The 57,671-nt window shown below is 64.3% G+C and carries 44 protein-coding genes and 1 tRNA gene (2 of these 45 only partly in view); 29 read left to right on the top strand and 16 right to left on the bottom strand.

Annotated elements, in window-relative coordinates:
• On the bottom strand, positions 1 to 1,197 hold the 5' portion of the coding sequence (locus tag ACLBKT_RS15810) for an aromatic ring-hydroxylating oxygenase subunit alpha (RefSeq protein ID WP_410183946.1). 129 nt of this gene lie to the left of the window's left edge; the window shows 1,197 of its 1,326 coding nt (coding positions 1–1,197); its start codon is at positions 1,195 to 1,197; its stop codon lies off the left edge, out of view.
• Between the two features lie 130 nt (positions 1,198 to 1,327).
• Here ACLBKT_RS15810 and ACLBKT_RS15805 point away from each other — a divergent pair, with 130 nt between their 5' ends.
• Both ACLBKT_RS15805 and ACLBKT_RS15800 read left to right on the top strand, forming a co-directional pair.
• Positions 1,328 to 2,107 (top strand): SDR family NAD(P)-dependent oxidoreductase, encoded by a 780-nt coding sequence (locus ACLBKT_RS15805; protein ID WP_410183945.1) that lies wholly within the window; start codon positions 1,328 to 1,330, stop codon positions 2,105 to 2,107.
• Positions 2,079 to 3,377, top strand: a complete 1,299-nt coding sequence (locus ACLBKT_RS15800) for an MFS transporter (RefSeq protein ID WP_410183944.1) — start codon at positions 2,079 to 2,081, stop codon at positions 3,375 to 3,377. The genes ACLBKT_RS15805 and ACLBKT_RS15800 overlap by 29 nt, the downstream gene beginning before the upstream one ends.
• Positions 3,378 to 3,462: 85 nt before the next feature.
• Here ACLBKT_RS15800 and ACLBKT_RS15795 read toward each other — a convergent pair whose 3' ends face one another.
• Together ACLBKT_RS15795 and ACLBKT_RS15790 are read right to left on the bottom strand one after the other, a co-directional pair.
• The gene (locus tag ACLBKT_RS15795) at positions 3,463 to 4,242 is read right to left on the bottom strand and encodes an SDR family NAD(P)-dependent oxidoreductase (protein ID WP_410183943.1); all 780 of its coding nucleotides are present in this window, start codon (positions 4,240 to 4,242) and stop codon (positions 3,463 to 3,465) included.
• Complete coding sequence (locus ACLBKT_RS15790) at positions 4,242 to 4,889, bottom strand: glutathione S-transferase family protein (RefSeq protein WP_410183942.1); 648 nt, start codon at positions 4,887 to 4,889, stop codon at positions 4,242 to 4,244. The genes ACLBKT_RS15795 and ACLBKT_RS15790 overlap by 1 nt, the downstream gene beginning before the upstream one ends.
• A 109-nt stretch (positions 4,890 to 4,998) precedes the next feature.
• Between ACLBKT_RS15790 and ACLBKT_RS15785 the strand changes: the two genes are divergently transcribed.
• Together ACLBKT_RS15785 and ACLBKT_RS15780 are read left to right on the top strand one after the other, a co-directional pair.
• Entirely contained in the window at positions 4,999 to 5,517 is a 519-nt protein-coding gene (locus ACLBKT_RS15785) for a PH domain-containing protein (protein WP_410183941.1), read from the top strand.
• Positions 5,514 to 7,073 (top strand): PH domain-containing protein, encoded by a 1,560-nt coding sequence (locus ACLBKT_RS15780; protein WP_410183940.1) that lies wholly within the window; start codon positions 5,514 to 5,516, stop codon positions 7,071 to 7,073. The genes ACLBKT_RS15785 and ACLBKT_RS15780 overlap by 4 nt, the downstream gene beginning before the upstream one ends.
• Here ACLBKT_RS15780 and ACLBKT_RS15775 read toward each other — a convergent pair.
• Entirely contained in the window at positions 7,019 to 7,336 is a 318-nt protein-coding gene (locus ACLBKT_RS15775; protein ID WP_410183939.1) for a GNAT family N-acetyltransferase, read from the bottom strand. The genes ACLBKT_RS15780 and ACLBKT_RS15775 overlap by 55 nt on opposite strands.
• A 52-nt stretch (positions 7,337 to 7,388) precedes the next feature.
• Here ACLBKT_RS15775 and ACLBKT_RS15770 point away from each other — a divergent pair, with 52 nt between their 5' ends.
• Together ACLBKT_RS15770 and ACLBKT_RS15765 are read left to right on the top strand one after the other, a co-directional pair.
• Positions 7,389 to 8,408: a threonine aldolase family protein gene (locus tag ACLBKT_RS15770; RefSeq protein ID WP_410183938.1), complete on the top strand. Its 1,020-nt coding sequence runs from the start codon at positions 7,389 to 7,391 to the stop codon at positions 8,406 to 8,408.
• Positions 8,405 to 9,328 (top strand): DMT family transporter, encoded by a 924-nt coding sequence (locus ACLBKT_RS15765; protein WP_410183937.1) that lies wholly within the window; start codon positions 8,405 to 8,407, stop codon positions 9,326 to 9,328. The genes ACLBKT_RS15770 and ACLBKT_RS15765 overlap by 4 nt, the downstream gene beginning before the upstream one ends.
• On the opposite strand, the gene ACLBKT_RS15760 is transcribed toward ACLBKT_RS15765, so the two are convergent.
• Positions 9,311 to 10,105, bottom strand: coding sequence for an SDR family NAD(P)-dependent oxidoreductase (locus ACLBKT_RS15760; protein WP_410183936.1), 795 nt, complete (start codon positions 10,103 to 10,105; stop codon positions 9,311 to 9,313). The two genes, ACLBKT_RS15765 and ACLBKT_RS15760, sit on opposite strands and share 18 nt — an antisense overlap.
• A gap of 119 nt (positions 10,106 to 10,224) precedes the next feature.
• Here ACLBKT_RS15760 and pepN point away from each other — a divergent pair, with 119 nt between their 5' ends.
• The 14 genes from pepN to ACLBKT_RS15690 all read left to right on the top strand — a co-directional run bounded on the left by pepN (position 10,225) and on the right by ACLBKT_RS15690 (position 28,312).
• Complete coding sequence (pepN, locus tag ACLBKT_RS15755; protein WP_410183935.1) at positions 10,225 to 12,888, top strand: aminopeptidase N; 2,664 nt, start codon at positions 10,225 to 10,227, stop codon at positions 12,886 to 12,888.
• 1 nt (position 12,889) lies between these two features.
• Positions 12,890 to 13,642 carry a peptidoglycan editing factor PgeF gene (gene pgeF / locus ACLBKT_RS15750; RefSeq protein WP_410183934.1) on the top strand — a complete coding sequence of 251 codons (753 nt, stop codon included), beginning with the start codon at positions 12,890 to 12,892 and terminating at the stop codon, positions 13,640 to 13,642.
• A 229-nt stretch (positions 13,643 to 13,871) separates the two neighbouring features.
• A complete protein-coding gene (petA, locus tag ACLBKT_RS15745) occupies positions 13,872 to 14,435 on the top strand; it encodes a ubiquinol-cytochrome c reductase iron-sulfur subunit (protein ID WP_410183933.1) in 564 nt (187 codons plus the stop codon).
• A gap of 67 nt (positions 14,436 to 14,502) precedes the next feature.
• Positions 14,503 to 15,864, top strand: coding sequence for a cytochrome b (locus ACLBKT_RS15740; protein WP_410183932.1), 1,362 nt, complete (start codon positions 14,503 to 14,505; stop codon positions 15,862 to 15,864).
• Between the two features lie 53 nt (positions 15,865 to 15,917).
• Positions 15,918 to 16,775: a cytochrome c1 gene (locus ACLBKT_RS15735; RefSeq protein ID WP_410183931.1), complete on the top strand. Its 858-nt coding sequence runs from the start codon at positions 15,918 to 15,920 to the stop codon at positions 16,773 to 16,775.
• A gap of 92 nt (positions 16,776 to 16,867) precedes the next feature.
• On the top strand, positions 16,868 to 17,419 hold the full coding sequence (locus tag ACLBKT_RS15730) for an adenine phosphoribosyltransferase (RefSeq protein WP_410183930.1): 552 nt from the start codon (positions 16,868 to 16,870) through the stop codon (positions 17,417 to 17,419).
• Between the two features lie 143 nt (positions 17,420 to 17,562).
• Positions 17,563 to 20,400 (top strand): monovalent cation/H+ antiporter subunit A, encoded by a 2,838-nt coding sequence (locus ACLBKT_RS15725; protein ID WP_410183929.1) that lies wholly within the window; start codon positions 17,563 to 17,565, stop codon positions 20,398 to 20,400.
• Positions 20,397 to 20,792, top strand: coding sequence for a Na+/H+ antiporter subunit C (locus ACLBKT_RS15720; protein ID WP_410183928.1), 396 nt, complete (start codon positions 20,397 to 20,399; stop codon positions 20,790 to 20,792). Before ACLBKT_RS15725 ends, ACLBKT_RS15720 begins: the two co-directional genes overlap by 4 nt.
• Complete coding sequence (locus ACLBKT_RS15715) at positions 20,792 to 22,309, top strand: monovalent cation/H+ antiporter subunit D (protein WP_410183964.1); 1,518 nt, start codon at positions 20,792 to 20,794, stop codon at positions 22,307 to 22,309. Before ACLBKT_RS15720 ends, ACLBKT_RS15715 begins: the two co-directional genes overlap by 1 nt.
• Positions 22,306 to 22,794 (top strand): Na+/H+ antiporter subunit E, encoded by a 489-nt coding sequence (locus ACLBKT_RS15710; RefSeq protein WP_410183927.1) that lies wholly within the window; start codon positions 22,306 to 22,308, stop codon positions 22,792 to 22,794. Before ACLBKT_RS15715 ends, ACLBKT_RS15710 begins: the two co-directional genes overlap by 4 nt.
• Positions 22,791 to 23,060, top strand: coding sequence for a K+/H+ antiporter subunit F (locus ACLBKT_RS15705; protein ID WP_410183926.1), 270 nt, complete (start codon positions 22,791 to 22,793; stop codon positions 23,058 to 23,060). Before ACLBKT_RS15710 ends, ACLBKT_RS15705 begins: the two co-directional genes overlap by 4 nt.
• Positions 23,057 to 23,482 (top strand): Na+/H+ antiporter subunit G, encoded by a 426-nt coding sequence (locus tag ACLBKT_RS15700; RefSeq protein WP_410183925.1) that lies wholly within the window; start codon positions 23,057 to 23,059, stop codon positions 23,480 to 23,482. The genes ACLBKT_RS15705 and ACLBKT_RS15700 overlap by 4 nt, the downstream gene beginning before the upstream one ends.
• A gap of 212 nt (positions 23,483 to 23,694) precedes the next feature.
• Entirely contained in the window at positions 23,695 to 25,500 is a 1,806-nt protein-coding gene (locus ACLBKT_RS15695; protein WP_410183924.1) for a glycoside hydrolase family 15 protein, read from the top strand.
• A 124-nt stretch (positions 25,501 to 25,624) separates the two neighbouring features.
• Complete coding sequence (locus ACLBKT_RS15690) at positions 25,625 to 28,312, top strand: PAS domain S-box protein (protein WP_410183923.1); 2,688 nt, start codon at positions 25,625 to 25,627, stop codon at positions 28,310 to 28,312.
• A 2-nt stretch (positions 28,313 to 28,314) separates the two neighbouring features.
• Here the strand turns inward: ACLBKT_RS15690 and ACLBKT_RS15685 are convergent, their stop codons facing one another.
• The 4 genes from ACLBKT_RS15685 to ACLBKT_RS15670 all read right to left on the bottom strand — a co-directional run bounded on the left by ACLBKT_RS15685 (position 28,315) and on the right by ACLBKT_RS15670 (position 36,136).
• Positions 28,315 to 29,775 carry an efflux transporter outer membrane subunit gene (locus tag ACLBKT_RS15685; RefSeq protein ID WP_410183922.1) on the bottom strand — a complete coding sequence of 487 codons (1,461 nt, stop codon included), beginning with the start codon at positions 29,773 to 29,775 and terminating at the stop codon, positions 28,315 to 28,317.
• The gene (locus tag ACLBKT_RS15680) at positions 29,772 to 32,975 is read right to left on the bottom strand and encodes a multidrug efflux RND transporter permease subunit (RefSeq protein ID WP_410183921.1); all 3,204 of its coding nucleotides are present in this window, start codon (positions 32,973 to 32,975) and stop codon (positions 29,772 to 29,774) included. The genes ACLBKT_RS15685 and ACLBKT_RS15680 overlap by 4 nt, the downstream gene beginning before the upstream one ends.
• Before the next feature lie 8 nt (positions 32,976 to 32,983).
• On the bottom strand, positions 32,984 to 34,198 hold the full coding sequence (locus ACLBKT_RS15675) for an efflux RND transporter periplasmic adaptor subunit (RefSeq protein WP_410183920.1): 1,215 nt from the start codon (positions 34,196 to 34,198) through the stop codon (positions 32,984 to 32,986).
• A gap of 252 nt (positions 34,199 to 34,450) precedes the next feature.
• Positions 34,451 to 36,136, bottom strand: coding sequence for an ATP-binding protein (locus ACLBKT_RS15670; protein WP_410183919.1), 1,686 nt, complete (start codon positions 36,134 to 36,136; stop codon positions 34,451 to 34,453).
• Positions 36,137 to 36,774: 638 nt separating this feature from the next.
• Here ACLBKT_RS15670 and ACLBKT_RS15665 point away from each other — a divergent pair.
• From ACLBKT_RS15665 to ACLBKT_RS15650, 4 genes are all read left to right on the top strand, one after another.
• Positions 36,775 to 38,448 carry an alpha/beta fold hydrolase gene (locus tag ACLBKT_RS15665; protein WP_410183918.1) on the top strand — a complete coding sequence of 558 codons (1,674 nt, stop codon included), beginning with the start codon at positions 36,775 to 36,777 and terminating at the stop codon, positions 38,446 to 38,448.
• A gap of 90 nt (positions 38,449 to 38,538) precedes the next feature.
• Positions 38,539 to 39,531: a hypothetical protein gene (locus ACLBKT_RS15660; protein WP_410183917.1), complete on the top strand. Its 993-nt coding sequence runs from the start codon at positions 38,539 to 38,541 to the stop codon at positions 39,529 to 39,531.
• Positions 39,532 to 39,772: 241 nt separating this feature from the next.
• Positions 39,773 to 42,463: a PAS domain-containing protein gene (locus ACLBKT_RS15655; RefSeq protein WP_410183916.1), complete on the top strand. Its 2,691-nt coding sequence runs from the start codon at positions 39,773 to 39,775 to the stop codon at positions 42,461 to 42,463.
• A gap of 185 nt (positions 42,464 to 42,648) precedes the next feature.
• Entirely contained in the window at positions 42,649 to 43,557 is a 909-nt protein-coding gene (locus tag ACLBKT_RS15650) for a GGDEF domain-containing protein (RefSeq protein ID WP_410183915.1), read from the top strand.
• 81 nt (positions 43,558 to 43,638) lie between these two features.
• Here ACLBKT_RS15650 and ACLBKT_RS15645 read toward each other — a convergent pair whose 3' ends face one another.
• Complete coding sequence (locus ACLBKT_RS15645; protein ID WP_410183914.1) at positions 43,639 to 44,049, bottom strand: hypothetical protein; 411 nt, start codon at positions 44,047 to 44,049, stop codon at positions 43,639 to 43,641.
• 731 nt (positions 44,050 to 44,780) lie between these two features.
• Positions 44,781 to 45,398 carry a PilZ domain-containing protein gene (locus tag ACLBKT_RS15640; RefSeq protein ID WP_410183913.1) on the bottom strand — a complete coding sequence of 206 codons (618 nt, stop codon included), beginning with the start codon at positions 45,396 to 45,398 and terminating at the stop codon, positions 44,781 to 44,783.
• A gap of 156 nt (positions 45,399 to 45,554) precedes the next feature.
• On the opposite strand from ACLBKT_RS15640, the gene ACLBKT_RS15635 reads away from it, so the two are divergent.
• Together ACLBKT_RS15635 and ACLBKT_RS15630 are read left to right on the top strand one after the other, a co-directional pair.
• Positions 45,555 to 46,316: a response regulator transcription factor gene (locus tag ACLBKT_RS15635; RefSeq protein WP_410183912.1), complete on the top strand. Its 762-nt coding sequence runs from the start codon at positions 45,555 to 45,557 to the stop codon at positions 46,314 to 46,316.
• Between the two features lie 170 nt (positions 46,317 to 46,486).
• Positions 46,487 to 48,136 carry a DUF885 family protein gene (locus ACLBKT_RS15630; protein ID WP_410183911.1) on the top strand — a complete coding sequence of 550 codons (1,650 nt, stop codon included), beginning with the start codon at positions 46,487 to 46,489 and terminating at the stop codon, positions 48,134 to 48,136.
• 179 nt (positions 48,137 to 48,315) lie between these two features.
• Here the strand turns inward: ACLBKT_RS15630 and ACLBKT_RS15625 are convergent, their stop codons facing one another.
• From ACLBKT_RS15625 to ACLBKT_RS15615, 3 genes are all read right to left on the bottom strand, one after another.
• Entirely contained in the window at positions 48,316 to 50,916 is a 2,601-nt protein-coding gene (locus ACLBKT_RS15625; protein WP_410183910.1) for a collagen binding domain-containing protein, read from the bottom strand.
• A gap of 27 nt (positions 50,917 to 50,943) precedes the next feature.
• Positions 50,944 to 51,765: a molecular chaperone gene (locus ACLBKT_RS15620; protein WP_410183909.1), complete on the bottom strand. Its 822-nt coding sequence runs from the start codon at positions 51,763 to 51,765 to the stop codon at positions 50,944 to 50,946.
• A gap of 105 nt (positions 51,766 to 51,870) precedes the next feature.
• Complete coding sequence (locus ACLBKT_RS15615) at positions 51,871 to 52,362, bottom strand: DUF4402 domain-containing protein (RefSeq protein ID WP_410183908.1); 492 nt, start codon at positions 52,360 to 52,362, stop codon at positions 51,871 to 51,873.
• A 284-nt stretch (positions 52,363 to 52,646) separates the two neighbouring features.
• Between ACLBKT_RS15615 and ACLBKT_RS15610 the strand changes: the two genes are divergently transcribed.
• Positions 52,647 to 55,121 carry a PAS domain S-box protein gene (locus tag ACLBKT_RS15610; protein WP_410183907.1) on the top strand — a complete coding sequence of 825 codons (2,475 nt, stop codon included), beginning with the start codon at positions 52,647 to 52,649 and terminating at the stop codon, positions 55,119 to 55,121.
• Positions 55,109 to 55,720, top strand: a complete 612-nt coding sequence (locus ACLBKT_RS15605; RefSeq protein WP_410183906.1) for a response regulator — start codon at positions 55,109 to 55,111, stop codon at positions 55,718 to 55,720. The genes ACLBKT_RS15610 and ACLBKT_RS15605 overlap by 13 nt, the downstream gene beginning before the upstream one ends.
• 130 nt (positions 55,721 to 55,850) lie before the next feature.
• On the opposite strand, the gene ACLBKT_RS15600 is transcribed toward ACLBKT_RS15605, so the two are convergent.
• Both ACLBKT_RS15600 and panC read right to left on the bottom strand, forming a co-directional pair.
• Positions 55,851 to 55,924: transfer RNA gene (locus ACLBKT_RS15600), tRNA-Gly, on the bottom strand.
• Positions 55,925 to 55,981: 57 nt separating this feature from the next.
• A complete protein-coding gene (gene panC, locus ACLBKT_RS15595; RefSeq protein WP_410183905.1) occupies positions 55,982 to 56,857 on the bottom strand; it encodes a pantoate--beta-alanine ligase in 876 nt (291 codons plus the stop codon).
• A 98-nt stretch (positions 56,858 to 56,955) separates the two neighbouring features.
• Between panC and ACLBKT_RS15590 the strand changes: the two genes are divergently transcribed.
• Positions 56,956 to 57,671, top strand: partial view of a division plane positioning ATPase MipZ gene (locus ACLBKT_RS15590; RefSeq protein WP_410183904.1) — the 5' portion only. It continues 151 nt past the right edge of the window; the window shows 716 of its 867 coding nt (coding positions 1–716); its start codon is at positions 56,956 to 56,958; its stop codon lies off the right edge, out of view.

Below are 57,671 nucleotides of genomic sequence, written 5' to 3'. Positions count from 1 at the left end.
ATTCTCCGGCCCGATCATCCGGTCGAGGCTCTGGTGGAACGAATAGATCCGCGCCTCCTGATAGGACAGCGGCACGGACCGGAAGGCCGAGCCTTGCATCGAGTGCTGAATCGCCTCGCCGAACTGGGTGTCTTCGAGGATGATCGGGCTCATCTGGCGGCCATTGGGCTGGCTGGCATCCGGCACCGTCCACAGATCGGGCGCTGGCGCATCGCCCCAATCCAGCGCCATCGTCACCAGTTCGAGCCGGGTGGTGCCGAGCGAGGTCGGCCAGAACACGAGCGGCGGCACGAAGTAGTTGCTGAGCGGTGAGACCCAGTTGGGAAACAGGGTGTAGCTCTGGGTGCAGGTGCGGCCCAGCTCGCCCACGCTGTCGATCTGTTGCCAGCCCGGCGGGCTATCGATTGCACGGACATGCTCGCGGTCGGTCTGGCGCGGCGGCGGGGCGAGCATCCGCGCATGGCCATTGGGATAGATGGTGTTGAGGTTACGGCTGCTGTCCACCAGCGGCGCGACGGTGTTGGGGTGGATGAAGGGCACATGGTAGACCTCCATGTTGGCCTCCATCGCCACCTTCCAGTTGCACTGGAGATCGAAAGAATGCCGCGCGGCCAGCCGGATGCGGTCGAAAGCGAACTCCTCCCATTCGCGCGCCAGCGGGCCGAGCCAGTCGAGCAGCGGCATCGCGTCCATGTCGAAGTTGACATAGATGACCTTGCCGAACAGCTCGCATCGGACGGGGAGCAGTCCGCGGCAGCTCATGTCGAAATCCTTCGGGAAATCGCGCCGCTCGGGCACGCCGACAAGGCTCCCGTCGGTCTTGTAGGTCCAGTTGTGATAGCCGCACATCAACCGGCTGGATTTGCCGCGATCCTCAGTCACCACCGGTGCGCCGCGGTGGCGGCAGGTGTTGTGGAAGGCGCGCACCACCCCGTCCATGCCGTGCACGATCACGATCGGATCGCCGGCATTGTGCCAGCGCATGTAGCATCCAGGCTCGGGGATTTCGTCCAGATGCCCGGCGAACAGCCAGCTCTTGCGGAACACGTGTTGCTGTTCGAGCGCGAAATATTCGGGGCTGGTGTAGCGCCCGGCGGGCATGTCGGGCAGCACCGGGAAGCCCTCGGGCGGGGCCGTGCGCTGACCTTCCCACTCCATCAGCACTTTCAGCCGCGCGATTTCTTCTGGCTCCATCATGACCGCCTCTCCTCGGCTGCGCAGGTACCACCGCTGCGTGCCGTCAGCGTCCTCGCGCTTTCGACAGTGGCACGACCCCGCTCGCCCGATAGGCTGGCGACATATCAAAAGGGCTTTTGGGAGAGAGCATATGGCGGGACGGGTAGCGGGCAGGGTTGCGCTCGTGACAGGCGGGGCGATGGGTCTGGGCAAGGCCGATTGCGAGGCGCTGGCGCGTGAGGGTGCGAAGGTGATCGTCACCGACCGCGATGCCGAACTCGCCCACCAAGTCGCAGCGGCGATCGGCGGCGATGCGATGGCGCTGGATGTCACCGACGAAGAGCAATGGATCGAAGTGATGCGCGCTGTGAAAGAGCGTCACGGCGGGCTCGATATTCTCGTCAACAACGCGGGCAATGTGATCTTCGAAAGCATCGAGGATTGCAGCCTGGCGCACTTCAAGCTGCATCTCGACATCCACGTGGTCGGCACCTTCCTCGGGTGCAAATACGCCGTGCCGCTGATGAAGCATCGCCACGAAACGGTGGGCGGCGGCGGATCGTCGATCATCAACATGGCTTCGACCGCGGCGCTGATGGGCTATGGCAATATCCCGGCCTATGCGGCGTGCAAGGCGGGGATCGCGGGGATGACCCGCAGCCTCGCGATCGATTTCCAGGACAAGGGCTACGGCATCCGCGTCAACGCCCTGGCACCGGGCGGGATCGAGACCCCGATGGTGATGGGCATTTCCGGGCGCGGCGGGCAAAAGCCGATGGACATTCCCGAAGGCCCGCTGGCGATGGATGCGCTCGGCCATCCCAAGGATGTTGCGGGTTGCGTACTGTTCCTCGCTTCGGACGAAGCGCGCTTTCTCAATGGCCTGACGATCCCGGTGGACAATGGCCTCTACGCCCGTCCCCACCACTGAGGCTTCGGGCGGGTATCGCTGGTACGTCCTTGCGCTGCTCACGCTGACGAGTGCGTTCAGCGTCGCGGATCGGCTGGTGTTCGGCATTCTGGTCGAGGACATCAAGGCCGAGTTCGCGCTGTCCGATTTCGAGCTTGGTCTGCTGGGCGGCGCGGCGTTTTCGCTGGTCTATGTGCTGGCAGGGTTTCCGGCGGCGCGGCTGGCGGACCGGTCGACCCGCAAGAATATCGTTGCGGGCGCGATCAGCTTCTGGAGCCTGATGACCGCGGCCTGCGGGATGGCGACCGGCTTCTGGACCCTGTTCGCCGCGCGCACCGGGGTGGGGGTGGGGGAGGGCTGTTCCGGGCCATCCTCGCAAAGCCTCGTCGCCGATTTCTTCGCGCGTCATGAACTCGCCAAGGCGATGGGCTATTTGACGCTGGGGTCCACGGTTGGCACGGCTTCGGGGCTGGTGTTCGGCGGGCAATTGGCGGAAATCTTCAACTGGCGCTGGGCCTTCATTCTGATGGGCCTGCCGGGCCTGTTGCTCGGCCTCGTGATCTTCCTCACCGTGCGCGAGCCCAAGCGCGGGCGCTACGCTCCGGCGGGCACCGATATGGCGCAGCTGCCGCTGGGCCGCACGATCATGAGCCTCATCACCAACCGGGTGTTCATGGGGCTGGCCTTGGGCTGGGCGGTGCAAATCATGATCGGCTATGCGCTCGCCTTCTGGATGGCGGCGGTGATGCTGCGGCAGTTCCCGATTTCGACCGGGGATGTCGGGCTGTATCTCGGGCTGACCTTCTTTCTGGGCGGGATACCGGGGCCGCTGATCGGCGGATATCTCACCCACTGGCTCACCTTGCGGGACGAACGCTGGCGCGCATGGTTGCCGGGGCTGGTGAGCCTTGGCTGCGTGGCGCCGCTGGCGTTGAGCCTGACCTCGACCGCCTTCACCGCGTTTCTCGGCTGGTTCGGGGTGGCTTACGCGATTTACGTGGCGAGCCAGGCCGGGATCATGTCGGGCATCCAGGCGGCGGTCGAGCCTGCGAGCCGGGGTTTTGCCGTGGCGATTGCGCTGTTCTTCAACAATCTGGTCGGGCAGGCGCTGGGGCTGGCGGTAATCGGTGCGGTCAGCGATGCGATGGGCCCCGCCTATGGCGATAGTGCGTTGGCCGTGGCGGTATTCGGCGTGTGCCTTGTGTCGGGCCTGCTGTCGCTGGCGATCTTTGTGTGGACCGCAGCGCAGATGGGGCCGACCGGCTATCTGGAGAAGATGCGCGGGGGTTAACGCGCAACCCGCCGTTCGTGTCGAGCGACGTCGAGACACCGGCTCCACAGCCTCTCGACTTCGCTCGAGGCGAACGGAAGGTGGTTCAGAACCCCGGATGGATCGCCATCATCGCGCCATCCACCAGCATCTCTGCCCCGGTCATGAACGGGCATTCGTCACTCGCGAGGAAGGCAATCGCCGCCGCCGTTTCCGCAGGATCGGCAAGGCGGTTCAATGGTGAGGTTTTCGCCACGGCCGCGATCAGGCCGGGGGTTTGCTCTTCCGCCGCGGTAAGGATGCCCGTCATCGTCGCGCCGGGGATCACGGTGTTGCAGCGAATGTTGAGGCCCCGTTGCGCACACCACGTGGCGACGGACTTGGACAACACCCGCACCGCGCCCTTGCTCGCGGAATAGCCGACATCGGTGGGCAGCGGGGCCATCGCGGTGGTCGAGGCGATGTTGATGATCGCGCCTTTGGGTCCACCCGGGTTGTCACGCATCGCCGCAATCGCCGCGCGGCACCCGGCCATTGTCCCGGAGAGGTTGACGGCGAGAACCCGGTCCCACGCGGCAAACATCGCCGCGTCATCGAGGTCGCCGATGCCTGCACCCGACACCATCCCGGCATTGTTGACGAGGATATCGAGCCGCCCGAAGGCCGCCACCGCACGCGCCACGATCCGTGGCCACAGCGCGCGGTCGGAGACGTCCTGCACGGCGAACTCTGCGCCTAGCTCGGCGCATAGCGCTTCGCCAGCGGCGGCATCGAGGTCCGTGCCGAGCACTTCGGCCCCGTCGGCCCGCAGCCGCCGCACCGTCGCCGCGCCAATGCCGCTCGCGCAGCCGGTGACGATGGCGACCTTACCCGTCAGGTCAGGCATTACTCGGCCATCGTCCAGATCACGGCGCAGGGGCGCTGGTTGTGGGTTTCAACGAAGCGGGCGAGGTTGTCCGTCCCCTCGGGCAGCTTCCAGCCGACGGTAAAGCCGAAATTGGCAAAGGCGAAGATGAGGAGATCGGCAAAGGTGAAGCGGTCCAGCGCGATGTGGTTGCTCTTGCCCAGACAGGCATCGAACATCCGCCACTTCTCATCCGCCAGCGCAAACAGCTCCGCGCCTGCCTCAGGCGACACCACGGTCATGCGCGGTTCGAACATCGGGCGGCCGGTGGTGGCGCGGAAACCCATGGTCATCGGCACAACGACCTCCTGATCGAACAGCCGCGCCCATTTGCGCACCGTGGCGCGCTCCACCGGCGTCTCGCCGAACAGGTTGGGGGCGGGGTGCAGTTCCTCGACATACTCGCAGATCGGCCAGCTTTCGGTGAGGCAGGTGCCGTCATCCAGCTCCAGCGTCGGCGTGGTGCCCTGCGGGTTCTTGGCCATGTAGCCCGAATCCTGCCGGTTCTGGCCGGTGATGATGTCGTAATGGACGCGGGTGAAATCGCGCCCTTCCTCCAGCCCCTTTTCGATCATGAACATCCGCACCAGGCGCGGGTTGGGGCCAAGGCTGGAATGAAGCGTGGTCATGGATGGTCTCTCCCGCAGTGGATTTCCCGAGGTTCTAGGGGCGCAAAGCCCGCCCGTCGCCCTCATAAATGCGCTAGGCAAGCGCGCTGTATTGCGCCAGTAAGGCACCATGGATCACACGCCCGCCATTCCGCTTGCCGGTCACCCGCTCGACGACGAGGGAGAGCTGACCAAGCTGCATCCCGGTTACGCCCATGCGCTGCGGCTGCGCACCACGCTGACCGCGATCCCGTTCCTGATCGGCGCGCTCGTTGCCGAAGCGGCGATTGCCGACCAGGCGCTGCTGCCGCAGGGCCTGATTGCCGGGACGGTGCTGGTGATCGCGCTCGCGCTGATTATCCGCGTCCCCTCGACCCGTTACAACGCGCGCGGCTACCAGATCAGCGCGGACCGGCTGCGGGTGGTGCGCGGGTTGCTGTTCCGGTCGGACACGGTGGTCCCGTTCGGAAGGGTGCAGCATATTGATGTGCATCAGGGCCCGCTCGACCGGTTCTTCGGGATCGCCACGCTGACACTCCACACCGCGGGCAATCACAATGCCAGCGTGTCGCTCCCCGGCCTTGGCGAGCCACTGGCGCGCGAGATGCGGGAGGAGATCCGCGCCCATATCCGCCGCGAGACGGTATGAGCGCGCCGCAGCGCACGGCACCGATCAGCGTCATCCTCGGCGCCATCGGCAGCCTTCGCAGCGCGATTTTCCCAGCCATCGCCATCGCCTTCTCCGGCATCGGCGGCGACGGGCGGTTCCTGCTTGCGCTCGGCGTTGGTCTGGCCTCGGTGGTGATCGGCACCGCCTTCAGCTACGCCCACTGGCGGCGGTTGACCTACACCATCGGGGAAACCGACATCCGGGTGGAAAGCGGCCTGTTCAGCCGCTCGGCCCGTTCGGTGCCCTATGAGCGCATTCAGGACGTCAGCCTCGAAGCCAAGCCGCTGCCGCGCCTGTTCGGGCTGGTGGCGGTCAAGTTCGAGACCGGGGCGGGCGGGGCCGATGACCTTGCCCTGCAATATCTCACCGATGCCCAAGGCGAAGCGCTGCGCCAGCTGGTGCGCGAGCGCCGCGATGACGAGGCCGCGGTCAGCATCGCCGATCCCGAGGCACCGGTTCGCAGCGATCCTGAGGCGGGCGAGGTGCTTTATGCGCTGACGCCCGGACGGCTGATCACCTTCGGCCTGTTCGAGTTTTCGCTCGCCGTGTTCGCGGTGCTGGGCGGCGCGCTGCAATATGTCGAGAGTGTCTCGGACATCGATGTGTGGAATGTCGATCTGTGGCGGAGCTGGCTGAGCGAGCAGGGCAGCACGGTGGCGAGCCTCGGCCCGTTTGTGCAAGCCGCAGCAGCGATTGCCGGGCTGCTCGGGTTGGTCGTGATCGGCATGGCGACCGGCGTGGTGCGCACCGTGCTGCGCGATTGGGGCTTTACCCTGACCCGCTCGGCAAGAGGGTTCCGGCGGCAGCGCGGGCTGCTGACCCGAACCGATGTGGTGATGCCCGCGCATCGGGTGCAGGGGCTGGTGATCAGCACCGGCCTCGTGCGGTACCGCTTCGGCTGGCACGGATTGAGCTTCGTCAGCCTCGCGCAGGATGCGGAAGGCGAGAGCCATATTGTCGCACCCTTCGCCACAATGGAGGAGATCGCGCCGATCGTCAGCGCTGCGGGCTTCCGCCTGCCGGACGACAGCACGCAGTGGCACCGCGCCAGCACGCGCCAGCGCACGGATACGGTCGTTATCGGCTCCGCGCTGTTCGTGCTGGCGGCGATCCCGGTCGCGATCTTCGCCCCGTTCGGGCTGTTCCTCGTGCCGCTCGGAGCGGCGGTGCTGGCGGCGGGCGCGAACCTTTATGCGTGGGAGTTCCGCCGCCACGCGATCGACGCGTCACAGGTCTATGCCAGCCACGGGTTCTTTTCCCCAACCCGCCAGATCGCGACCCGGCTGAAGCTCCATTCGGTCGAAATCGCGCAGGGACCGCTTGCGCGGCTGCGCGGCTATGCGACGGTGCATCTCGGGCTGGCCGGGGGGACGTTCGCGATGCAGGGCGTGCCGCTGGCCGAAGCGCGGGCCTTGCGGGCGAGCGTGCTCGAAACCATTGCGGCGACCGATTTTTCGCGGCTGGATCAGGCCCCTCAGCCTCAGGCCTTGAGCGCCCCCCAGTCGGGGTTTTCCGAGAACTTCTTGGCGACGTAGGAACAATCGGGGCGGATCAGGAAGCCCTGACGCTGCGCATCATCGACCAACCGATCCACCAGCGCGCCCGCCACGCCGCGGCCGCCAATGGCGCGCGGGACGATGGTGTGCGCGGCAATGCGGATCTCCACGCCATCACGCTCCCCGCCCGGTTCCCATTCGAGATAGCCTTCTTCCGCAGCGCCTTCGACCACCGCGACATAGCGTCCGCCCTGACCCGCCACGTGGTGGGTGATTGTCAGCTTTGTCGGTTCCTCGCTCACTCACGTTACTCCTGCTTGTAATGGCCGCGCTGGCGGTTAGAGGCGACAATCCATGACGCTCTCCAAACCCTTCCTGTCCGACAACGCCGCGCCCGTCCACCCCCGGCTGTGGGAGGCGATGCGCAAGGCCGATGAGCCGGACAACCCGTACGACGGGGACGCGCTGTCTGCCGAACTGGACGCGCGCTTCACCGCGCTGTTCGGGCGCGACTGTGCCGCGCTGTGGGTGGCGACGGGGACGGCGGCGAATTGCCTCGCGCTCGCAACCATGTGCGCGCCCCACGGCGGGGTGGTGTGCCACCGCGAGGCGCATATCGAGGTTGATGAAGGCGGCGCGCCGGGGTTCTTCCTTCACGGGGCCAAGCTGATGCTGGCCGAGGGTGAAGGCGCGAAGCTGACGCCTGCCGATATCGCGGCGCTGATCGACCCGATCCGCAATGATGTGCATCAGGTGCAGCCCCACGCCATCGCGATCACGCAGGCCAGCGAATATGGCTGTATCTATACTCCCGCAGAACTGGCGGCGCTGGGCGCTTTCGCCAAGGAGCGTAGGCTTGGGCTGCACATGGACGGCGCGCGGTTCGCCAATGCGGCGGCGTTTCTGGGTGGTTCGCCCGAGGCAGCGGCGCGCGGCGCAAGCGGCCCGGTCGACAGCCTCGCCTTCGGCTTCATCAAGAACGGCGGGATGGGGGCCGAAGCCGTGGTGCTGTTCGATCCCGAGGCCGCGCAACAGGTGCGCTACCGCCGCAAGCGCGCCGGGCATCTGCAATGCAAGGGCCGCTATCTCGCGGCGCAGATCCTCGCGATGCTGGAGGACGGGCTGTGGCTCGCGAATGCCGCCCACGCCAATGCGGCGGCGCAAGAGGTCGCGGCGGGCTGCGCCGACCGGCTGCTCCACCCGGTCGAGGCCAATGAACTGTTCGTGCGCCTGACCGAGGCCGAGCGTGCGGCGCTGCGGGCGCAGGACTTTGCTTTCTATGACTGGGGTGCGAACTCCGCGCGCTTCGTGACCGCATGGAACACCCGGGCAGAGGATGCGCAGGCGCTGGGCAAGGCCATCGCCGCGCTATGAGCGAGGTCTCCGCGCCGTCGATGCTCAGCCCCAGGGTGCTGATCCCCTTCATGCTGACCGGCACGATCTGGGGTTCGACCTGGTTCGTCATCACCGGCCAGATTTCCGATGTGCCCGCCGCATGGGGCGTGTTCTACCGCTTCATGCTGGCGACCCCGGCGCTGTTCGTGCTGGCGGTGGTGATGGGCAATCGGCTGAAGCTGAACCGGCCCGAGCATCTGCTGGCGCTCGGCGTCGGGATCGCGCAGTTCAGCGGCAACTTCCTGTTCGTCTATCACGCCGAAAGCCACATCACCTCAGGCATCGTCGCGGTGATGTTTGCGCTGCTGATGGTGCCGAATGCGATCTTCGCCAAGATCTTCATTGGCGAGACGGTGGAGGGCGGCTTTATCGGCGGGAGCCTTGTGGCGATTGCGGGTGTGGCGATGCTGCTGGTTCACGAATGGAACGCCGCGCCGCTTGGTGGCCCCCATGGCGCGAACGTCGGTCTCGGCATCGTGCTGGCGATTGGCGGGATGCTGGCGGCCTCGATCGCCAATGTGGTGCAGGCCAACCCCACCGGGCGCGGCGTGCCGATGGTGAGCTTTCTGGCCTGGGCGATGGTCTATGGTCTGGCGTTCGACCTCGTCTATGCCTTCCTGACCGAGGGCCCGCCGCAGGTGCCGGGCGCGTGGCAGTTCTGGGCGGGAACCGCTTATCTCGCGATCATCGGCTCGGTCGTGACGTTCCCGCTGCATTACAATCTGGTGCGCGAGATCGGAGCGGGGAAGACGGCCTATAACGGGATCGTCACCGTGTGCGTGGCGATGCTGCTCTCGACTTTGTTCGAGGGCTTCGTATGGGACGCGCTGTCGGCCACTGGCATGGCGCTGGCCTTGGCAGGGATGGGGCTGGCGCTGCGTTCAAAGCAGCGCCGCTAACCCCTCAACATAGGTTGGATAGCGCGGCTGCCAGCCCAGCCCCCGCTTGGCCTTGCCATTGGCGACGCGGCGGTTCTCCATGTAGAACCCGCGCGCCATGTCGGAGAGGTTCGCTGCCTCCAGCGACTCCAGCGGCGGCAGGGGGAGGCCGAGCAGTCGGCAGGCGTGTTCGGTGACTTCATTGCCGCTGCACGGGAGATCGTCGCCGAGATTGTAGGCTCCGGCGGGCGCATCCTGCACCAGCGCGGCGACCACCCCGCTGGCGATATCGTCGACATGGACGCGGCTGAAGACCTGCCCGGGCAAGTCGATCCGCCGTGCCTTGCCTTCCCTCACCCGGTCGAGCGCCGAGCGGCCCGGCCCATAAATCCCCGGCAGGCGGAACACCCGTGCGCCAAGGTTCAGCCATGCAAGGTCAGCCTCGGCGCGGGCATTGCGGCGGCCTTCTCCCGATTGTGCGATGGTGGGCGTCGCCTCGTCCACCCACGCGCCTGCGCGGTCGCCGTAAACGCCGGTTGAGGAGAGATAGAACAGCGGCCTGCCGCGCAATGCCTCACCATAGGCATCGAGCACGGGATCGCTGCCGCTCGTCCGGTCGGGCGGGACCGAGGAGAGGATATGGCTCGCCTCGTCCAGCGCGGCGAGCGCCGCCTCGCGGTCGGCAAAGGCGATGTCGCCCGCGCTCCCGGTGGCGCGCACCTGCCAGCCTGCATCGCGCATCGCGGCCGCGATCCGCCCCGCCGTGTAGCCCAGTCCGAAGATCAGCAAATGGCCCATGACTCCACCTGTGCCGTTCGCCTCAAGCGAAGTCGAGAGGCCTTGGCGCAAAGGTGTCTCGAGTTCAACCTGCGGTTGTGCGTTGCAACCGCTCGACACGACCGGGTATGGGACAGGCCATGGACATCGCAACCACCCCCACCACCCCCGACGGCAACCCCGAAATCGCGGACGCTGCGCCCACCCCGCACGAGCCGCCAGTGATTCGGCGCGAGGATTATCAGCCATTTGCGTGGCTGGTGCCGACCACGCAGCTCGACTTCCGCTTGGGTCTGGAGGTGACCCGCGTCACGGCGACCTTGCAGGTTGAGCGCAACCCAGCTGCCGACGCCTCGTCCGAACTCCGCCTCGACGGCGACAGTCTCACCGCCGAGAGCGTGACGGTGGACGGGGCTCCTGCCGACTGGCGCATGGACGGCCCCGACCTGATCGTCACCCTGCCGGGCGCGAAGCACACGGTCGCGGTGGTCACCACCATCGATCCCTCGGCCAACACCCAGCTGATGGGCCTTTACGCTTCCAATGGGATGCTCTGCACCCAATGCGAATCGGAAGGCTTCCGGCGCATCACCTTCTTCCCCGACCGACCCGACGTGCTCTCGACCTATGCGGTGCGGATGGAGGGCGACAAGACGCTCTTTCCGATCCTGCTGTGCAACGGCAACCGTGTGGCCGAGGGCGACAGTGGCGACGGCACGCACTGGGCCGAGTGGCACGATCCCTGGCCCAAGCCGTCCTACCTCTTCGCGCTGGTCGCGGGCGATCTGGTGGCGAACTCGAAGCCCTTCACCACCCGCTCCGGCCGCGTGGTCGAGTGCAATGTCTGGGTGCGGCCGGAAGACCTCGAACGCACCGATCACGCATTGGAGTCCCTGCATCGCTCGATGACATGGGACGAGGAGGTGTTTGGCCGCGAATATGACCTCGATCTCTACAACATCGTCGCCGTCAGCGACTTCAACATGGGGGCGATGGAGAACAAGGGCCTCAACGTCTTCAACACGAAGTACGTGCTGGCCGACCCCGACACCGCCACCGATGCCGATTTCGACGCGGTCGAAGGCGTGATCGCGCATGAATATTTCCACAACTGGTCGGGCAACCGCATCACCTGCCGCGACTGGTTCCAGCTCTCGCTGAAAGAGGGCTTCACCGTGCTGCGCGACCAGCTGTTTTCGCAGGATATGCGCGGCGAGGCGGTGAAGCGGATCGAGGATGTGCGCATCCTGCGCGCCGCGCAGTTCCCCGAGGATGCGGGGCCGCTGGCGCACCCGATCCGGCCCGACAGCTACCGCGAGATCAGCAACTTCTACACGGCGACCGTCTACAACAAGGGCGCGGAAGTCATCCGCATGATGCGCTCAATGGTGGGCGTCGAGCGCTTCCGTGCGGGCACCGACCTCTATTTTGACCGCCATGACGGCGAGGCTGCGACCTGCGAAGATTTCATCACAGCGATCGAGGACGGGGCCGGAATCGACCTCACGCAATTCCGGCGCTGGTATTCGCAGGCGGGCACCCCGCGGGTTGCGGTGTCGCAGGCCGTGGAGGGCGACACGCTCAAGCTCACCTTTCGCCAGACCGTCCCGCCCACCCCCGGCCAGCCCGACAAGTTGCCCATGCCGATCCCCCTGCGGGTAGCGGTGCATTCGCGCGGGCAGGGCGCGCTGGGCGAAGAACAATTGATCGTGCTGACGGATGCGGAGCAGAGCTTCTCCCTCCCGCTGACCGGCCCCGATCCGGTGGTCTCGATCAACCGCGGCTTCACCGCCCCGATCGTGATCGAACGCGATCTGGCGCGCGAGGACCTCGTGTTCCTCGCCGCGCATGATGATGATCCCTTTGCGCGGTCGGAAGCCTTGCAGGAACTCGCGGTCGGGCATCTCGTCGGCACGGCGAGTGGTGCGCTGGCGGCGGGGGAGCAGGCGGCGGGCGAGGCTGCGATCATCGGCGCGTTCCGGTCGAGCTTCGCCGACAACGCGCTTGACGATGCAATGCGCGGCGAATTGATGGTGCTCCCGTCCGAAACCTATCTGTTCGAAGTCATGGCGACCGGCGACCGCAAGGCGGATCCCGGGGCGATCCACACTGCGCGTGAGGGGTTGAAGGCCGCCATCGGCACCGCTCTGGCGGGTGAGTTGCAGGCGCTCCACGCGCGGGCTTCGGGCGTTTCGCTCGACGATCCGGCCGGACGCGGCGCGCGCAAGGTCAAGACCATCGCGCTGGGCCTGATCGCCGCCGCTGACCCGGCCAAGGCCGCCGAACTCGCCGCGGCGCAGTTCGATGCCGCCGACAACATGACCGACCGGCAGGGGGCGCTGATGGTGCTGTGCGGGCTCGATACCCGCGCCCGCGAAGAACGGCTCGCCGCCTTCTACGAGCGCTACAGGGACAATGCGCTGGTGGTCGACAAGTGGTTCACCTTGCAGGCCCTGTCGCTTCATCCCGAAGTGATCGCGCATGTCCGCAAGCTTGCCGAGCATCCTGACTTCACCCTGAAGAACCCGAACCGCGTGCGCTCGCTGCACATGGCCTTTGCCGGCAATCCCAAGGGCTTTCACAGGGCGGACGGCGCGGGCTACCGGATGGTCGCCGACGTCATTCTGGCGCTTGATCCGATCAACCCTCAGACCGCGGCGAAGTTCGTGCCTGCGCTCGGGCGCTGGCGGCGGATCGAGCCGGGGCGGGCGGCGCTGATGAAGGGTGAGCTGGAGCGCATCTTGGCCACGGGCAATCTGTCGCGCGATACTTTCGAGCAGGTCAGCCGCAGTCTGGAAGACTGACGTGGCAGACTTCTCAATCGAACGCTCCGCCGTGCTTGAAGGCGTGCCGCATGGCTTCTTCGGCAGCGCGGGCGGTGTGCATCAGTTCGGCTTTGGTGGTCCGGGCGATCCGGCGGAGGTGCAGGCGCTGCGCGCTGCCGCCGCCGACGCGATCCGTGCCGGTGGGCGCCTCGCCGCCCCGCATCAGGTGCATTCGCCCGATATCGTGGTGGTGGACGAAAGCTGGGACGATTCCGCCGCAGGCCGACCGGTTGCCGATGCGGTGGTCACGGCCACGCCGGGCATCGTGCTCGGGATCGTCACGGCGGACTGCGGCCCGATCCTGTTTGCTGACCGCCAAGCCGGTGTGATTGGCGCGGCCCATGCCGGGTGGCGCGGCGCGGTGGATGGCGTGCTCGAAAACACCATTGCCGCGATGGAAACGCTCGGCGCGCAGCGGGAGCGTATCGCCGCCGTGCTCGGGCCGACCATCGCGCAAGCGAGCTATGAGGTCGACGCACCATTCCGCGCGCATTTCGCCGCCGATGCCGAGCCGTTTTTCGCGTCCGCGCCGGAGCGTGAGGGCACCCCCCGATGGCATTTCGATCTGCCCGGCTTCATCATGGCGCAGCTGACCGCGTCGGGCCTTAGCAAAATTGCGGATATGGGGCGGGATACATTCTCCCATGTCGCGCGTTACCATTCCCACAGACGCTCTAGCCAAGCGGGTGAGGCCAATTATGGTCGGCAGATCAGTATGATCGCGCTGCCCTGACACAGGCTTGCACGCAGGCGAACGCGGCTTGTTTAAAACACGGTTGGATTCTCGCAGGATTGCCGTTAATTGCCCCGCGCAAGTTTCGGGTGAGGTGCGCTCAAAGGCGCGTCAGGTCCGACACAGGGATCAATCGACGGAATGGAATCGGGGCGCGAGCCCCGGCAGTGGAACACAACGCCGCGCGGGCCATTTCGCCGTCGCGGCAGAACGAGCAGGGTAAGACGAAATGGCTATTAACACGGCCGATACCAGCGCACTCAGCACCGAAGAAGGCGTGCGCCGTCGCGACTGGATCCACATTGCCGCGCTGAGCACGGCGGGTGTTGGCGGCGCATCGCTGCTGTTTCCGCTGATCAGCCAGATGGCGCCGTCGGAAGATGTGCTCGCCGCGAGCAGCACTGACGTTGATGTCGGCGCGATCCAGCCGGGTCAGAGCATCAAGACCACGTTCCGCAAGCAGCCGCTGTTCGTCAAGCGTCTGACCGCCGAAGAGATCGCCAAGGCCAAGGCTGATGACGGCGCAGCGATGCGCGATCCGGCGACCCTTGCCGAGCGCACCAAGGAAGGTCACGAGGACATTCTGATCACCATGGGCGTCTGCACCCACCTCGGCTGTGTGCCGCTGGGCGCGGCCGAAGGTGAGAACAAGGGTGAGTTTGGCGGCTATTTCTGCCCCTGCCACGGTTCGCACTACGACGTGGCCGGCCGCATCCGCAAGGGCCCGGCGCCGCTCAACCTGAAGGTGCCGGAATATAGTTTTTCGTCTGACACCGTCGTCCGGGTCGGGTGAGCCTTCGTATCTGAACGATAATGATAATCGTCTGTTTCCTTAACTCAGATCAAGCCGAGAGAACGCCATGAGTTTCGCCTGGGCCAAGCAGTATGAACCGCAGTCCGCTTTCACCAAGTGGCTGGACGAGAAGTTGCCGTTTCCGCGGCTCGTCTACAACGCGGTGGGTGCCGGTTATCCGGTGCCGCGCAACCTGAATTACATGTGGAACTTCGGCGTGCTTGCCGGCTTCTGCCTGATGATCCAGATCGTCACTGGCGTCGTGCTCGCGATGCACTACGCCGCCAACGCGCAGGTCGCGTTCGGGACGGTCGAGCACATCATGCGCAACGTCAATTACGGCTGGATGCTGCGTTATGCCCACGCCAACGGGGCAAGCTTCTTCTTCATCGTGATCTACCTGCACATCTTCCGCGGGTTCTTCTATTCCTCCTACAAGGCCCCGCGCGAGATGATCTGGCTGCTGGGCGTGGTGATCTTCCTGCTGATGATGGCGACCGCCTTCATGGGCTACGTCCTGCCGTGGGGCCAGATGAGCTTCTGGGGCGCGCAGGTCATCACCGGCCTGTTCTCGGCGATCCCGCTGGTGGGTGAGCCGCTGCAGGTGTGGCTGCTGGGCGGCTTCGCGCCGGACAACGCCGCGCTCAACCGCTTCTTCTCGCTGCACTTCCTGATGCCCTTCGTGATCGCGGGCGTCGTGATCCTGCACATCTGGGCGCTGCACATCCCCGGCTCGTCGAACCCGACCGGCGTGGAAGTGAAGCAGGAATCGGACACCGTGCCGTTCCACCCCTACTACACCGCGAAGGACGGCTTCGGCCTCGGCGTGTTCCTGATCCTGTTCACCACCATGGTGTTCTTCCTGCCCAACGCGCTGGGTCACCCGGACAACTACATCGAAGCGAACCCGCTCTCGACGCCCGCGCACATCGTGCCCGAATGGTACTTCTGGCCGTTCTACGCGATCCTGCGCGCCTTCACCGGTGACCTCAGCATTCCGTTCACCGGCATCGTGCTGATCCCGGCCAAGCTGCTCGGCGTGATCGCGATGTTCGGTTCGATCCTGCTGTGGTTCGTCCTGCCCTGGCTGGACAAGAGCCCGGTGCGTTCGGGTCACTATCGCCCGATGTTCCGCAAGTTCTTCTGGTTCGGCCTGATCCCGACCATGATCGCGCTGTTCATCTGCGGCGGTGCGCCGGCTGAAGAGCCCTACGTGATCATCAGCCAGATCGCCACGGCGTATTACTTCCTGCACTTCCTGGTGATCCTGCCGATCATCAGCCAGATCGAAGTGCCCAAGCCGCTGCCCTTCTCGATCACCGAAGCGGTGCTCGGCAAGGATAAGGTCGTGGAAGCTCCGCGCGCCGGTACGGTGGACGGCACCGACGCTGGCACCGCCACTGATGGTTCACTGCAACCGGCCGAATAAGCGGCCGGGGCAGTCCCAAGCTATCTGAACCGACAACGAGAAAGAGTTCAGTCATGTCTATTCGTCTCGGCGGCATCATTGCAGGCCTGGCCATCACCCTAGTTCTGGTGCTCTGGTCGCTTGCACCCGGTGCCTACAACTTCGCCTTCGGCCCGGCGCCGGAAAAGCAGCCGTCCTATGCCTTCTACGAGCATGGTGAAGGCCCGGCGAACGGCTTCTCCTTCGACGGTGCGTTCGGCAAGTGGGACTATGCCCAGTTGCAGCGCGGCTATCAGGTCTACAAAGAGGTCTGCTCGGCCTGCCACAGCCTGAAGTTCGTCGCCTTCCGCAACCTTCAGGAGCTTGGCTATACCGAGGCTGAAGTTGACGCCGAGGCCGCCAGCTGGACCGTTCCGGGCATCGATCCCGCCACCGGCGAGACGACCACCCGTCCGGGTGAGCCGATCGACTACTTCCCGATGCCGTTCCCCAACGCCATCGCGGCGGCCGCTGCCAACAACAACGCGATCCCGCCTGATCTCTCGCTGATCACCAAGGCGCGTCATGACGGATCGAACTACGTCTATTCGCTGCTGACCGGCTATGGTGAGGCCGATCCGGCCAAGGCCGCCAAGGTTGGCTTCGAGACCCCTGATGGTCTGTACTTCAACAAGCACTTCCCGAACGTGAACATCGCCATGGCTCCGCCGCTCGCGGTTGACGGTCAGGTGACCTATGCGGACGGCACCGCGTCGACCATCCCGCAGATGGCGACCGACGTGGCAGCCTTCCTGACCTGGACGGCCGAACCGTCGTTGGTGGAGCGCAAGCAGACCGGCTGGTTCGTGATCGGCTTCCTGCTGTTCGCGACGGTGCTGGCCTTCCTCAGCTACAAGCAGATCTGGGCCGGGGTGAAGCCGAAGAAGGGCTAAGCCTGCCTCATCGAAATGCGGGAGCGCCCCGTCATCCCTTGCGGATGGCGGGGCGCTCTGCTTTTACGGGGCTGAAACAGGGGCCTTTCGCTATGACTGCACCGCATCTCTCTCCCGCAGAGCTCAAGACGCTGGTGCGTACCGTGCCGGACTTCCCGCATCCGGGCATCCAGTTCCGCGACATCACCACGCTGATCGGTCACCATCAGGGCATGGCGGCGAGCGTGCATCATCTTGCCGAGCTCGCCGATGCGGCGGGCGCACACAAGATTGCCGGTATGGAAGCGCGCGGCTTCATCTTCGGAGCGGCGGTCGCGGTGCAGCTTGGCATCGGCTTTGTGCCGGTGCGCAAACCCGGCAAGCTTCCGATCGACACCATCGGCATCGACTATGCGCTCGAATACGGCACTGACCGGCTCGAAATGGACCCGGGCGCGATCGAGCCCGGGCAGAAGGTGGTGATGGTCGATGACCTCATCGCCACCGGCGGCACGGCACTCGCTTCGGCCGAACTGCTGCGCATGGCGGGGGCGGTGGTCGAGCAGGCTCTGTTCGTGATCGACCTGCCTGATCTTGGCGGCGCGGCGCGGCTGCGCAGTGCGGGGATCGCGGTCAATGCGTTGATGGCGTTCGAAGGCGATTAGCTCCGGCTCCGGTTGCCGAGGGAACCTTGGCGGGCCGGATTGGGTTGTGCTGAGACAAAACCCTCGTCTATGCCTGACAGGGGCGCAGACCGCGGCCCCGTCGCAACGCCTATTCGTATGACAAAGGACCACCGGGGCCGCCAATGGCTATTGCCTTGACGCTTTTGACGCTGGTCGCGCTCCCATTTTTGGCTGCGCTGGCGATTGCGCTGCTGCATCGCGCGGGGCGGGCGGTGCATTCCGGCATCGCCGCCGGGGCGAGCGCCGGGGGGCTGGCGCTTCTGGCGATGCTCACCGCGCCAGTGCTCGGCGGGGAGGTGCCTTCGGCCAGCTGGGCGTGGGTGCCGGCGCTCGGTCTCGATCTGACGCTGATGATCGATCCGCTGGGGTTGATGTTCGCGGGATTGATCCTTGGCATCGGCTTGCTGGTGGTGATCTTTGGGCATTTCTACCTCTATGCGGGTGAGGCCACCGGGCGCTTCTTCGCCAGCCTGATGCTGTTTCAGGGCGCGATGCTGGGTATCGTCATTGCGGGCAATGTGCTGCTGCTGCTGGTGTTCTGGGAGATGACCAGTCTCGCCTCCTTCCTGCTGATCGGGTTCTGGCAGCACAAGGCGGAGGCGCGGCAAGGCGCGCGCATGGCGCTGGCGGTCACAGGCGGCGGAGGCCTCGCGCTGATCGGGGGCATGGTGCTGCTGGGGCTGGTGGCGGGAAGCTTCGATCTTGCGACGATCCTTGAGCGCGGTGACATCGTTCGTGCATCACCACTTTATCCGGTGTTGCTGGGGCTGATCCTGCTGGGGTGTTTCACCAAGTCCGCGCAGTTCCCGTTCCACTTCTGGCTCCCCCATGCGATGGCCGCCCCGACCCCGGTGAGCGCCTATCTCCATTCGGCGACGATGGTGAAGGCGGGCGTGTTTCTCCTCGCGCGGCTGTGGCCGGTGCTGGCGGGGACCGAGCTTTACACCGGTATCGTCACGAGCGTGGGCCTGACCACGATGATCGTGGGCGCAGTGGTGGCGCTGTTCCGGCACGATCTGAAGAGCATTCTTGCCTATTCCACCATCTCGCAGCTCGGGATGCTGGTGATGCTGCTCGGCTTTTCGCTGGAGGCAGCGGCGCTGGCGGCGGTGTTGCACATTCTCAACCACGCAGCCTTCAAGGCGGCACTGTTCATGAGCGCCGGAATCGTCGAGCATGAGACCGGCACGCGCGATATCCGGCGGCTGGGTGGGCTGGCGAAAGCGATGCCGATCACCGCGCTGACTGCCACGCTGGCGGCAGCGTCGATGGCGGGCTTACCGCCGCTGGGCGGGTTCATCTCCAAGGAGCTGATGCTCTACGAGACCCCCAAGCTCGCATGGCTGGGCCTGCCCTGGCTGCTGCCGGTGCTGGCGACCTTGGGCGCGACCGTCTCGGTCGGCTATTCGCTACGGCTGGCCGCGCATCTGTTTTTCGGCCAGCCGCGCGAGGCCGAGCCCTATGCCCGCGCGCATGATCCGGGCGCCGGCATGTGGATCGCACCCGCGCTGCTCACCACGCTGGCGGCGCTGCTCGGTCTGATCCCGATGCTGCTCGCAGGCCCGCTGGTGGGCGCCGTGACCGCCGCCGTCACCGGAGCGCCAGCGCCCGAATTCGACCTCGCCCTGTGGCACGGGGTCAACCTCGCGCTGATCCTCAGCCTGATCGCGGTCGCTGGCGGCGCGTTGCTGCTGTGGCAGCATAGGCCGCTGCTGGCCGCATGGGAGCGGGCCAGCCTGCCAGATGCGAAGCACATCTTCGAACGCGCCCTCGCCTTCGCCGACAGATGGGTGCGCAAGGCGATTGTCGCCACGCACACACCCTCGCTGCAACGGATGCTGCTGGCGAGCTTCGGCGTGATCGTGCTGCTGGTCATCGACGGCGCGCAGGCGGGTGGCGGGGCGCTGACCGGTGGCCGCGCGCTCCTGCCCGCCTCGCCGGTCGCGGTCGTCGCGTGGGTGCTGCTGATCGCGGCGACAGCGGCTGTGGTGAACGATTCCCGCAACCGGTTGCGCGTGCTGATCTATGTCAGCGTCATCGGGCTCGTCGTCAGTCTGACCTTCGTGCAATTCTCCGCGCCCGATCTCGCGCTGACCCAGATTTCGGTCGAGGTGGTGACGATCCTGCTGCTGCTGCTTGCGCTCAACCTTCTGCCCAAAAACCCGCCGCTGCTGTCCACCGCCCCGCGCAAATGGCGTGACGGCGCGCTGGCGATCACCGGCGGCGTGCTGGTCGGCGGGATTGCCTGGGCCATGCTGACCCGCGATCCGGGGCCGAGTATTGCCGCCTATCACCTTGCCAATGCCAAATCGGGCGGAGGGGGGACCAATGTGGTCAACGTCATCCTCGTCGATTTCCGCGCCTTCGATACCCTCGGAGAGATCATCGTGCTTGGCATCGCCGGGCTCGGCATCTTCGCGCTGCTGGAAAGCACGGCCACCGGCGCAGCAGGCGCGCGGCTGCGGGCGTGGCGCGAGGACATGCCCCATTCGCCCGAACGCCATCCGATGATGCTGGTTGTTGCCAGCCGCATCGTCTTGCCGCTGACCCTGACCGTGGCGATCTACCTGTTCCTGCGCGGGCACAACCAGCCGGGCGGCGGTTTCATTGCCGCACTGGTAGCCGCAATCGCCTTCCTCGTCCAATACCTCGCCGCCGGGTTCGACTGGTCCGAAGCGCGCAAGCGGTTCGGAGAGCATCAGCTGATCGCCTGGGGCGTGCTGGTGGCGATGGCGACAGGGCTCGGCTCGTTCCTGTTCGGGGCAAAGTTCATGACCTCGACCTTCGGCTATTTCACGCTCCCGCTGATCGGCACATTCGAGCTGGCCAGCGCGATGCTGTTTGATACCGGCGTGTTCCTCACCGTGTTTGGCGCCGTCATGCTGGCGCTCGCGCAATTGAGCCACATCGCCCAGCGTGCGGCCCGCGCGGCCCGCAAAGGCGGGGAGGGCGGCGCATGAGTTACGAATTCCTCGTTGCGAGCGCGATTGGCGTGCTGGTGGCCGGCGGCATCTATCTGGCTCTGCGGGCCCGCACCTTTCAGGTGGTGCTCGGCCTCACGCTGATCTCTTACGCGGTCAACCTCTTCCTGTTCGCCTCGGGGCGGTTGGTGGTGGGGCGGCCACCGATCTGGGACAAGGCGGTGAGCGATTACACCGACCCTCTGCCCCAGGCGCTGGTGCTGACCGCGATCGTCATCACCTTCGGCATGACCGCCTTCGTGGTGATTCTGAGCCTGCGCAGCTTTCTTGAGACCGGCAGCGATCATGTCGACGGCGACAATGTGCCGTGTGACACGCAGGACGGCACGGCTGGCCGCATCGCCGAAGAGGGGGAGGACACGCGGCCGTGATGCTCGCTGACCATCTCCCGATCCTGCCGGTTATCATCCCGGCGCTGGCTGCGCCGATCGTGATGCTGGTGATACGGCGGCGTCCCACGCTGGGCGTTGCGGTTTCCGTGGCCTCGTGTCTCGCGATGCTGGCGACCGCGCTCGCGCTGATGGTGCAGGTGAGCGATGGTACGATCCTCGCCTATGCCGTGGGGGAGTGGGCCGCGCCCTTTGGCATCGTGTTGGTGGCTGACCGGCTCGCCGCGATGATGCTGATGCTGACGGCGAGCCTTGCGCTGATCGCCTTGCTGCACGCGGTGGTGACGCGCGCGGACCGCAAGGGCTGGCATTTTCTCACCCTGTTCCAGTTCCAACTGATGGGCCTGAACGGTGCCTTCCTGACCGGCGACCTGTTCAACCTCTTCGTGTTCTTCGAAGTGCTGCTGATCGCCTCTTACGGCCTGATGCTGCACGGCCAAGGCCCGGCGCGGCTCAAGGCGGGTGTGCAATATGTGGTGGTGAACCTCGTCGGTTCCTCGCTGTTCCTGATCGCGCTGGGGATGCTCTACGCGCTGACCGGCACGCTCAACATGGCCGACATGGGCCTGCGCGTGGCCGCGGTTCCGGCCGAGGATCAGGGCCTGCTGCGGATCGCTGCGCTGCTGCTGGTGAGCGTTTTTGCGCTCAAGGCCGCGGTCGCGCCGCTGCACCTGTGGCTGGCGCGCACCTATGCCGTCTCCACCCCGGCGGTGGCGGCGCTGTTTGCGATCATGACCAAGGTTGGCGTCTATTCGCTGATCCGGGTGGTCCCGCAGGTCTTCGGTGATGGCGCAGGCGCGGCGGCGTGGGTGCCGGCACCCTATCTGCTGCCCGCCGCTCTGGTGAGCGCTGTGATCGGCTTTGCGGGCGTGTTCGTCGCGCGTAGCCTGTCCGAACAGGCCGCCTATGCTGTCATCGGATCGACCGGCACGCTGCTGATCGCGGTCGCCGGGTGGAGCGCCGGGAGCCTTGGTGCGGGCCTCTACTATCTCGCCCATTCGACCCTGGCAGCGGCGGCGCTGTTTCTGGTGGCGGATGTGGTCGCGCGGCGGCGGGGTGCTTTTGGCGACAAGGCGAGCCCCAGTCCGGTCTTCGCGCAGCGCGGCGGAATCGCGCTCCTGTTCATGGCCGCAGCGATTGCGGCCACCGGCTTGCCGCCATTGTCCGGCTTCATCGGCAAACTGCTGATCCTCACATCCGTCGCCACCCTGCCCGATTGGGGCTGGTCCTGGGGCGTGATCCTCGGGACGACCTTTATCGGCGTGGTCGGGTTCGCCCGGGTGGGGAGCGCGGTATTCTGGAAGACGGCTGGCGAGGGAACCGCACCTGTGGGCCCTGCCACCCGCGTTGACCTCGCTGCACCCGTCATCGCCTTGGCGCTGCTGGCTGCGCTCGCGGCAGGAGCAGGGTGGGCGAGCGCCTATGCCGATGCCGCCGCCGCGCAGGTGCTCGACCCTGCGCAAAGTGCGCGCGCTGTGCTGACGGAGGTGGGACAATGATGAACCGCCTCTTGCCCCATCCCGGTCTTAGTCTGCTGCTGGTCGTGATGTGGGTGGTGATGGTCAGCGACCTCACCTTCGGCACGCTGTTCCTTGGGATCGTGTTCGGCATTCTGGTGCCGATCTTCACCGCGCCGTGGTGGCCCGAGCGGCCGCCGGTGCGGTTTATGCCTGCGCTCGGCTATCTCGCGATCGTGCTGTGGGACATCGTGGTCGCCAATTTCCACGTCGCTGCAATCATCCTGTTCAAGCCCAATCGCGCGCTCAAGCCCGCCTGGTTGACCATCCCGCTCGATCTGACCTCGCCCGAAGCGATCACGGTGTTTGCGGGCACGATCAGCCTGACGCCGGGCACGGTTTCGAGCGATATTTCGGCGTGCGGCCAGTATCTGCTGGTCCATGCCCTGCACGCGCCCGATCCGGCGGGCGAGGTCGCCAAGGTCAAGGCGCGGTATGAGGCGCGGCTGAAGGAGATTTTCCGATGATCGCATATGCACTCGCCTTCGGCTTTGCGGCACTGGGTGTGGCGCTGGCGCTGAACCTGTGGCGGCTGTTCAAGGGTCCGGGGGTCGCCGACCGCATCCTCGCGCTTGATACGATGGTGATCAACGTGATCGGGATCATCGTGCTCATCGGTATCGGCTCGGGCAGTGGCACGTCCTTTGAAGCCGCGTTGCTGCTGGCGATGGTCGGCTTTGTCGGCACAGTGTCCTATGCCAAGTACCTGCTGCGCGGGGATATCATCGAATGAACGGCGCCGGTCCCGCCTCTGCCGATCTGATCGTCAGCGCGCTGGTGGTGCTGGGCGGCGTCTTTGCGCTGATCGGCAGCTGGGGTCTGGTGCGCCTGCCTTCCCTGATGGAGCGTCTCCACGGCCCGACCAAGGCGACAACCTTGGGGCTGGGGGCCATGCTGGTCGGTTCGGTGCTGTGGTTCCAGCTGGCCGAGGGCGTTTGGACCACGCATGAGCTGCTGGTCTCGGTGTTTCTGTTCGTCACCGCGCCGATCAGCGCCAACATGATCGCCAAGGTCCACCTCCACCGCCTGCGGCAGGGTGAGGCAAGCGCGGGTGCTGGCCCAGCTGGCACGCCCGCGCCGCCGCCGGGCGCCGCCGATTGGGCCACTCACGAAGCGCCACATGATGGCACGCCGGGCGACTTCGTGGGCGACTAGCCAAACAGCTTCTCTCCATCAGCGCTGAGCCAAGTTTTCGCGCTCGCGACTGCCGAACCGTCCGCCAAGCCTGTGTTCATCCCGGACAATGCTAAGGGTGAGCAGAACTTTGCCGCCTGCGATCAGCATGGCGGCTCCCGGGGATTGCGGTTGGCGAGCGGCCGTTGGCTGCGCCGCGCTTTGCCCTTGCAACGGCAGAAGGACACGCCCTCATGGTTGGAACAACGACGCCCGATCTCGAACTCTGGCCGATCGGCAACTGCCAGGTCAGCGCGCTGGTTGACCGCGAAGGCGCGGTTGTCTGGGCTTGTGTCCCAAGGGTCGATGGCGACCCCGTGTTCTGCTCGCTGCTCAACGGCGACAACCGCGATACCGGCATCTGGCGGTTCGAACTGGTCGGGCAGGTCCGGGCCACGCAGGAATACATCCGCAACACGCCGATCCTTGTCACCCGGCTAGAGGCGGAGGATGGCAGCGCTGTCGAAGTGCTCGATTTCTGCCCGCGCTATGAGGGCAAGGGGCGGATGTACCGGCCCGTGGCGATCAGCCGGATCGTGCGTCCTGTGGCTGGCAGCCCGCGCATCCGCGTGGTGCTCCGCCCGATGCGTGACTATGGCGCGGCGCTGGCCGAGACCACCCACGGCTCCAACCACATTCGCTATCTCGTCGGCCCGCAGGCCCTGCGCCTCAGCACCGATGTGCCGGTCGGTTATGTTCTCGAACAGCGCGTCTTCCGGCTTGAACAGGACATGCACTTCTTCCTTGGCCCGGACGAGCCGTTCGACGGCAATCTGCGTGAGGAAGTCCGTCGGATGGAGCAGGCCACCCGCAACTATTGGCAGCGTTGGGTCCGGGGGCTGGCCACGCCGTTCCAGTGGCAACATGAGGTGATCAGCTGCGCCATCACTCTGAAGCTGTGCCAGCACGAGGAAACCGGCGCGATCGTCGCAGCACTCACCACCTCGATCCCCGAAGCGCCCTATTCGGAGCGGAACTGGGACTACCGTTACTGCTGGATCCGGGATTCCTATTACACCGTGCAGGCCTTGAACCGATTGGGCGCGCTGGATGTGCTGGAGAAGTATCTCGCCTATCTGCGCAATATCGTCGACGGGGCCAAAGGCGGGCAGATCCAGCCGCTTTATTCGGTGATGGGCGTGGCTGAACTGAGCGAAGCCACGGCCCCCGCGCTGGCGGGTTATCGCGGTATGGGGCCGGTCAGGGTCGGGAACGCGGCCTACAAGCAGGTGCAGCATGACTGCTACGGCCAGATCGTTCTGCCGACGGTGCAGGCCTTCATCGACCAGCGCCTCCTGCGCATCGCCGACGGCCGGGATTTCGAGAGCCTCGAACAGGTCGGCGAGATGGCGTGGGCGATGCACGATCAACCCGACGCGGGCCTGTGGGAATTCCGCACCCGGCAGGAGGTCCACACCTATTCGGCCGTGATGAGCTGGGCCGCGTGCGATCGGCTGGCGATGGCGGCGGACTGGCTCGGCAAGACGGATCGCGCAGGCCTTTGGCGGGAACGCGCCGACGCGATCCGGGCGCGCATCGAGCAGGATGCATGGGTCGAGAATGGCCCGGAAGGCGGCCACTACGGCGCGAGCTTTGAAAGCGATTACCTCGACGCGAGCCTGCTTCAGATGGTCGAACTGCGCTTTCTCGCCCCTGACAATCCGCGCTTTCTGTCCACCTTCGCGGCGGTCGAACGGCAGCTGCGCCGCGGCGATTTCATGCTGCGCTACGCCGCCGAAGATGATTTCGGTGCGCCGGAAACCGCCTTCAACGTCTGCACCTTCTGGCTGATCGAAGCGCTCCACATGGCAGGCCGCGGGGACGAGGCCCGCCGCCTGTTCGAAACAATGTTGAGCCATACGACCCGCTCAGGCCTGCTGAGCGAAGACCTCGACTACAATGACGGCGAGCTTTGGGGCAATTTCCCCCAGACATATTCGCTGGTCGGTGTGATCAACTGCGCTGGGCTGCTGTCCAAGCCGTGGAGCGATGTGCGATAGGGGTGCCTGACTCACGATTGCGGATCTGGCCGGGAGAAATAGCACCTGGCCTCCGTTTCCTTGAGCAAGAGACTTGCTAATACTAACATGGTTTAGGCTTTTGGGGCGACGGCAACGACCGGTTATGGACAGCAGCACGCTTACCACTCTTCTCGATACGGTCTCGCAAGGCGTGGTTGTGTTCGGCGATGATCGCAAAATTGTATATTGCAATCAGGCATTTCTTGACCTCGCCGGGTTTGATCGGTCGGAAATGGCGGGCGCGTTGTGCGGCATCATGCAAGGGCCGGATATGGACAACGCGGTCATTATGGCCATCGACGCGGCAATTCAGGCGCGGCAACCCTTTTCCGGGGACGTCCGCAGCCACCGCAAGTCGGGTGAGACCGTCTGGTACGATCTCTCCTTCAGGCCTGAATGCAATGCCGATGGGTCCTTCCGCCATTTCATCGGCATCGTGCGGGACATCACCGAGCAAAAGCGCTCTGAAATCAAGGCAGAGCAGCTCGCACTCGATCATCAGTTCATGATGGAGAACGTCCTTTCGGGCGTGGTGCTTCACAACGCCGACACGGAAATCATCTACGCCAATCCGAGGGCGCTTGAGCTGCTGGGGGTGAATAAGGACTCCGCCTTTGGAGCCGTGGACACTGATCCGGTCTGGTCTTTCATCAGGGAAGATCGCTCGCCTTTGCCCATCGAAGAATATCCGGTGAACCGCGCCATGGCTGAGCGAAAGCCGATCCGCGGCATGGTGTTCGGCAACAAGCGCGACAGCGATGGCAAGCTTATCTGGCTGATCTGCAATGCGTTCCCTTTGCTGGACAGCCATGGGAATGTCGACAAGGTGCTCACCAGCTTCACTGAAATAACGCAAATCAAGGAAGCCGAGCGCGAGACGAAGATTTATCAGGAACGCTTTGAGCTGGCGGTGCGTGCGACCCAGGATGTGGTCTTCGAATGGGACATCGAGACCGGTGCCTATTGGGCCAACGAATCCTTCGAGACGATCTATGGCTATCCGGCACCAAGCCATGTCAGTCTGGACAGGCTCAGTGCCATCAGCGCGGTGGAAGCCGATCATGATCTCGTCCGCCGCGTGACGATCGACGCGATCGAATCCGGCAAGGAACGCTATTCCCTCGATTACGGCTTTGTGCGCCCCGATGGTTCGCACGGGCGTGCGGCCGTGCGGGGTTCGATCGTGCGCGATGAGTCCGGCAAGGCGCTCCGAATCATCGGCACCGGTACGGATATCGGCCAGCTGAACGATGCCATGCACGCGCTCGAGGCATCGGAGGAACGGTTCCGCATCATCGCCGACACTGTCAGCGACGTGTTGTGGGATCGCGATTTCGAAACCAATGCCATGTGGGTCACGCCGGATTGGCCCGACCGGCTCGGTGTCGCCATCGATCCCGGTGTGAGCGAGGAGCGATACTTTCTCGATCACGTCGAGCCTGAAGATGCCTTGCGGGTGCAACGTTCGTTTCTCGAAGTCATCAAGTCCGATGCAGCGCAATGGGAGATTCAATACGTTCTGATCGGCAGTGATGGGACCAAGGTTGATCTGGCGGTCAAGGCGGCGATCCTGCGCAATCCCGATGGCAGGGCCCATCGCATGCTGGGCAATGCCCGCAATGTGACGATCGAGAAGCGCCAGCAGGAAGGCTATTCGCGCGCGCGTGCGCTCGAAGCGGTGGGTCAGCTGACGGGCGGCGTGGCGCACGACTTCAACAATCAGCTCATGATCATCCAAGGCAATGCCGAGTTTCTGGAAATGAGCGGCCTTGATGAAGAGCAGGCCGAGTCTGTTGCTCTCATCTATCAGGCCTGTGGGAGTGCAGCCGATCTCACCCAGCGACTGCTCTCTTTCTCCCGTCAGTCGCATTTGCAGACCGGGCGCGTCGATCTGACCAGATTGGTGCCGTCGACCGTTGCACTGCTCAGGGCGGGCATACCCGAATCCATCACCATCCAGTGCAGGATCCCGTCGGACATCTGGCAGGCCAAGGCCGATGCCAACGCGCTGGAACAGGCTATCGTCAACCTAGCCGTCAATGCCCGGGACGCGATGCCGGCCGGCGGCGATATCGTGATAAGTTGCGAGAATGTAACGATCTCGGACGATCTGCAGCCTTTGCAATCGGAACTGGCACCGGGTGATTATGTCGTCGTCTCGGTCAGCGACAATGGTGCAGGTATGCCGCCTGACGTTCTCGCAAAGGTGTTCGAACCCTTCTTCACGACCAAGGATGTGGGCAAGGGCACCGGGCTTGGTCTGAGCACGGTCTATGGCTTTGCCAAGCAATCCGATGGACACGTGACCATCCACAGCGAGCCGGAACAGGGCACGACCATCAAGCTTTTCCTTCCCCGTTTCCTCGAGCCGGGAGCGGAACAGGAGCACACGACCGAAACCGAAAAGGCGCGCCCCGGAAACGGGCAGCGGATTCTGCTTGTGGAGGACCAGGCTGAACTGCGGTCCCATGTCGAGAAAATGCTCAGCAAAATGGGCTATCTCGTCACTGCTGCGGAGGACGGGAAACAGGCGCTTTCGCTGCTTGATCGCGGCATGGGGTACGATCTGCTGTTCACAGATGTGATCATGCCGGGTGGTATCAATGGACAGCAGCTCGCCGAGGCAGTCAGGAAACGCGATCCTCGCATGAAGGTGCTGTTCACTTCCGGCTATCCTGCCTTTGCCTTCGAACACTTGCAGCTCGATGAGATCGAGCACATGAAGCTTCTGAAGAAGCCTTACAGGTCAACGGAACTCACAGCTGTCCTGGCAGAGATATTCGACGCTTAGGTTCAGCTTCGGGGCCGGTCGGGGAATTTCTGCTCGTCCACGGTCTCGCCTCCCAGCGCGCGGTAAAGCGCGACCCGGTTGCTGGCTTCGATCAGTTGCGTTGCGAGAAGCGTGCGCTGTGCCGCATAGGACGCGCGCTGCGCATCAAGACTGGCAAGGAAGGAATCGATCCCGCCGCGATAGCGCAAGTCGGCAAGACTGAAGTTATCCTCGGCCGCATCGACAAAGGCACGGTTGGCGCGCAGCTGCTCGGTGATCGTGCCACGGCGTGCGAGCGCGTCGGCAACATCGCGGAAGGCGGCTTGTATCGCCCGCTCATAGCCTGCCACCGCCGCATCGCGCTGCGCTTCGGTCTGGGCCACGCCGGCCTGCGCCGCGCCGCCTGCGAACAGCGAATAGCGCACATTGGCGCCCGCAGAATAATTGAACGCAGCGCCCGTGAACAAGGTGGACAGCGCATTGCTCGCAAGGCCTGCTAGCCCCGTCAGCGTGATCCGCGGGAACAACGCCGCGCGCGCCGCGCCTATTTCGGCATTGGCGGCGCGCAATTCATATTCCGCCTGCATCACATCGGGTCGGCGCAGCAGGATCGCGGAATCGACGCCAGCTGGCAGAATGCGCACCGCCTCGCCCGCGTCGGCGATTGATTGCGGCAGCAGCGCGTCCTCCACCGGCGCGCCGACCAGAAGTTGCAGCGCGTTGATGTCCTGCGCGAGCGCGGTTTTCTGCTGCGCGATATCGGCTTCGGCGGTGGCAAGGATCTGTTCCGCCTGCCGCAGATCGGTGCGCGGCGCGATACCGCCGTCGAGCCGCAGCCGGGTCAGCTTCACCTGCTCGCGCGCATTGGCCGCCGTATCTTCGGCAAGCCTCAGCAAGGAGCGATCGGCGGCATAGGTCAGCCACGCATCGGCGACATCGCCGATCAGCGTCAGCCGCGTGGCCCGCGCCGCCGCCTCCGTACCGAAATAGCGATTGAGCGCGGCATCGGACAGCGATTGCAACCGCCCGAACAGGTCGACCTCGAACGCCGTTGTGCTCACATCGGCGGTGTAGCGGACCCCGGCGGTCGAGCGGCTGGCCGACGGATCATTGCCGATGTCGACGTCCTGGTTGCGGTTCTGGTTGGCTGTGCCGTTGTCAAACTGCGTGCGGCCGGCGCCTGCGCCGATCTGCGGTAGTTGCCCCGCCCGCTGGATGCGGAACTGCGCGCGGGCGGCGGCGATGTTCGCGGCAGCCACGCGCAGGTCGCGATTATTGGCGAGCGCCTGTTCTATGACCTGCGTGAGCCGCGGATCGGTGAAGACCTCGCGGTAGGTCATCACCGGCAGCGCGGCCTCACTCTGCGCAAGATAGGCATCACCCACCGGCCATGATGCCGGGACGGGCAGGGCGGGCTCCACATATTTGGGCGCCATTGAACAGCCCGAAAGCAACGCCAGCGCGATCACGGCCCCGCTTCTCATGCCGCGCCTCCTTCGCTTGCATCAGACGGCGTGCTCGGGCCGAAATGCAGCTTCTTGAGCGTATCGCGGGTGGTGCGGCGCACGATTACGAAAAACAGCGGGATGAAGAAGATCGCCAGCACCGTCGCGGTCAGCATCCCCCCGATCACCGATGTGCCGATCGCGATGCGGCTGTTGGCACCGGCCCCGCTCGACAGCGCCAGAGGCAACACACCAAAGATGAAGGCGAGGCTGGTCATCAGGATCGGGCGCAGGCGCAGCCGGGCCGCCTCCAGCGCGGCATCGATCACCCGCGCGCCGCGCTTTTCGGCTTGCTCGGCAAACTCGATCACAAGGATGGCATTCTTGGCCGCCAGTCCCATCGTCGTGAGCAGCCCGATCTGGAGAAACACGTCGTTCTCAAGCCCCCGCAGCGTAACGGCGAAGACTGCACCGACCAGCCCCAGCGGAATCACCAGCATCACCGCCACCGGGATGGTCCAGCTCTCATAGAGCGCGGCAAGGCACAGGAACACCACCAGCAGCGACAGCGCGTAGAGCAGCGGCGCCTGACCGGAGGAGAGCCGTTCCTGGAACGACAGGCCCGACCATGCGACGCTGACGCCCGGGATGTCCTTGGCCAGCGCCTCGATCCGGTCCATCGCCGCGCCCGAGCTTTCGCCCGGCGCAGCCTGGCCGTCGAACTGGAAACTGGGATAACCCTGAAAGCGCGACAGCGTCGTTGGCGTGGCCGACCAGCGGGTGCGGGCAAACGAGGAAAAGGGCGCCATCTGCCCATTATCGCCGCGCACGAACCAGCGGCCGATATCGTCCGGCGTCGCACGGTAGGGCGCATCGGCCTGCACAAACACCCGCTTCACCCGCCCGCGATCGATGAAGTCATTGACATACTGCCCGCCCCACGCGGCGGACAAGGTGGCATTCACATCCGCCTGATTGAGCCCCAGGGCAGCGAGCTTGGGCTGGTCGATATCCACCTGCAAGGTCTGCACATCGGGCAGCTCGCCCAGTCGAACGCCGGCGAGGGCGGGATCCCCCTCGGCTGCCGCCAGCAGCTTGTCGCGCGCGGCGACGAATTCTTCGCGGCTCATCCCGCTGGTGTTCTGGAGCTGGAGGCTGAAGCCGTTGGTCTGACCAAGTCCGCGGATCGCCGCAGGGACCAGCACATTGACCTGCGCATCGCGGAACCCGGCGAAGGCTTTGTTTGCGCGCTCGCTGATCCCGTCGGCAGAGTTCTCCACGCCTTCGCGCTTCGACCAGTCGACGAAATTGACGAAGCCCTGTCCGGTATTCTGCCCGGCCGCCCCCTGTCCGCCACCCGCAACGCTGAACATGACGGCGATGTTCTTGCGTTCATCTTCCAGCATGTATTTTTCGATGGCGAGCTGCACCTCGCGCGTGCGCCCCAGCGTTGCGCCCGCTGGCAAGCGGTACTGAAGGCGCACCGACCCCTGATCCTCAGTCGGCAAAAAGCCTGTCGGCAGGCGCACAAACAGCACGGCCAGCAGAACCAGCACAATCGCGTAGATCGCCAGGAACAGCCACTTGCGATCGACCACCCGCTCCACGGCCACGACATACTTGTCGGTGCCGCGCGCAAAGGTGGTGTTGAACCACGACTGGGCCCTTGCCAGCGCCCCGGCCCCGCGAGGCCAAGTGCGCTGCAACCAGCTGTCCTGTCCGTCGGCAGAATGGCGCTTTTGCCGCAGCAAGGTGGCGGTCAGCGCCGGGCTCAGGATCAAGGCGACCAGCGCCGACAGGACCATCGCGGAGACGATGGTGATCGAGAACTGGCGATAGATCACCCCGGTCGACCCGCCGAAGAACGCCATGGGCAGGAACACCGCGGAGAGCACCACCGCAATGGCGACCAGCGCCACCTGGATCTCGCCCATCGACTGGATTGTCGCCTCCTTGGGCGTCATGTCGGGGTTTTCTTCGAGAAGGCGCTCGACATTCTCGACCACCACAATCGCATCATCGACCAGCAGGCCGATCGCCAGCACCAGGCCGAACAGTGTCAGGGTGTTGATCGAGAAATCCGCAACGTAGAAGATCGCGAACGTGCCCAGCAACACCACCGGCACGGCGATCGTGGGGATCAGGGTCGCGCGCCAGCTTTGCAGGAACACAAACATGACCAGCACCACAAGCAGGATCGCTTCGATCAGCGTCTGCACCACCTCGTCGATCGACAGGCGAATGAAGGCCGTGGTGTCGTTGGCGTAGGCGACATTGTAGCCCGGCGGAAAGCTCGGCTTGGCATCGGCGACGGCCTGTTTGACGAGATCGGCGGTGGCCAATGCATCGGCGCCCGGCGCCAGCGAGATGGCGAGGCCAGCCCCCGGGTGTCCGTTGATCCGGCTGGATGCCGAGTAGTTTTCCGCGCCCAGTTCCACCCGTGCAACATCGCTGAGCCGCACGATCGCGCCGCTCTGTTCGGATTTGAGGATGATCGCCTTGAACTCGTCCACGGTGCGCAAACGCGATTGCGAGGTGACCGTGGCATTGAGCTGGTTGCTGTCGGGTTGCGGCACCCCGCCGACTTCGCCGGCCGCGACTTCGGTGTTCTGGTTGCGGATCGCGGTGACGATGTCGCCCGGCATCAGCCCGACCGCGGCAAGCCGGTCAGGATCAAGCCAGACCCGCATCGCGTAAGGTGAGCCGAACACGTTGGTTTCCCCCACGCCCTCGATCCGCGAAAGTTCGTCCTGGAGGTTCGAAACCAGAAAATCGGATACGTCGATATTGGTGCTGCGGTCGGTCTCGTCATAGACGCCGACGATCATCAGGAAATCAGGGTTGGATTTGGTGACGCGCAGCCCCTGCTGCTGCACCTGTTGCGGCAAGCGGGCGAGCGCCTGTTGCACCTGGTTCTGCACCTGCACCTGGGCAATATCGGGATCGGTGCCTTTTTCGAAGGTGGCGCTGATCGTCACCTGTCCGCGCGAGGTGGAGCTGGAATTGAAATAGAGCAGACCGTCGATCCCGGTCAGCTGCTGCTCGATAATCTGGGTGACGCTGTTTTCCAGCGTTTCTGCCGAAGCACCGGGGAACGTCGCGCGAATGTTGACCTGCGGCGGGGCGACGTCGGGATATTGCTCGATCGGCAGCAGGGTGATCGATCCGATGCCTGCGAGCATCGTAATGATCGCCAGCACCCAGGCAAAAATCGGCCGTTCGATGAAAATACGCGACATGCCGCGCCTCAGCCCTTCGTATCGGGCTTGGGGGCGGCGATCACTTGCGGCTTGCTCGCCGGGACTGGGCGGATCGGCGCGCCCGGCCTGATCTTGGCGACGCCTTGGACGATCACCTTGTCGCCCGGTTTCAGACCACCTGTCACCACCCAGTCAGAGCCGACCGCACGGTTCGCCTCGACCTTGCGTTCGGCGGCCTTGTCGCCGGCATCGACCACGAATACGCTCGCCTCGCCTCGGGCATTGCGGGTCACGGCCGCCTGCGGCACAAGGATCGCGCCGGTATCGATCGCCTGATCGAAGCGCGCCCGCACAAACATTCCCGGCAGCAGCAAGCCGTTCGGATTGGGGAAACGGGCGCGCAGCGTCACCGTGCCCGTCTCCGGGTTGACCATGACTTCGGAGAATTGAACGATCCCTTGGGGGCCATACTCGGTCCCATCCTCAAGGATCAGGCGCACCGCCGTGCTGGCCGGAACGGCGCCGCCTTGCACCAGCGACTTGCGCAGCGCGAGAAGATCGGCGCTCGATTGCTGGATATCGACAAACACCGGATCGACGCCCTGGATTACCGCCAGAGGCTCGGCCTGGTTGCCGGTGACCAGCGCGCCCACCGTGAACAGCGAGCGGCCGATACGACCGGTGATCGGCGCGGGCACGCGGGTGAATTGGAGGTTGATATTGGCCGTTTGAAGCTGCGCGCGCGCCTGCTGCACCGATGCCGCTGCCTGACGTGCGGCCGCCTGCGCATCAGTATAGTCCTGCATCGCGACCGCCTGCGCTTCGGCCAGTGGCTTCAACCGCTCGGCACGGACGCGGGTGGCTTCGGCATTGGCGAGAGCGCTGTTGAGGTTGGCGTTGGCCTCGGCTGCGCCAGCGCGAAACAGACGCGGGTCGATTTCGTAGAGTGTCTGCCCCGCCTGTACCATGGCCCCTTCGGTAAAGAATCGGCGTCGGATCAGCCCGCTGACCTGCGGCCGCACCTCGGACATCTCGAACGCCGTGACCCGTCCCGCCAGCTCGACCGGAATCGGCACGGAGCTGGCCTTGACCACGACATAGCCGACCTCCGGCACAGGCCGGTCGCGCGTTGCATCGCCCGCATCACCCGAGCAGCCGACCAGCGCCAGCGCAGCAAGCGCGGCGGCAGCGAAACGGAAGATGTGCGGTGGTTTGGTCTGGGCAGGGAGAGAGATAACAGTCTCGCAGAAAATTGGCCGCATGAGGGCTGCTTAAGGCCTCTAGCTACGGCATTGATCCATGATAGGCTTGGGGTGCAGCGTGCGACCTGCCTTGTTTTTCCTTCGCGTCACCACGATGCCTCCTTGCACCGGAAACGCCCGGTGGCCAGCCTGCAAATATGCAAACCTATCGTTTTCTGCGACGAGCGGCTTGCTTTTGGCCGCAAAATTCTCGGTGAGTGCCTCATTCCCCACTCTGCCGCTGTGTCAGTCAGACACGCAGGCGTTGCGCCGCTATTGATCCAGAAGCTTGCGAATGGTTTCGGCCAATTCTGTCCGGCGGAAGGGCTTGGTCAAGACGCTCAAGGGGTTTTGCAGGCGTCGTTCCCGCATCAGCGGGTCTTCGCTGTAACCTGATGCCAATAGCACCCTCAGTCCTGGTTGTTGCTCGCGCGCAACCTCTGCCAACTTCCAGCCATTCATCTCGCCGGGCATGATGACATCGGTGAAAAGCAGATCGAAGGGCGGGCTCTCGGCGATGATCTGCAAGGCCTCGGCGGCCGATCCTGCGGCCACTATCGTGTAGCCGAGCCGCTCGAGCTGGGCGACGAGGCTCTGCCGAACCAAAGCATCATCCTCGACCACAAGAATGCGCTCCGCCCGGCCGGTTGGCACCTGCTGCGCGTCGGGTTGGGCAGGTTGGATGTCTTCATCATCAGTTGCGGGGAAATAGAGGCTGATGGTGGTGCCATTCATGAGCTCCGACGTAATCTCGGCGAACCCGTGCGATTGACGCACAAACCCCCACACCATCGAGAGGCCAAGACCTGAGCCCTGGCCCACCTCCTTGGTCGTGAAGAAGGGTTCGAACGCCCGTTCGATATCGTGTGCCGGCATCCCGCAGCCATCATCTGCGACCCTGATCATGACATAGCGGTCAGCATCACAATCTTCCTGGCGCCGCGGATCATCCGCCCCAATGATTGTGTTCGAAGCCGTGATGGTGATTTTACCGCCGTTCGGCATGGCATCGCGCGCATTGATGACGAGGTTCAGGATCGCATTTTCCAGCTGGCTCGGATCAATCTCGACCGCCCAGACATCGGGACCAGCTGCCAGCGATATCGTGATGTTTTCAGGGATGGTCCGGCGGACCAGCGTTTCAATGCCTGCGAACAATCCGCTGAGATTTAGCTTGGCAGGAGACAAGGTCTGAAGCCGCGCGAAGGAGAGCAACCTGCTTGTGAGTATGGCTCCGCGTTCGGCGGCCTCCATCGTGGTTTCCGCCAGCCAGCGTGAATCTGGGTCCGCAGCATGGATTTGCGCAAGTTCCTCAGCATTGCCGAGGATGATCGTGAGCAGATTGTTGAAATCATGCGCCAACCCGCCTGTCAGCTGGCCCACAGCTTCCATCTTGTGTGCCTGACGCAGCTTCATTTCCAGAGCATTGAATTCCGACACATCGGTGGAACTGCCGATGATCCGGGTGGCCTGTCCTTCGGCATCATGCAGAATCATGGCGCGTTCGACCATGTCGACAACTTCGCCACTCGCGCAAACAAACCGGAACTTGCACAGCCATGTCCCGTGGCCGTTTGCGATAGCTGCGCGCAGGCTTTTGACGACCCGCTCGCGGTCGTCGGGATGGATCCAGTTCTCACGGGCCTGCGGATCCATCGCAAACTCGCGCGGATCATAGCCATAGCTGTCCAAGAGTTTTTCGTTCCACCAGACCGTGCCAGCGGCAAGATCGATGTCGCAGACAAGGTCGTTGGTCGCGAGGCTGAGCAAGCGGAAGCGTTCCTCGCTCACGCGGAGCGTCGCGGCGCTCCGTTCCGTCTCCTCGGCCAGCGCCGCACGCCTGATTTCCTGATCGCGGTGTTCGGTGAACAACCCGATGAAAGTCACGAAAGCAAAGTAGCTGATCGTGTAGGACAAGACGGTGGCAATGCCGACCGCGTCTGTCAGATCGCCCATCATGAACAGGATCATGGGCGCGGGGCCGATGTTTACCAGAACCCCGATCCGGCGTTTGTAAAAGCCAAAATTGGTGAAGTGGTGGAACACGACCAGCGGGAAGAACCAGGCCATGTAAGGCAGAGTGCGGGAAATCTCATCGGTGGTGGCGTAGGCGATGATCGCCCCTGCGTTGAGGTGCACGCAATAGTAGACGGTCAGGCATCCGGTGATCACACCGGTTGCCATCGCTGGCCGGATCGACACTGCGACCAGCAATCCCCCGGTGACGACGGCGGCAATGCCCAGCACCCACGATTCTGGGCCGGATACATCGCCGAGGCCGACGGCAACGACCGTTCCCAGCATTGCCCCGACAAATGCAATGATCAGCGATAATCTGACCGAGTTTTGCGCTTGCCTGCGGCGATAACTAAAGCGGCTGATGTCCGTATCGTTCATGCCCGAACTGCCTTCAGTATGATGCCGCAGATATCGAATAGCACAGGAGCCTGTTCTCGGGCAGCTCGGCGACTTCCGCGCGCCGCGCCGCTCACTGATTAGCATGATACGGCTCGGCTTGTTTAACCCATTTAGGGGGATGTCGTGTGGCGACGCGCAAGCCTATGACTTGCACGGTTCTCTAAGGAGGCGGCGGCGCAGTGCATAAGGTCGATGTCATCCTTCCGGATCGATGCGAAGAAGGGCCGGATGCAATCGGCTCGGACCAGGGGTGGTGGCAGGTCCAGTTCACTCGGCTTGAAACGCAAGGCGAGGGATTCTGGTTCGAAACCTACAATGACAAGCGCTTCGGGCCGACCACTGTCATTGTCGGTGACAGCGCGGCCATGTGCCGGATCATCCTCGACCCCGCACTGAAGGGCAATGCGATGTCGGCACGCAACCTGTGCGTGCTGCGGCCAGACTGGACCCTGATTGAGGCGCAGTTGCACGGCTTTGCCCGGGACTTCGGAATGTCGCCATCGGTCACGCGGCTGGTCGTCGCCTTGTTCCAGTCTGGCGATGTCCGGGCCGCGGCGGCGCGCGTCGGGCTCGCCTATGAAACGGCACGCGAATATCTCGGCACAGCGCGCCAGATGGTGGGCGCGGCCAACCTTCAGAACCTCATCACGCTCATTGGACTGGGGATCGCCCGCACCGGGAGCAATGCCGAAGAAAGCGACGCTTTGCTCGCCTACGCCTATGGCCTGTCAGAAAGGCAGACCCAGATCGCGGGCCTAATCGCCAATGGCGCGGCGCGGCAGGAGGTGGCGCGCATGCTTAAGGTGTCCGAAGCCCTGGTGAAGAAAGAGCTGGCGCATATCTTCGCCGCCGTCGATGTCACCAATGCGGCCGCTCTCGCGCGGACGATGGTGGAGTTCCGGCTGCTGGCAATCGCGACCACCCTGCATGACGGGCACGATCCCTTTCCCGAAGCTGTTCACCACGAGCTCACCCTGACCGCGCGCGATGGACGCGTCATCATGGCGAGCGACTATGGCCCACGCTCGGGCGAGCCGCTGTTGGTGCTGCATTCCAGCATGACCAATCGTCCGGTCAATCGCGCGCTGGTGGAAGCGCTGCAAAACAATGGCTATCGGCCGATTGCGATCGACCGGCCCGGCTTTGGCGGGACGGATGCAGCGCCGGCGGATTGCCGGGGCGACGACTACTTCAACCTCGCCGCACGCGACATCATCGACGTCTGCGAAGCCAAGGGCTGGACCCGCATCAAACTGGTCTCGCGCGGCGCGGCGCAGATCATCGTCGCACTGCAACGGCAATGCCCTGCATTGATCGCCGCGGCCGTGATCATGAATCCCGATCCCGATGCCCGGTCGAGCTCCAAGCGAAGCGGCTTTCTGGCAGCGATGAAGCGCAACTTCGTGCGGCGGCCATGGGCCGCTGGCGTGATGTCGCGCTGGGCTGTGCAATCGCTGACCTTCGCACGGGTGCGCGACAATGTCCTGCGTTCGGCCGCGGGCTGTCCGGCCGATGAAAGGACAATGGCCGATCCCTTGCACATGCAGGACTATTATCGGGGCGTGATGGCCTTTCGCGCAGGCAAGCTCGATGGTTTCGTGCGTGAACAGACAGCGCTTGCGACCGTGGGCATGCCGCAACCGCTGCGCGGAACCCACCGGCTGACGCTGCTGGTGGGCGATCAGGACAGCATCCACGATCCCCATGAAACCCTGCGATACTGGCGCAAGGTTCTCCCCGATGCGCACATCACAATGGTACCGGGTGCGGGGCGCTTCATGAGCTTCAGTCACCCCGAACTGGTCGTGAAGGCACTCAGCCGGCAGTCTGCCATCCGGCCATCGCCGGTTTAGGTACCCCGATCCCCCCAAACGGATATGCCGCCGCATCCGCGGCTGGTTAACGTCCAGCACAATGCACAGGATTGTCGAATGGGGAACACTATGAAACGGTATCTAGCAATCGCACTATTGGCCATCGTGGTGGCGGGGCCATTGGCATTGCCAGCCCAAGGGGCCGATCCGAAGCCGTCCATCAAGATCGACAAGCCTGCCGCGATGAATGCGTCGAAGCAGGTGGTGGTCGGTAGCTTCGTGGTCGCGTTCCTCATCGAACGGCGTGACAGCGCCAAAGCAGGGGGCGGGTTGTTGGGCTCGGGCTTCGGAGGCAAATCTTCGGCCCGCAGCAGATTGGCTGGCCTCACTGACGCCGACTTCCAGGCCGCGACCGATGCGGCCTATGCCGATTTCGAACGGCAGATAACCGCAGCGGGCTACACCGTCGCGGATCGCGCGCAGGTGCTGGCCGCCGTCACAGAAGGCGGCGCCAAGGCTCAGGAGAATGGCGCAGAGAAGGACCTTATCCTTGGCCGCGATTCCAAGGCTGAGGCCCGGCTGTTTGCTCCCTCCGGGTGGGGCGGCCCTCTCATCGCACGCGAATTTCTGGGTCTGATGAGCCCCGGCGGGTTCAATGGTACCCACAGCGCCGTGATGATGAGCATGAAGGGGCAGCAATTCGCCAAAGCCAGCGGTCAGGCGGTGGTCAACGTCTTCTATGTCGTCGATTTCGCGCAGGCCGAAACCTATGGCGGCGCGTTCCGCAATGTCTCGGCGGTCAACGTCAAGGCGGGACTGGCGACTGTGCCCGAAGCCAGCAAGCTCGTGGTCTTTGCGCCGAAGGGACAGATCGGCACGGCCACCTTGCGTGAACCAATCGCGGTGGGCGGTGCCTTTGGCGAGTTTGCCGACACGCAAAGCGGCGGCGAAAAGGCGCTCAACACCGCCGCCAACATCATCGGCTTTCTCGGCGGAGTGGGGACCAACAGCTCGAAGAAATACACCATGACAGCCGACCCCGTCGCTTGGCGCAGCGGGCTGACGGAGTTGATGAGCACCACCAATGCGCAATTCACCGCCGCCATGAATGGAGCGCGCTAAGGCGTAAGCAAACGGATCGCGCTTCTTACCGCCAGCCCCCGATGCTGGCGGTAAGGACCGCTCCGTCAAACCAGGGGCCGTCCACCCTTTCCCGTGAGATGCCCCCAGGTTCTGCCCACCATAGCCCAATAAACAATTCCCTAGACTGGTGCACATCCGCTAACACTGTGGTCGGTGACATGGTTGGCGGCCACGATCTTTGGCTCAGTTGCTCCAACTCAGCGCTAGAGTGGGGACTGGAATGGGCGGAGCCTTCTATACAAGCATGTTGGACGCTGTTTCCGACGGGGTTGTGGCGTTCAGCCCGGACCGACGGATTATTTATTGCAATCAGGCATTTCTTGATATCACCGGCCTTGACCGCAGCGATCTGGAACATGGGCTTTGCGCAGTCATGCGTGGCGCCGACACAGATCTTCACACTATCGCCAAGATCGATGAAGCGCTCGCCAACGGCAAACCGTTTGATGGCGAAGTTCTGAACTACCGCAAATCCGGCGAAGCCTTCTGGAACCATTTGTCATTCAAGCCAGAGACCGACGCGACCGGCAACGTAACCCATTTCATCGGGATTTCGCGCGATGTGACAGCCAACCGCAGCACACAGACACGCTTTTCCCAGCTGGAGCGGGATTACGAGTTCATCTGCGAGAATGTGCTGGCTGGAATTATCATCCGCGATCCGGACTCCCGCGTCCGCTATATCAACCCCAAGGCGAGAGAAATGCTCGGCCTGACCGGGGATGTGACGCTTGACGCGGCCACCGTGGAGCGGGGCTGGCAGCTCCTTCGTCCTGATGGATCGGTGATGCCCACTGAGGAGTACCCGTTCTACCGTGCTCTGGGGGAACGCGCGACAGTGCGAGGCGTGTTGCTGGGGCACAGGCGGACCTTGGACGACAAGATCGTTTGGGCATTATGCGACGCGTTCCTCGCCAATGATGACAAGGGTGATGTGGCTGGGGTGCTGGTGAGCTTCACCGATGTTTCACGCCTCATCGAAAGCGAGCAGACCGCCCACGCCTATCGCGAACGCTTCGAGCTTGCGGCGCGCGCGAGCCAGGATGTGATTTTCGAGTGGAATATCGAAACGGGGGCATTCAGCGCCAACGAAGCGTTCAAGAACGTCTATGGCTATGAACCGCCGCAGATCATGGGTCCCGGCAATCTCGACGCCCGCAATGCCGTTGAAACCGATCAGTACGCGGTGCGCGATATCACGCTGAAGGCCATTGCATCCGGTAATGAGCGCTTTTCCGTCGACCACATGATCAATCGCCCTGATGGATCAATCGGGCATCTCGTGATCCGGGCCTTCATTGTCCGCAATCCGCAAGGCGAGGCTTTGCGCGTGATCGGGACGGTGACCGACATTGGTCAGCTTACCGCCGCGGTTGCAGAACTGGAGGAATCCGAGACTCGCTTCCGCATCATCGCTGACACGGTCAGCGACATCCTGTGGGATCACAATTTCGAGACCGGGCGATTGTGGATGACGCCGGACTGGAACGTCAAGCTGGGCCTGGAGGCCCCGCAAGAGCCGGTCACGACGGATGGGTGGGTGCAACTGATCGACCCGGCTGATCTGGAAGCGACGCTCCAGTCCTATCGCGAAGCCTTGAAATCGGATGCGACGCAGTGGGAGCGTGAATACCAGGTGGTGGGCGCGGATCAGCGCAAGATCGATGTGGCAGTGAAAGCGTGCATCCTGCGCCGTCCCGATGGCAAGGCTTACCGCGTGTTGGGCAGCGTGCGCGACGTCACCAATCTGAAGCGCCAGCAGGAAGGCTATAGCCGCGCCCGAGCGCTTGAAGCCGTGGGACAGCTGACCGGCGGCATCGCGCATGACTTCAACAATCTGCTGATGATCATCCTCGGCAATGCTGAGCTGCTGGGCAAGAGCATCCTCAGTGAGCCGGATGCCGAAAGTGTCGCCTTGATCGGTCATGCGGCGGAAAACGCCGCCACTTTGACCAAGCGCTTGCTGGCATTTTCCGGCCAAAACCGGCTTAAGGCAAGCCGCGTCGATATGGCGGCATTGCTCGATAACATGTGGCCGCTCCTGCGTGCCGGGCTGCCGGAAAGTATTTCCCTGAGCCGGAGCATCGATGAAAACATCTGGGAGGCGAATGTCGATGCCAACAGCCTTGAGCAGGCGATCATCAATCTTGCCATGAATGCAAAGGACGCCATGCCGAGTGGCGGGGAGATCTCGATCCTTTGCGAGAACCATGTTGTGACAGATGACATGGTGCCCAATGCATCGGGTTTGGCCGCTGGTCGTTATGTGCTCCTGTCCTTCTCGGACACCGGCAGCGGCATGTCGGAGGAGGTCTTAAGCAAGGCCGTTGAACCCTATTTCACGACAAAGGAATTCGGCAAAGGGACAGGACTGGGCCTGAGTACGGTCTATGGCTTCATCACCCAGTCGGGCGGCAGCTTGACGATCCATAGCGAGGAAGGTGTCGGCACCACCGTCAATCTCTATCTCACCGCCGGTACGGGGTGCGATCTGCCGGATACCCATGACGCTGTCGAGGCAAGGCACGACCCTGCGCCCCGACATCATCGCATTCTGGTTGTGGAAGACCAGCCAGACGTGCGCTCGCATGTCGAAAGGTTGCTTTCGCGGCTTGGATACGCGGTCGTTGCGGCGAGTGATGCCGTATCGGCGCTTGCGCTTCTGAAGGAAGGGCAGACGTTTGATCTGCTCTACACGGATATCATCATGCCGGGCGGTATGAATGGCCAGGAACTCAGCAAAGCCGCCAAGCAAATCGCCCCGGGGATGAGAGTACTTTTCACCTCCGGTTATCCGGCCGCTGCGTTCGAACACCTGGGTATCGAAGACCAGAGCAGTATCAATATCCTCCGCAAACCCTACAGGGCCAAGGAGCTTGAGGACGCCATCGCCAAAGCGATCTCCGACTGATTGATCTCTCGGGATATTGGGGTTCGCGCCTTCTCAAGGCTGGCCTGAGGCCTGAAGTTAACAGAAATTTCGCTTGCTTCCGCTATCTCTTGCCCATGGGAACCGGAAGAAACATCGACCGGCGTAAAGCGCAGCCCCAAGCTATCCGGCTTGGGCAACCCCTATTCATGCACGTCCCAAAAGCAGTGGCCGAGCCCGTGTTGACGGCCAGCGCACTGATCACAATTATTGCGAGCAACGCTGCTTCCGAAGTGTCTTTTGGCCCATTCTTATTGGTCATTTGCGCTTTTGGCGCCTGGTTCCTGGGCAACAGATTTGCACTCTTGCTCAGCTTGTTTGTCGCATCCATTCAGATACTCAATGGCCACGCACCCGCTCTCGAGGGTAGCCCCCTCATCATGGTGTTGAAGTTTCTGAGTGTCTTGGCGGTCGTCCTGATGCTCGGCGTGGCACGGGCCGCGCTTGAACTGGAGTGGCGCTACGCCAGAGTTGACCAATTGACGGGTGCGCTCAATCGGAAGGCATTCTTCGAGGCTATCGAGAGCGGAGGGAGCCGAACAGGCCTGACTGTCCTGGTCTATGCCGATGTCGATGGCCTCAAGCTGATCAACGATCAGTTTGGCCATGATGCCGGAGACCGGGCCCTTAGCGGCCTGGCGCATCGCATGAAGAACACAATCAGGAAGGACGATATCTTCGCCCGGATCGGAGGCGATGAATTCGCAATCATACTGAAAGTGCGGGACACTCATGCCGCGGAATTGGTGGCAAAGCGGCTGAACGACGCCCTCAATCTCGAGCCTCTCACGGGAGAGATCGATATACGATGCAGCTTAGGTGTGTTGGTTTTGCCGAAAGGCTCGAAGTCTATCGATGCCGAGCTGAAGCAAGCTGACACGTTGATGTATCGCGCCAAGCAGGCTCAGGTCGGCATGATGATGGCGATTTCCATCGAGGGCGACATGCAAGAGCTCGCTCCGCCAGCTTCGCGCATCAATTCTGATGGTCAACAGCGTGCAGCTGTGCGTTCGGCGAGGCGCGCCACCGTGGTTGCAAGAGGTGATGATACGCCCGAAGGCACTTTGGCGGCGTGAGAGTGCCTTGCGTGAACGCAGTTTAAGTGACGGGTGTGGGGTTCCTTTCGAACCCGCCCGCACTTTGGAACGGCTCTGAAATCAGGGCATGGCCACAAGATATGCCCGCGTCGGTGGCGTCTCGCCCGGTTCGCCTTGGCTGGCCATTCCTGCGGATCGCGCCGCGCTCATGCCTGTTGGTGCGAAAGCAAGCGTTCCGCCATTTGTGAGAACGACATAGGGCGCGCTGGGCGTTACGCCGTCCGCATCTCTTGCGCCCAACGGCTTTGGTGTGTCCTTGCCTCCAACCTCCAAGGTCGAGCCAACATAAATCGTCTCGGGAATCACAATGGTGAAGTCGAGCTGTGCTGACGCTTTCATGCTGGCTATCGGGGTTGTCTCGAACCGTGACCCGGCCTTGGCTGCCTCAGAAAAGGCAATGAGCGCGGTTAGCGCTCCGAGCCCGCTTAGAGAGGATTCCGCCCAACGCTTCATGCCGTGTCCCTTCACCATGACGATGCGATAGGATGGCAAGACTACGTGTTTTTACCTCGGAAAGCGTAGCCAGTGGCCCAATGACTGGTACGGGAAAAAGCCGCAACTGCAGGTTAACCAAAGAGCGAGCAACGACCGGTGCTTGCCCAAGCTGGAGCCTCGGCACCGTTTCGGCCTGCGTCCGGCAGCGTGACAATCAGGTTGGTGTGACGGTTCGGTCCGACGCCCCCTCATCGCCACGATCCGCAAGACGGCTGGGCCGTCGTCGCGGATCCGCGATCGGCACCCAGCGAGGCACTTCGCGGTCGCTGCTTGCCCCGCTTCAGGATGTGACAATGGCTTCGCCGGGATGCGCGCCTTGCTTGAGAATAACGGGGAACATCGGTTCGTTACGGCTCGCCCTCGGCACCAGCCGAGGCATTTGAGCCGAAAGGCCGACCGGAATGACGGATGGGCGGTCAAGGCACCAGGCGCAGGTGGAGACCAAGCCATCGCGCGCCTGGAAACCTTGACCAAATCGTGACTCAGTTTGTTACTACGCCTCGACTTCAGGCATCCCGTAACTGGCCATTTGCCATCATCTCAGATCGCAACGGCGAGGCTCCGTCAGTTGAGGCATTACCGTTTATAGGGCCAGCGCGGAAAAAAACGGTGAGGACCATCCCCGTACCAATACGGGGCTCCGCTGTGGCGGCTCAATGCGTCAACCATTGACGCGGATAACCGAACCTCGCCTTCGCCGTTTGAGATTAGGTGGCCATGCCACTCAGGGCCGGTAGCTGCGCCGGACTGGCGTGCGGGTGTGACTGAACCGTTGGTTGTTGCAGCCTTTCGACGAGGTTCCGAAACTCACCCGGATGCATCGGCTCTGCAAAGCGCACGCCCGCGCACCCCTGCCGGGCCCAACGGATTGTAGCCAGTTCAAAACAGCGATCAGCAATCTTGAGTGAAACCAATTGCCCAGCTCGAAACTCGTACGGGCTGCTGATGCATGCGCCTCGAATTGACAGGTTGCTGATCGTCACGGCCTCCTGACGACCGTTCACGAACAGGTGTGCAGAGAACGACAGGGGCAGACGGACCGAGCGCGGCGGGAAGATTTGGGGACTGCCATTCGCCAAGCTATCGGCTTCCGCACTCACGCCAAAGCGTCCGTCCTTCACCCACTTCACAACCCCCGTCCGCGGCCCCGCCGAGTCAAAGCAATACTGGATCTCATCGCCCTCAGCGGCACCCGGATAGGCGTCAAGGCAGACCCCTGAGTCCGATACATTCCGCAAAGTTACATAAAACAGGCCCGACTGGGTCCGCACATAGGCGCTCTTAAACGTCGACGTTGCGCGAGGTTCGTGCCGCCTGTCCAACATCTTTCGTCCTTTCCAATCCTAGCGTTTCGGGCAACCGCTCTGCCCAGCAAACGTCTATTTAGAAAGGAAAACCAGAACGTTTGCACCCAACCCAGTAATGCCCTGTCATGAACATTGATTGATAATTTACCACGTAAAGGATCATTCTGGACGAACGTGATCGTTACGCCTTGGCGCATACCCCTGACAGGTGTATTCTATGACCTGAGTTATAGCTTTGCCTCGCTCGATTGCCCACTACGCAAAGGATATTGCGGCGGTGGATTTTTCCCGCGAACTTCGAAAGCAAATCTGATGCAAAATCAGGCGGGTAACGGGACTCTGGTCGCGATCGTAGATGATCAGCGCGATGTCCGCACGACCATCGGAAAGGGGCTGGAACGGCACGGTTACCGTATCCATCCCTTTGCGAGCGGGGCAGACCTTCTCGAAGCTCTCGAATACCTGGAGCCTGATTGCATTCTGCTCGATTTTCGGATGCCGGTGCTGGACGGCATGGCGACCATGAAGGCGATCCCCCCTCATTGTCGGCATATTCCCGTGATCTTTTTCACCTCGCATGGCGACGTGGCCCTCGCCGTCGAGGCCATGCAAAATGGTGCGCGCGACTTTATTGAAAAGCCGGGCACATTCGCAACCATTATCGCTAAGATAGAAGCCGCGTTGATTTCCAGCAAACCCCTGGTCGAAAAGTCGCATTCGGCTTCCGAGGCGCGCGATTTGATCGCAAGCCTGACCAAGCGCGAGCACGAAGTCATGCGACTGGCGTGTGACGGCATGCGAAACAAGGAGATCGCAGACACGCTGAACTTGGGTGTGCGAACTGTCGAATCCTACCGACATCAGGCCATCCAGAAGCTTGGCGAAAGCAAGCTCATCAACATCGCAAAGATATTTCAGGCCGCCCAAAGCAGTTGAGCCTGCCCGAATTGATCGGCGGTGACAGGCCAAGACAGCGCTATGCCGGCTGATGTGACCGCAACCTCTCCCGAAGCAATCCAAGCCGCGCGGTTTTTGACACGGTCGATTTGTCCTCTGGACAAACGGCCTTTGCCTTCGCACCCTGCCGCCAGCAACCGGAGGCAATCATGCGGCATTTCCTGACGTTCCTTTTCCTGATGGTCTTGTCGTCCGTGGCGAATGCGCAAGCCGCGCCCAGCGGCACCTATGACGAACTTCTCGCCGTGCATGAGGAGCTTCAGGCCTACATGGTGCCAGCCTTCACGCCGAGCGTGGTGCTCGATTCAGGCGCCCGGGTCGGCGAGCTTTATGCTGACACGCTCATGGCGGATAAGCGCGCCGGTCTGACGCACTTTGAGGAACGCCTCGCGGGGATGGCGGTCGATCGCTGGCCGCGTGATCAACAGGCTGATTTCCTCGCTGTAAAATCGCTGCTGAATGGCTACCGCTTCAATCTGGAGGTGCTGCGGCCGTGGAAGCGCGACCCCGGCTTCTATCTGGATCCCCTGATGCGGGTCGCTTTCACCGATTTGGGGGCAGGTGCGCAGGTGCGCGGGCGGCTGTCGGCACAGCTCGCCGCCATTCCGCCGATGCTGACGGCGGCGCGCGCCAACCTGACCGAGGTGGCAGGCGACTACGCTGACCTTGCGATCTTCAACCTTGAGAACAGCGACGGGGTCAATCACTACCACCCCTACCGCGCCGTGCCCCCGCCCGGCATCATTGGCTGGTATGATGACCTTTTGGCGCGCAGCCGCGCCGATGCTCCTGAACTTGAGCCTCAGGTCATGGCGGCGCGCGCCGCGATCGTGGCGTTTCGTGACTGGCTGCGGGCCGAGCGCGGACGCATGACAGCCCCCGCGGGCGTCGGTGCGGAGCGTTACGACTGGTACATCCGGCACGTGCGGATGATCCCGCTCTCGTCAGCGGAAATGTTGACGCTCGCCGAACGTGAGCACGAGCGCATGACCGCTGCGCTCGCGATCCTGCACCATCGCAACCGCGACCTGCCGCAGCTTGAATTGTCCAAAAGTGCGCAAGAGCAGCAGGAGAAGGTGCGCCGGACCGACCAGCTGGTGCGTGAGTTCCTCGTGCGCGAGGACATCATCACAATTCCTGAATTCGTGGGCGAGCTCGGCAGCAACACGCCTTGGATCGAGCGGCCAACCGGCCCGAATTTCTGGGAGCAGATCCAGTTTCGCGATCCGATCCCCGACCATCTCCACGCGGTCATCCCCGGTCACCGCTTCGATGCAGTCCTGGGCGAACGCGACAAGCGCCCGATCCGGGGCCGCTACAGCGACGGCGCGCGTGCCGAGGGCTGGGCAACCTATCTTGAGGAGGCGTTGATGCTGGCAGGGGCGACGCAGCACTCGCCTCGCGCTGACGAGTTCATGGAACTGTTCGGCATCTTCCGCGCGGCCCGCGTTCCTGCCGACATCGCCATGCAGCACAATCGGTGGAACGTTCGCGAGGCAGTGGACTACATGCGCACAAAGACGCCCTGGCTCGACGAGGACGTGGCGCGGGTCGACGCGGAAATCTACCTGCGCCGCCCGCCCGGCTATGGGATCGCCTATACGATCGGCAAGCTGCAGATGGACGCGCTGCTGGCCGATCGCTCGCAGCAATTGGGCGAGCGGTTTTCGCTAAGGGAGTTCCACGATACCTTTCTGGCCGCCGGAAGGCTGCCCATCGCGCTCATCCGCTACGAAATGACGGGGCTGGATGATGAGGTCGCGCTGTTCTGGAAGACCCCGCCGATCCCGGCAGGATAGGGGTTCGTCTCTCCTTGGCCACCAAGGCCGCGACAATGGCGATTGCCACAGGTCCAGAGCCGCCAGATGCCATCTTGTGCTCTGGAAATCGCTCTTTGGACTAGGTAACCCCTTGCCTCGGCCTTGTTCTGGGAGCGGGATCGCGCTTCATTTTCAGCTGAATGGACGGGCAAGATGTTTCATCGCACCCAGTCAGGTCCCGGAGCGATCAGCAGGCTTCGGCGAGCATCGGGTGCGGCGCGCGACAGGCTAATGGGGGTGGAGGCTTGCGCGCCCGCCTCGACCTGCCAGCTTCCAAACTTTAACCCATCGAACAGGACGTAACCGTCAAAATCAGTGATCGCGCGCGCGACCTCTTCGCCAGCCAAATTGCGCAGCACCACCGGGACGCCCGAGCGCGGGGTCTGACGGTCATTGGCGGCGAGCAAGACCTGCACCTCGATGCTCCCGGTCGGGGATAGCGCGACGGGCACGTGGCGGATCTCACCCGGGCGCAGGGCGAGGCGGTCGCCAGCGCGCGCGGGTCGCAAGGTAAAGTCGGTCAGCGAGGACATCTGCGTCTCGATCTCCACGTCCGGCCCCGGCGCGATGCCGCCGATCAGGACCGTGCCGTCCGCAGCCGTTTCCTCGCGCCGCAGCGCTGCGCCGACAATGAAGCGCCCGCCGGAGACGCCCTCCTCCGCGACTCCCCGTGCGCCGTCACCATCTTCGTCGACGAACAACTCGGCCATGATCGCGCCGCTGCGGGCGATCCCCGCCGGGGCCGTGCGCCAGCGGCTGGGTCCGCGCCACAGGCCAAGCGTCAAACCGATGCCAGCACGCCAGCCATCGCCTTCGCGCCCCGCCGAAGCGCTGAGGCCGAGCGGACCGAACTGCTGGCTGAAGGTCGCCCCGCCGCCGATTGTGCCTCTGTCCGTTTGCCAGTCGAGATCGAGCGCGAGATTGCCCGCACCCAGCTTGCGCGCCGCGCTGAGATTGGCGCCGTCGATGTGCCAGCCGTTCCGGTCCGAGGCGGTAATGCCGCTCCGCAGCCGCCAGTCGCCCCGGCGCGCGGTCACGCCGAGCGCGGCCGTGCCCTGCCATGGCGCGCTGCCCTCGCGCACCGCGCCAAGGGCGAGGTTTGCCTGCCAGTCGGCCATCGGCAGCACCATCCGCGCCGCGGCGATGTGACGTTCACCGCCGCGCCGCAGTGCCCCGGTCTGCACCCGCGCTTGCCAGGGCAGGCTGAGGCGGCCAAGACCGATCCGGCCCTGTCCGCTCACGGTCATCACCTGCGCAAATTCGCGCACCTGAGGCGGCAGGCCGGGGCCATCGTCGCGCCCATGCTGGGCGAGGTCGAGCACCAGATCCTGCGACCCGATCCGCCGCGCAAGTCGCAGCGCGCCGCCATAGCCGCCCGCCCGGTCGCGCGCCCCGGTCAGCGCCCACAGCCCGCCGCCCAGCGCCCCGTTGAAACCGAGCGCGACGGCCGGTTGTCCCTGCGTGCCCGCGCGCACATCAAGCCGCGCGGTCACATCCGGCGCCATGCCCCAGTCGAGGCTGGCAAAGGCGGTCGGCCCGGCAGGCTCACCCGCCAGCGTTTCGCCGAGCAGCGGCTTGCCCCCGTCGACGATACCGAAGCTGTAGCCGATCTCGTTCTCGGCGTTCATTTCGGTGCCGACGAGGCGCGTGAAGACCTGCTCGTCCACCTCGCCATTGGGGCCGTAGAGGCGCACGACCCAGCGGTTCTCGCCGATGCGGACGGGGATGTCGCCGAACTGCCATTGCCCGGCGGCGTCGGGTTCGCGGGTAACGGCGACGAGGCGTTCCTCATGCCACAGCTCGGCCTCCCAGCCTTGCGGAAGCGGGCCGGAGAGGGTGATGGTGTCGACCAGATCCGCCCGCCACGGCGCGCGTGATGAAATGACAAGCCCGCGCCCCGACAGCGCGTCGGCGATCAACGGTTGGGCAGGCGCGGCAATATCGCCAAGGGCGAGGCTGCGCGCGCCGAGCGGACCGAGCAGGTCGGGCGTATCGCGCGCGTCGGAGAGGGTGAAACCGGGGGTGATCCGGCCGTCATTGGTGACGGCGACGCCGATCCGGCCGGCAAGCCCGAACAGCGCACCGCTGGCGAGCAGATTGGCGGAGACCTGCTGCCCCTGAGGGGTCATGGCGATCCCGGCGGCAAGATCGGCGCTCCACAGCTTCACCCCGCCTTCCGGCCGCGCGAGCAGCGCGAAACTGGGGCGGGAGGTCTCGGGACGCAGCCGCGCTTGCCGTTCTTCGCGCGTGAGGCGCATCAGCACCGGCAGTGCGGCGGTGGGAGCGATCAGCAGGCGCTGGCTGACCGTGTCATGGCTGAGGCTCATCGGGAGGTAAGCGGCCACATCGGTCAGCGGCAGGCACGCGCCGCTCGGGCTGGGCAGCAGGGCGGCGGCGGGGATGGTGACCGTGCGGCGCGGCTCGGGCAGGGTCAGCGTGATATCCTCGCCAGCCGGTTCATGAGCCAGTTCGAGCGCGTCGAGCAGCGGGAGGATCGCAACGCAGGCCCCGCCATCTGCGCCCAGATCATGCAGGGCGATGGCATCGACGATCAGCTTGCCATCGGCGAACAGGGCCGGAAGGGCGAGCCCGTCAGCGGCCTGACCGGCGCGCTCCGCGGCGGGGTCGCTGCCAAACAGCCGGTCGAACAGGCCGTCCTCTTGCGCCCGAACAGGGGCGGCGACTGCGCCTGCCAGTCCGACTGCGCACAGCAGCCGGAGGGCCAGCCATCGCAGTGGCCAGAACGGGCGGTGGGACATGGGTGCTTACCGAGCCAGGTCATGAGCTCAAAGCGCCGCGGTCAGGCTGGCGAGCAGCTTGCCGAGATTGGCCGGATCGCCTGCGTCCGTCGAGGTGTAGTCAATCCGCACCGTCTTGCCGGTCAGCTTGGCGCGCACATCGGCGGGCAGCGGGACGATCACGTCGCGGCTGGTGTTGGGGGTGTAGATCGCAACGCCGCGTACCAGCCAGGCGGGGGCCTTTTCGCCCGCAACGGTCAGGCTGATATCGCCATAGGTCGAGCGGGTGCCCGAACGGTTGAGGCGCACCACCAGTTGATCGGGCGCATCCTTCGCCATCGCGGCGGCGTCCATCGTGACGCCCGCATCGAGGGCGCCGACGCGCAGGATCACGGGGATGGTGATCGAGCGGATCGCGACGAGTTCGATCGACAGGCTATTGTCGGCAGCAGGTTCGCCCGCAATCTGAGTGGTCCCGGCGCTGACCGGCGCGGACATCAGGCGCAGGTGCGAGCGGTATTCGCCCGGCGCGAGTTCGCCCGGCGCGCTCGCCATGATCCGCACCACCTGGCGCGCACCGGGTTCCAGCACCAGCTGGCGAGGGGAATAGCGCAGCTTGTCATCGGCGAATTGTTCGCCCGGGCGGGCCTCGCCCGCGTCTTCAAGGCTGCCATCCTCGCGCATCCGGCGGTTTTCAATGTTGATGCGGAAGGCTGCGGTTTCGGTGCCCTTGTTGACCAGCACCAGCTCGGTCGAGCGCGCCTCGGGGGTCAGCACCACACGGGTGGGGGCGACCAGCAGTTCGGCTGCGGCAGGCACAGGGGCGGCGATCGCCGCGATCAGCGCGGCGGCAATGGGAAAGCGGATCATGGGAGGAAGACCTTACGTGGGCAGGGGTTGGTCTTTGTCGTGGATCAGGAGATCCGGGAGCCGCGCGGGGGAATGCGCGGCTCCCGTCCCCCTGCCACGGAGGGCTTACTGGTATTCCACCGCGACGGTGAAGCTACCGGTGTACTTGCCGGCTTCCTGACGGACGCCAACGTCGAGCGTGCCGCCGACGGTGAAGCTGTCTTCGCCCTTGAGCAGCTGGCCGCCGTCCTTCGAACCGTTGAAGTCCGAAACGCGCATCGCCGTGCCCTTGTCGTTGACGATCTTGATCTCGTTGGGGAGCGAGATGGTGTAGAAGGCGTCGGCTTCACCGGTGACGGCGAAAGCGGCCGCGGTGTGATCGGCGGTCAGGCAGGTCAGCGCCGGGCCGCACTTGCGGCTGCCGTCGGCCAGCACGACGACGCTGTCAGCGACGGTCGTCGAAGGCGCGATGGTGCCGAAGTAGAGATCGGTCACGTTGCTGATTTCGAGCGGAGCGATAATCTTCGCGCCAGCGCCGGCATCAGCCGACTGAGCCTGAGCCGAAGTGGCAGCTGCGAAAGAAGCGAGCACGGTGGCGATAGCAAACATCTTGTTCATTTGATTGGTCCTTTTTGGTCGTGGTCAAGTCCAGCGGCGTCGTGCCGTGGCTGAACCCCAAATGCCGATCAGGACCCGGTCTGTCTTTGTCGCGAGGGGATAATTGGCGGCGCGGAAGGGTTAACCGCATGCCCGCAAGGGATAGCGGTTTTCGCGAAGGAACAGGGTCACCTATACGAAAGGATAAGGTTTGTGCCCCATAAGGCGGGATTGCGCGGCCATCGCGCGTCACCCACGCAAGGCTCCTGTTTGACGCAACTCTTCTGACCGGACTGCAAACCGCCATGCTTGAGCCTGATTTCACCCTTCCGCCGATTCCCTATGACGAGCCCGATCGGCTCGCCGCGCTGCATCGTCTTGACGTGCTGGACACACCGCCCGAGGCTGAGCTCGATGTCATCACCCGGCTGGCCGCCGACCGGTTTGATACGCCGACGGCGCTGATCAGCCTGGTCGATGCGACCCGCCAGTGGTTCAAGTCGCGCTATGGGTTGGAGGCATCGGAGACCTGCCGCAACGATAGCTTCTGCGGGCATACGATCGCGGGTGAAGGCGTCATGGTGGTGCCCGATGCGACCGCCGATCCGCGCTTTGCCAAAAACCCGCTGGTCACCGGCGCGCCGCATATCCGCTTTTATGCGGGTGCGCCGCTGATACTGGCCGATGGGCACAAGGTGGGCACGCTGTGCGTGATCGACTCCCAGCCACGCGCTAATCTGTCAGAGCGCGAGGCTGAGATCCTTCAGCTTATGGCCCGTCAGGTGGTCAGCCTGCTTGAGGCCCGCAATGCCCGGCAAGAGCGGCGCATTGCCCAGCTGATTGCCCAGACCACCACGGATGCCTTCGTCTGCGCCGATTCGCACAGCCGCATCACTCTGTGGAACCGCGCGGCTGAGGCGATGTTCGGCTGGTCTGCAGCCGAAGCGCTCGGCCAGAGCCTCGACCTCATCATTCCGCAGGTGCACCGCAAAGGGCATCATGCCGGGGTCGCGCGGATGCGTGCCAGAGAACCGTCAAGGCTGGTCGGCCAGACAGTCGAAGTGCCGGCGCTGTGCAAGGCGGGCCATGAAATCCCGGTCGAACTTTCGCTGGCGATGTGGCCCGAGGAAGGCGACGATGACCGGACCCCGGCCGGCTTTGCCGCGATCATCCGCGACATTTCCGCGCGCAAGGCGGCCGAGGCCGAACGGGTGGCGACCGAAGCTCGTCTCGCCCGGCAGGTGGCGGCGATCCAGGCCTCGGACGACGGGATCGCGCTGACCGACGCAGCGGGCGACTTCATCTTCATGAACAGCGCCCATGCAGCGATGTTCGGCTATCCCGACCCGGCGGCGCTGGTGGGCCGCCCGTGGACCACACTCTATGATCCGCTCGAAGCGCAGCGGATCAATGACGAAGCAATGCCGATCCTGTTTGCGCAAGGCCAGTGGCGCGGCGAGACTCAGGGGCTGAAGGCCGATGGCACCCCGATCGAGCAGGAAATCGCCCTGTCCCTTGCACCCGAAGGCGGGATCGTTTGCGTCACGCGCGATGTTGGCGACCGGCGCGGAATGGAGCGCGAGAAGGCCCGTCTGCGCGAACAGCTGATGCTGGCGCAGCGACAGGAAGTCGTCGGTCAGCTGGCGAGCGGTATCGCGCATGACTTCAACAATCTGATCGCCGCCATTTCCGGCACCGCCGAATTGCTGCGCCATATCGACGACAACCGCGTGCGCCACCATGCGCTGCGCATCCAGTCGGCGGCGACGACGGCCGCGGGTCTGGTCGAAAAGCTGCTGACACTGGGCCGCCGGACGCCGCACCCCAAGCTGGTCGATCTGCGCCGCACCGTGTGGGATGTGCGCGATCTCGTCTCACCGAGCCTGACCGATCCGCTCCACCGGATCGAGCTGGAGCTGCCGTCCGCGCCGCTGATGGCACTGACCGATGATACCGAACTCAATCAGGTGGTGCTGAACCTTGTGCTCAACGCCCGCGATGCCCTGCGCCCGGGCGAGACGGCGCGGATCAAGCTCGAAGTGCTCAGTGCCGATGGCATCCAGCCGACCGGCAAGGTGATCCTCGGCACTGTGCCGCAGGGCCACGCCGCGCTGATCCGGGTCAGTGACACCGGCATCGGCATCAGGCCCGAGGAACTGGAACAGGTGTTCGAACCGTTCTTCACGCACAAGGGCGAGGCCGGGACCGGGCTCGGACTTGCGGTGGTGGCCGGGATCATCGCCAGCAACAACGGTGCGCTCGCAATTCAGAGCTGGCCGAGCTGCGGCACCGTGTTTGAAATCTGGTGGCCGCTCGAACCGGGCGGTGTCCGAGGTGCGGCTGAGGGCAGCGATGCCCCGCTGCGGGCTGGCCCGGGCCTCTTAGGTAAGGCGGTGCTGGTGGTCGATGACAACCCTGCTGTCGTCGATACGCTGGCCGAGATGCTCGAACAGCTCGGCGTCGAAGTCGGCCCCTGCCTTGATCCGGCTGACGCGATCGCTGTGATCCGCGATGACCCGACCGCCTGGGACCTCGTGATTACCGATTACGACATGCCCGGCATGAACGGTGCGCAGCTGGCCAAGACCTTGCGCAAGCACCGCACGGATTTGCCGATCCTGCTTTTGACCGCCCTGCCGCGGGTGCACCAGTTGCACCAGGGGCCCGACGGGGTTTTTGATGGCGTGCTGGGCAAGCCCACCAGTGCCGCGCGGCTGGCCAGTTCGGCAGCAGCGGCCATGGCGGCGGCGCGCGAACGGAGAACTGCATGCGTATCCTGATTGCCGACGACCACGAATTGCTGCGCGATGTGCTGCGCTCCTACCTCGAGGCTGAGGGCGGCTTCGCGGTCGATACGGTCGCCGATCTGCCTGCCGCGCTGGTGAACATCGCCGAAGCCGCGCCGCCCTATGATCTGGTGGTGCTCGATTACGGGATGCCGGGGATGGACGGCTATGGCGGGCTCGATCGCGCGCTGGCGGCCAGCTTCGGACGGCCGGTGGCGCTGATGAGCGGTCTGGCCCCACCGGGCGTGGCCGAGCGGGTGCTGGCCTCCGGCGCGGCCGGGTACCTCCCCAAGACCCTTCCCGCACGGTCCCTCGTCAATGCGATCCGTTTCATGGCGGCGGGCGAGACCTATATGCCGATCGACCTCCACCGTCCCTCGCAGACCCCGGTCGAGCAAGCCTCGGGCCTGTCTCCGCGTGAACGCCAGGTGCTCGCGGGCCTGTGCGCCGGTCACGCCAACAAGGAAATCGCCCGCGACCTCGATCTGCGCGAGCCGACCATCAAGCTCCACGTGAAGCTGATCTGCCGCAAACTCGGTGCCAAGAACCGCACCCACGCAGCGATGATCGCGCGCGAACGGGCGCTGTGCTAACCACCGCCACCCGGACAGAGCACCCTTCGCGAAATTGGCAAGACCCGCCCTCTACCGATCACAGTCGAGCCGACGTGCTGACGGGCCATGAGCCCAACGGGTGAGCAGTCTGTGGCCAAAGGGGGAGGGCTGGAGCGGGTAGCGGGAATCGAACCCGCATAGCCAGCTTGGAAGGCTGGAGCTTTACCACTAAGCTATACCCGCTCGGGTTTCGGCGGTGCCCATGCCATTGAATCGCGCGGTGCGTCAATATCGGCTGCGTCAGCCAGGCGCGTTCACGGCCATATTGTCGATGAGGCGCGTGCTGCCGATCCGGGCGGCGACCAGCAGGCGCGCAGGGGTTTTGTCCAAGGTGCCGAGCGGGGCCAGCGAGCGGCTGTCGGCCAGCGCGGCATAGTCGACACTGGCAAAGCCTGCCGCGAGGATGTCGGCCTGCAATCCGGCCAAAGCGGTTGCCACATCAGCACCGCCCTCGATTGCGGCAATGGCGGTCTGCATCGCGCGGGGCAGGGCTGCTGCCGCTTGGCGATCATCGGGCGTGAGATAGCGGTTGCGGCTGCTCATCGCCAAGCCATCTGCCTCGCGCACGGTGGGCACGCCGATGATCGCGTCCACGTGCGGGCGGGTGAGGTCGAGATCGCGCGCCATGGTGCGGATCACGGCGAGCTGCTGAAAGTCCTTCTCGCCGAAGAACGCCATGTCGGGCTGCACCTGATTGAACAGCTTGCAGACCACCGTCGCCACGCCGTCGAAATGCCCCGGTCGGGCCGCGCCGCAAAGCCCGTCGCTTACGCCGGCGACGCTGATATTGGTGGCGAAGCCGGCGGGATACATCGCTTCCACATCGGGCGCCCATAGCAGGGCGACGCCTTCCGCCTCCAGCATCGCGGCATCTTCCGCCAATTGGCGGGGGTAGGCGTCCAGATCCTCGTTCACGCCGAACTGCTTGGGATTGACGAAGATGGAAGCGACGACATGATCCGCTGCGGCCCGGGCGCGGCGGACCAGCGTGAGGTGGCCTTCGTGCAGCGCGCCCATAGTCGGCACCAGCGCAACCGTCGCCCCGCCGTGCCCGTCGGACGCCCGCAACTGTGCCAAAGCGGTTCTCAACATTTGCAGCGACTTGACCGTTTGCACCTGTGCGCCTCCAAGACTACACCAACGCTCGTGCCCTAGCGGCGCAAGCTGTCCCATATCAAGCCGATCCGCCCTCGGGCCCCGCGAAGAGACCGACCATGCCGCCCGCCCCGCGCGCTCAACCTTCCGAACCCGTGCTCGCGGGTCGCCGTCTGCGCAAGGGGCAGGCGCACCGGATCGTGTTCGCCAACGAGAAAGGCGGCACCGGCAAATCGACCACGGCGGTCCATGTTGCCGTGGCGCTGGCCTATCTCGGCGCGCGGGTGGCTTCGATCGATCTCGATCCGCGGCAACGCACCATGCACCGCTATATCGAGAACCGGCTGACCACGCTGGAACGGCGCGGGCTCACGCTGCCGACCCCCGATTGCGAGGTGTTTCGCGGCAATACCACCGGCGATCTGCTCGGCATGATCCGGCGGTTGGAGGCGAGCTGCGATTTCCTGATCATCGACAACCCGGGCCGCGATGATCCCTATGCGCGGATCGCGGTCGAGCAGGCCGATACGCTGGTCACGCCGATGAACGACAGTTTCGTCGATTTCGACCTGATCGGGCAGGTTGATGCGGAGACATTCAAGGTCAAGAAGCTGTCCTTCTTTGCCGAACTCATCTGGGAAGCGCGGATGAAGCGCAGCCGCATGACGATCGAACAGCAGCGGCCCGAAATGGACTGGATCGTGGTCAGGAACCGCACCGGCCACGTCGAAGCGCGCAACCAGGCGCGTCTCCACAAGGCGCTGAACGAGATGGCCAAGCGCGTCGGCTTCCGGGTGACTCAGGGCCTTTCGGAGCGCGTGATCTATCGCGAGCT

Source organism: Erythrobacter sp. W302b, from assembly GCF_046452395.1.
Lineage (GTDB): Bacteria > Pseudomonadota > Alphaproteobacteria > Sphingomonadales > Sphingomonadaceae > Erythrobacter.
Note: the sequence above shows the minus strand (reverse complement) of the source record. Positions and strands in the feature narration are given on the sequence as shown.

Excerpts from the sequence above, each read along its gene's own strand:
- ACLBKT_RS15710 (WP_410183927.1), top strand. The coding sequence starts at position 22,306 with ATGATGAACCGCCTCTTGCCCCATCCCGGTCTTAGTCTGCTGCTGGTC.
- ACLBKT_RS15725 (WP_410183929.1), top strand. The coding sequence starts at position 17,563 with ATGGCTATTGCCTTGACGCTTTTGACGCTGGTCGCGCTCCCATTTTTG.
- ACLBKT_RS15610 (WP_410183907.1), top strand. The coding sequence starts at position 52,647 with ATGCTTGAGCCTGATTTCACCCTTCCGCCGATTCCCTATGACGAGCCC.
- ACLBKT_RS15770 (WP_410183938.1), top strand. The coding sequence starts at position 7,389 with ATGACGCTCTCCAAACCCTTCCTGTCCGACAACGCCGCGCCCGTCCAC.
- ACLBKT_RS15800 (WP_410183944.1), top strand. The coding sequence starts at position 2,079 with ATGGCCTCTACGCCCGTCCCCACCACTGAGGCTTCGGGCGGGTATCGC.
- ACLBKT_RS15790 (WP_410183942.1), bottom strand. The coding sequence starts at position 4,889 with ATGACCACGCTTCATTCCAGCCTTGGCCCCAACCCGCGCCTGGTGCGG.
- ACLBKT_RS15705 (WP_410183926.1), top strand. The coding sequence starts at position 22,791 with ATGATCGCATATGCACTCGCCTTCGGCTTTGCGGCACTGGGTGTGGCG.
- ACLBKT_RS15795 (WP_410183943.1), bottom strand. The coding sequence starts at position 4,242 with ATGCCTGACCTGACGGGTAAGGTCGCCATCGTCACCGGCTGCGCGAGC.
- ACLBKT_RS15720 (WP_410183928.1), top strand. The coding sequence starts at position 20,397 with ATGAGTTACGAATTCCTCGTTGCGAGCGCGATTGGCGTGCTGGTGGCC.
- ACLBKT_RS15615 (WP_410183908.1), bottom strand. The coding sequence starts at position 52,362 with ATGAACAAGATGTTTGCTATCGCCACCGTGCTCGCTTCTTTCGCAGCT.
- petA (WP_410183933.1), top strand. The coding sequence starts at position 13,872 with ATGGCTATTAACACGGCCGATACCAGCGCACTCAGCACCGAAGAAGGC.
- ACLBKT_RS15765 (WP_410183937.1), top strand. The coding sequence starts at position 8,405 with ATGAGCGAGGTCTCCGCGCCGTCGATGCTCAGCCCCAGGGTGCTGATC.
- ACLBKT_RS15605 (WP_410183906.1), top strand. The coding sequence starts at position 55,109 with ATGCGTATCCTGATTGCCGACGACCACGAATTGCTGCGCGATGTGCTG.
- ACLBKT_RS15740 (WP_410183932.1), top strand. The coding sequence starts at position 14,503 with ATGAGTTTCGCCTGGGCCAAGCAGTATGAACCGCAGTCCGCTTTCACC.
- ACLBKT_RS15730 (WP_410183930.1), top strand. The coding sequence starts at position 16,868 with ATGACTGCACCGCATCTCTCTCCCGCAGAGCTCAAGACGCTGGTGCGT.
- ACLBKT_RS15630 (WP_410183911.1), top strand. The coding sequence starts at position 46,487 with ATGCGGCATTTCCTGACGTTCCTTTTCCTGATGGTCTTGTCGTCCGTG.
- ACLBKT_RS15660 (WP_410183917.1), top strand. The coding sequence starts at position 38,539 with ATGAAACGGTATCTAGCAATCGCACTATTGGCCATCGTGGTGGCGGGG.
- ACLBKT_RS15780 (WP_410183940.1), top strand. The coding sequence starts at position 5,514 with ATGAGCGCGCCGCAGCGCACGGCACCGATCAGCGTCATCCTCGGCGCC.
- pepN (WP_410183935.1), top strand. The coding sequence starts at position 10,225 with ATGGACATCGCAACCACCCCCACCACCCCCGACGGCAACCCCGAAATC.
- ACLBKT_RS15670 (WP_410183919.1), bottom strand. The coding sequence starts at position 36,136 with ATGATGGGCGATCTGACAGACGCGGTCGGCATTGCCACCGTCTTGTCC.
- ACLBKT_RS15620 (WP_410183909.1), bottom strand. The coding sequence starts at position 51,765 with ATGATCCGCTTTCCCATTGCCGCCGCGCTGATCGCGGCGATCGCCGCC.
- ACLBKT_RS15680 (WP_410183921.1), bottom strand. The coding sequence starts at position 32,975 with ATGTCGCGTATTTTCATCGAACGGCCGATTTTTGCCTGGGTGCTGGCG.
- ACLBKT_RS15690 (WP_410183923.1), top strand. The coding sequence starts at position 25,625 with ATGGACAGCAGCACGCTTACCACTCTTCTCGATACGGTCTCGCAAGGC.
- ACLBKT_RS15805 (WP_410183945.1), top strand. The coding sequence starts at position 1,328 with ATGGCGGGACGGGTAGCGGGCAGGGTTGCGCTCGTGACAGGCGGGGCG.
- ACLBKT_RS15685 (WP_410183922.1), bottom strand. The coding sequence starts at position 29,775 with ATGAGAAGCGGGGCCGTGATCGCGCTGGCGTTGCTTTCGGGCTGTTCA.
- ACLBKT_RS15645 (WP_410183914.1), bottom strand. The coding sequence starts at position 44,049 with ATGGTGAAGGGACACGGCATGAAGCGTTGGGCGGAATCCTCTCTAAGC.
- ACLBKT_RS15695 (WP_410183924.1), top strand. The coding sequence starts at position 23,695 with ATGGTTGGAACAACGACGCCCGATCTCGAACTCTGGCCGATCGGCAAC.
- ACLBKT_RS15715 (WP_410183964.1), top strand. The coding sequence starts at position 20,792 with ATGCTCGCTGACCATCTCCCGATCCTGCCGGTTATCATCCCGGCGCTG.
- ACLBKT_RS15625 (WP_410183910.1), bottom strand. The coding sequence starts at position 50,916 with ATGTCCCACCGCCCGTTCTGGCCACTGCGATGGCTGGCCCTCCGGCTG.
- ACLBKT_RS15675 (WP_410183920.1), bottom strand. The coding sequence starts at position 34,198 with ATGCGGCCAATTTTCTGCGAGACTGTTATCTCTCTCCCTGCCCAGACC.
- ACLBKT_RS15760 (WP_410183936.1), bottom strand. The coding sequence starts at position 10,105 with ATGGGCCATTTGCTGATCTTCGGACTGGGCTACACGGCGGGGCGGATC.
- ACLBKT_RS15735 (WP_410183931.1), top strand. The coding sequence starts at position 15,918 with ATGTCTATTCGTCTCGGCGGCATCATTGCAGGCCTGGCCATCACCCTA.
- ACLBKT_RS15700 (WP_410183925.1), top strand. The coding sequence starts at position 23,057 with ATGAACGGCGCCGGTCCCGCCTCTGCCGATCTGATCGTCAGCGCGCTG.
- ACLBKT_RS15640 (WP_410183913.1), bottom strand. The coding sequence starts at position 45,398 with ATGTTGGACAGGCGGCACGAACCTCGCGCAACGTCGACGTTTAAGAGC.
- ACLBKT_RS15655 (WP_410183916.1), top strand. The coding sequence starts at position 39,773 with ATGGGCGGAGCCTTCTATACAAGCATGTTGGACGCTGTTTCCGACGGG.
- ACLBKT_RS15785 (WP_410183941.1), top strand. The coding sequence starts at position 4,999 with ATGGATCACACGCCCGCCATTCCGCTTGCCGGTCACCCGCTCGACGAC.